67 protein-coding genes and 1 pseudogene (2 of these 68 running past the window's edge) are annotated in these 55446 nt (G+C 69.8%); 30 read left to right on the top strand and 38 right to left on the bottom strand.

What is annotated here, in order from left to right; all coding sequences use genetic code 11:
* The 8 genes from F9278_RS15575 to F9278_RS46190 form a co-directional block, all read right to left on the bottom strand.
* Nucleotides 1-218, bottom strand: partial view of a hypothetical protein gene (locus tag F9278_RS15575; protein WP_152168871.1) — the 5' portion only. The gene continues 166 nt to the left of window position 1, outside the view; 218 of the gene's 384 nt are visible here — the first part of the coding sequence; it begins with the start codon at nt 216-218; its stop codon lies beyond the left edge, outside the window.
* Between the two features lie 275 nt (nt 219-493).
* Nucleotides 494-901 carry a hypothetical protein gene (locus F9278_RS48165; RefSeq protein WP_152168870.1) on the bottom strand — a complete coding sequence of 136 codons (408 nt, stop codon included), beginning with the start codon at nt 899-901 and terminating at the stop codon, nt 494-496.
* Between the two features lie 16 nt (nt 902-917).
* Nucleotides 918-1097: a hypothetical protein gene (locus F9278_RS15565; protein ID WP_152168869.1), complete on the bottom strand. Its 180-nt coding sequence runs from the start codon at nt 1095-1097 to the stop codon at nt 918-920.
* Nucleotides 1094-1852: a hypothetical protein gene (locus F9278_RS15560; protein ID WP_152168868.1), complete on the bottom strand. Its 759-nt coding sequence runs from the start codon at nt 1850-1852 to the stop codon at nt 1094-1096. Before F9278_RS15560 ends, F9278_RS15565 begins: the two co-directional genes overlap by 4 nt.
* 42 nt (nt 1853-1894) lie before the next feature.
* On the bottom strand, nt 1895-2554 hold the full coding sequence (locus F9278_RS15555; protein ID WP_152168867.1) for a hypothetical protein: 660 nt from the start codon (nt 2552-2554) through the stop codon (nt 1895-1897).
* A 13-nt stretch (nt 2555-2567) separates the two neighbouring features.
* Nucleotides 2568-3413 (bottom strand): relaxase/mobilization nuclease, encoded by an 846-nt coding sequence (locus F9278_RS15550; protein WP_152168866.1) that lies wholly within the window; start codon nt 3411-3413, stop codon nt 2568-2570.
* Nucleotides 3410-3835, bottom strand: coding sequence for a hypothetical protein (locus tag F9278_RS15545; protein ID WP_152168865.1), 426 nt, complete (start codon nt 3833-3835; stop codon nt 3410-3412). The genes F9278_RS15550 and F9278_RS15545 overlap by 4 nt, the downstream gene beginning before the upstream one ends.
* A 100-nt stretch (nt 3836-3935) precedes the next feature.
* A complete protein-coding gene (locus F9278_RS46190; RefSeq protein ID WP_193242114.1) occupies nt 3936-4073 on the bottom strand; it encodes a hypothetical protein in 138 nt (45 codons plus the stop codon).
* 590 nt (nt 4074-4663) lie between these two features.
* On the opposite strand from F9278_RS46190, the gene F9278_RS15540 reads away from it, so the two are divergent.
* Together F9278_RS15540 and F9278_RS15535 are read left to right on the top strand one after the other, a co-directional pair.
* On the top strand, nt 4664-5497 hold the full coding sequence (locus F9278_RS15540; protein ID WP_152168864.1) for a hypothetical protein: 834 nt from the start codon (nt 4664-4666) through the stop codon (nt 5495-5497).
* A 4-nt stretch (nt 5498-5501) separates the two neighbouring features.
* The gene (locus F9278_RS15535; protein WP_152168863.1) at nt 5502-5846 is read left to right on the top strand and encodes a hypothetical protein; all 345 of its coding nucleotides are present in this window, start codon (nt 5502-5504) and stop codon (nt 5844-5846) included.
* Between the two features lie 88 nt (nt 5847-5934).
* Here the strand turns inward: F9278_RS15535 and F9278_RS15530 are convergent, their stop codons facing one another.
* Complete coding sequence (locus F9278_RS15530) at nt 5935-6432, bottom strand: hypothetical protein (RefSeq protein WP_152168862.1); 498 nt, start codon at nt 6430-6432, stop codon at nt 5935-5937.
* Entirely contained in the window at nt 6416-6946 is a 531-nt protein-coding gene (locus tag F9278_RS15525) for a hypothetical protein (protein WP_152168861.1), read from the bottom strand. Before F9278_RS15525 ends, F9278_RS15530 begins: the two co-directional genes overlap by 17 nt.
* A 217-nt stretch (nt 6947-7163) precedes the next feature.
* Here F9278_RS15525 and F9278_RS15520 point away from each other — a divergent pair, with 217 nt between their 5' ends.
* Nucleotides 7164-8360: an ISAs1 family transposase gene (locus F9278_RS15520; protein ID WP_152168860.1), complete on the top strand. Its 1197-nt coding sequence runs from the start codon at nt 7164-7166 to the stop codon at nt 8358-8360.
* On the opposite strand, the gene F9278_RS15515 is transcribed toward F9278_RS15520, so the two are convergent.
* The 21 genes from F9278_RS15515 to F9278_RS15420 form a co-directional block, all read right to left on the bottom strand.
* Nucleotides 8329-8847: a hypothetical protein gene (locus tag F9278_RS15515; protein ID WP_226966757.1), complete on the bottom strand. Its 519-nt coding sequence runs from the start codon at nt 8845-8847 to the stop codon at nt 8329-8331. The two genes, F9278_RS15520 and F9278_RS15515, sit on opposite strands and share 32 nt — an antisense overlap.
* A gap of 382 nt (nt 8848-9229) precedes the next feature.
* A complete protein-coding gene (locus tag F9278_RS15510; RefSeq protein ID WP_152168859.1) occupies nt 9230-11029 on the bottom strand; it encodes a vWA domain-containing protein in 1800 nt (599 codons plus the stop codon).
* Nucleotides 11026-12177 (bottom strand): AAA family ATPase, encoded by a 1152-nt coding sequence (locus F9278_RS15505; RefSeq protein WP_193241997.1) that lies wholly within the window; start codon nt 12175-12177, stop codon nt 11026-11028. The genes F9278_RS15510 and F9278_RS15505 overlap by 4 nt, the downstream gene beginning before the upstream one ends.
* Nucleotides 12178-12371: 194 nt before the next feature.
* Complete coding sequence (locus tag F9278_RS15500) at nt 12372-12593, bottom strand: hypothetical protein (RefSeq protein WP_152168857.1); 222 nt, start codon at nt 12591-12593, stop codon at nt 12372-12374.
* Nucleotides 12594-12630: 37 nt separating this feature from the next.
* A complete protein-coding gene (locus tag F9278_RS15495; RefSeq protein ID WP_152168856.1) occupies nt 12631-13818 on the bottom strand; it encodes a hypothetical protein in 1188 nt (395 codons plus the stop codon).
* Nucleotides 13815-14267, bottom strand: a complete 453-nt coding sequence (locus F9278_RS47080) for a hypothetical protein (RefSeq protein WP_152173885.1) — start codon at nt 14265-14267, stop codon at nt 13815-13817. Before F9278_RS47080 ends, F9278_RS15495 begins: the two co-directional genes overlap by 4 nt.
* Nucleotides 14268-14504: 237 nt before the next feature.
* Nucleotides 14505-14912, bottom strand: a complete 408-nt coding sequence (locus F9278_RS15485; protein WP_152168855.1) for a hypothetical protein — start codon at nt 14910-14912, stop codon at nt 14505-14507.
* A gap of 69 nt (nt 14913-14981) precedes the next feature.
* Nucleotides 14982-15734, bottom strand: coding sequence for a glycosyltransferase (locus tag F9278_RS15480; protein ID WP_152168854.1), 753 nt, complete (start codon nt 15732-15734; stop codon nt 14982-14984).
* A gap of 49 nt (nt 15735-15783) precedes the next feature.
* Nucleotides 15784-16356, bottom strand: a complete 573-nt coding sequence (locus F9278_RS15475) for a hypothetical protein (RefSeq protein ID WP_226967293.1) — start codon at nt 16354-16356, stop codon at nt 15784-15786.
* Between the two features lie 86 nt (nt 16357-16442).
* On the bottom strand, nt 16443-17135 hold the full coding sequence (locus F9278_RS15470) for a hypothetical protein (protein WP_152168852.1): 693 nt from the start codon (nt 17133-17135) through the stop codon (nt 16443-16445).
* Nucleotides 17126-17683, bottom strand: coding sequence for a hypothetical protein (locus F9278_RS15465; protein WP_152168851.1), 558 nt, complete (start codon nt 17681-17683; stop codon nt 17126-17128). Before F9278_RS15465 ends, F9278_RS15470 begins: the two co-directional genes overlap by 10 nt.
* A gap of 146 nt (nt 17684-17829) precedes the next feature.
* Nucleotides 17830-17973: a hypothetical protein gene (locus F9278_RS46185; RefSeq protein WP_193241502.1), complete on the bottom strand. Its 144-nt coding sequence runs from the start codon at nt 17971-17973 to the stop codon at nt 17830-17832.
* A 217-nt stretch (nt 17974-18190) separates the two neighbouring features.
* A complete protein-coding gene (locus F9278_RS15460; protein ID WP_152168850.1) occupies nt 18191-18952 on the bottom strand; it encodes a hypothetical protein in 762 nt (253 codons plus the stop codon).
* 112 nt (nt 18953-19064) lie between these two features.
* The gene (locus F9278_RS15455) at nt 19065-19844 is read right to left on the bottom strand and encodes a hypothetical protein (RefSeq protein WP_193241501.1); all 780 of its coding nucleotides are present in this window, start codon (nt 19842-19844) and stop codon (nt 19065-19067) included.
* Between the two features lie 213 nt (nt 19845-20057).
* Nucleotides 20058-20975, bottom strand: coding sequence for a hypothetical protein (locus F9278_RS15450; protein ID WP_152168849.1), 918 nt, complete (start codon nt 20973-20975; stop codon nt 20058-20060).
* Nucleotides 20965-21135: a hypothetical protein gene (locus tag F9278_RS46180; RefSeq protein ID WP_193241500.1), complete on the bottom strand. Its 171-nt coding sequence runs from the start codon at nt 21133-21135 to the stop codon at nt 20965-20967. The genes F9278_RS15450 and F9278_RS46180 overlap by 11 nt, the downstream gene beginning before the upstream one ends.
* 108 nt (nt 21136-21243) lie before the next feature.
* Nucleotides 21244-21810 (bottom strand): hypothetical protein, encoded by a 567-nt coding sequence (locus F9278_RS15440; protein ID WP_193241499.1) that lies wholly within the window; start codon nt 21808-21810, stop codon nt 21244-21246.
* 26 nt (nt 21811-21836) lie between these two features.
* Nucleotides 21837-22343, bottom strand: coding sequence for a hypothetical protein (locus tag F9278_RS15435; RefSeq protein WP_152168847.1), 507 nt, complete (start codon nt 22341-22343; stop codon nt 21837-21839).
* Nucleotides 22344-22381: 38 nt separating this feature from the next.
* Nucleotides 22382-23914, bottom strand: coding sequence for a VirB4 family type IV secretion system protein (locus F9278_RS15430; RefSeq protein ID WP_152168846.1), 1533 nt, complete (start codon nt 23912-23914; stop codon nt 22382-22384).
* 46 nt (nt 23915-23960) lie between these two features.
* Nucleotides 23961-24500 (bottom strand): hypothetical protein, encoded by a 540-nt coding sequence (locus tag F9278_RS15425; RefSeq protein WP_152168845.1) that lies wholly within the window; start codon nt 24498-24500, stop codon nt 23961-23963.
* Between the two features lie 23 nt (nt 24501-24523).
* On the bottom strand, nt 24524-24997 hold the full coding sequence (locus tag F9278_RS15420) for a DUF6238 family protein (RefSeq protein WP_152168844.1): 474 nt from the start codon (nt 24995-24997) through the stop codon (nt 24524-24526).
* 164 nt (nt 24998-25161) lie between these two features.
* Between F9278_RS15420 and F9278_RS15415 the strand changes: the two genes are divergently transcribed.
* A complete protein-coding gene (locus tag F9278_RS15415; RefSeq protein WP_152168843.1) occupies nt 25162-25686 on the top strand; it encodes a hypothetical protein in 525 nt (174 codons plus the stop codon).
* Here F9278_RS15415 and F9278_RS15410 read toward each other — a convergent pair.
* The 5 genes from F9278_RS15410 to F9278_RS15390 all read right to left on the bottom strand — a co-directional run bounded on the left by F9278_RS15410 (nt 25626) and on the right by F9278_RS15390 (nt 30872).
* Complete coding sequence (locus tag F9278_RS15410; protein WP_193241498.1) at nt 25626-27098, bottom strand: SCO6880 family protein; 1473 nt, start codon at nt 27096-27098, stop codon at nt 25626-25628. The two genes, F9278_RS15415 and F9278_RS15410, sit on opposite strands and share 61 nt — an antisense overlap.
* Before the next feature lie 81 nt (nt 27099-27179).
* The gene (locus F9278_RS15405) at nt 27180-28559 is read right to left on the bottom strand and encodes an SCO6881 family protein (RefSeq protein WP_152168842.1); all 1380 of its coding nucleotides are present in this window, start codon (nt 28557-28559) and stop codon (nt 27180-27182) included.
* Between the two features lie 36 nt (nt 28560-28595).
* Entirely contained in the window at nt 28596-29288 is a 693-nt protein-coding gene (locus tag F9278_RS15400; protein ID WP_152168841.1) for a hypothetical protein, read from the bottom strand.
* The gene (locus F9278_RS15395; protein ID WP_152168840.1) at nt 29288-29602 is read right to left on the bottom strand and encodes a DUF6112 family protein; all 315 of its coding nucleotides are present in this window, start codon (nt 29600-29602) and stop codon (nt 29288-29290) included. The genes F9278_RS15400 and F9278_RS15395 overlap by 1 nt, the downstream gene beginning before the upstream one ends.
* 139 nt (nt 29603-29741) lie before the next feature.
* Nucleotides 29742-30872, bottom strand: a complete 1131-nt coding sequence (locus tag F9278_RS15390; RefSeq protein ID WP_152168839.1) for a C40 family peptidase — start codon at nt 30870-30872, stop codon at nt 29742-29744.
* Nucleotides 30873-31385: 513 nt separating this feature from the next.
* Between F9278_RS15390 and F9278_RS15385 the strand changes: the two genes are divergently transcribed.
* The 20 genes and pseudogenes from F9278_RS15385 to F9278_RS15290 all read left to right on the top strand — a co-directional run bounded on the left by F9278_RS15385 (nt 31386) and on the right by F9278_RS15290 (nt 46246).
* Nucleotides 31386-32141, top strand: coding sequence for a DNA-methyltransferase (locus F9278_RS15385; protein WP_152168838.1), 756 nt, complete (start codon nt 31386-31388; stop codon nt 32139-32141).
* A 238-nt stretch (nt 32142-32379) separates the two neighbouring features.
* On the top strand, nt 32380-32925 hold the full coding sequence (locus F9278_RS15380; RefSeq protein WP_193241995.1) for a DUF4913 domain-containing protein: 546 nt from the start codon (nt 32380-32382) through the stop codon (nt 32923-32925).
* Entirely contained in the window at nt 32922-33407 is a 486-nt protein-coding gene (locus tag F9278_RS15375) for a hypothetical protein (RefSeq protein WP_152168836.1), read from the top strand. The genes F9278_RS15380 and F9278_RS15375 overlap by 4 nt, the downstream gene beginning before the upstream one ends.
* Nucleotides 33408-33425: 18 nt before the next feature.
* Nucleotides 33426-34137, top strand: a pseudogene (locus F9278_RS15370) (hypothetical protein).
* Nucleotides 34138-34154: 17 nt separating this feature from the next.
* Nucleotides 34155-34904 carry a hypothetical protein gene (locus tag F9278_RS15365; RefSeq protein ID WP_152168835.1) on the top strand — a complete coding sequence of 250 codons (750 nt, stop codon included), beginning with the start codon at nt 34155-34157 and terminating at the stop codon, nt 34902-34904.
* 181 nt (nt 34905-35085) lie between these two features.
* Nucleotides 35086-35406, top strand: a complete 321-nt coding sequence (locus F9278_RS15360) for an SH3 domain-containing protein (RefSeq protein ID WP_152173881.1) — start codon at nt 35086-35088, stop codon at nt 35404-35406.
* Nucleotides 35407-35506: 100 nt separating this feature from the next.
* Nucleotides 35507-35989, top strand: coding sequence for a hypothetical protein (locus tag F9278_RS15355; RefSeq protein ID WP_152168834.1), 483 nt, complete (start codon nt 35507-35509; stop codon nt 35987-35989).
* Nucleotides 35986-36429: a hypothetical protein gene (locus tag F9278_RS15350; RefSeq protein ID WP_152168833.1), complete on the top strand. Its 444-nt coding sequence runs from the start codon at nt 35986-35988 to the stop codon at nt 36427-36429. Before F9278_RS15355 ends, F9278_RS15350 begins: the two co-directional genes overlap by 4 nt.
* A 9-nt stretch (nt 36430-36438) precedes the next feature.
* On the top strand, nt 36439-36852 hold the full coding sequence (locus F9278_RS15345) for a hypothetical protein (RefSeq protein WP_193241497.1): 414 nt from the start codon (nt 36439-36441) through the stop codon (nt 36850-36852).
* A gap of 40 nt (nt 36853-36892) precedes the next feature.
* Nucleotides 36893-37735, top strand: coding sequence for a winged helix-turn-helix transcriptional regulator (locus F9278_RS15340; RefSeq protein ID WP_152168832.1), 843 nt, complete (start codon nt 36893-36895; stop codon nt 37733-37735).
* Nucleotides 37732-38250, top strand: coding sequence for a regulator (locus tag F9278_RS15335; RefSeq protein WP_152168831.1), 519 nt, complete (start codon nt 37732-37734; stop codon nt 38248-38250). Before F9278_RS15340 ends, F9278_RS15335 begins: the two co-directional genes overlap by 4 nt.
* 11 nt (nt 38251-38261) lie before the next feature.
* On the top strand, nt 38262-39482 hold the full coding sequence (locus tag F9278_RS15330) for an MFS transporter (RefSeq protein WP_404818890.1): 1221 nt from the start codon (nt 38262-38264) through the stop codon (nt 39480-39482).
* 32 nt (nt 39483-39514) lie between these two features.
* Complete coding sequence (locus F9278_RS15325) at nt 39515-39817, top strand: hypothetical protein (protein WP_152168829.1); 303 nt, start codon at nt 39515-39517, stop codon at nt 39815-39817.
* Between the two features lie 54 nt (nt 39818-39871).
* Nucleotides 39872-41125 carry an ATP-grasp domain-containing protein gene (locus tag F9278_RS15320; RefSeq protein WP_226966756.1) on the top strand — a complete coding sequence of 418 codons (1254 nt, stop codon included), beginning with the start codon at nt 39872-39874 and terminating at the stop codon, nt 41123-41125.
* Nucleotides 41122-42285 (top strand): MFS transporter, encoded by a 1164-nt coding sequence (locus tag F9278_RS15315; protein ID WP_152168828.1) that lies wholly within the window; start codon nt 41122-41124, stop codon nt 42283-42285. Before F9278_RS15320 ends, F9278_RS15315 begins: the two co-directional genes overlap by 4 nt.
* On the top strand, nt 42282-42935 hold the full coding sequence (locus F9278_RS15310) for an HAD family hydrolase (protein ID WP_152168827.1): 654 nt from the start codon (nt 42282-42284) through the stop codon (nt 42933-42935). The genes F9278_RS15315 and F9278_RS15310 overlap by 4 nt, the downstream gene beginning before the upstream one ends.
* Nucleotides 42936-42981: 46 nt before the next feature.
* On the top strand, nt 42982-43839 hold the full coding sequence (locus F9278_RS15305; protein WP_152168826.1) for a DUF317 domain-containing protein: 858 nt from the start codon (nt 42982-42984) through the stop codon (nt 43837-43839).
* A gap of 30 nt (nt 43840-43869) precedes the next feature.
* A complete protein-coding gene (locus F9278_RS15300) occupies nt 43870-44358 on the top strand; it encodes a hypothetical protein (protein WP_152168825.1) in 489 nt (162 codons plus the stop codon).
* A gap of 60 nt (nt 44359-44418) precedes the next feature.
* On the top strand, nt 44419-45204 hold the full coding sequence (locus F9278_RS15295) for a DUF317 domain-containing protein (protein WP_152168824.1): 786 nt from the start codon (nt 44419-44421) through the stop codon (nt 45202-45204).
* Between the two features lie 37 nt (nt 45205-45241).
* Entirely contained in the window at nt 45242-46246 is a 1005-nt protein-coding gene (locus F9278_RS15290; RefSeq protein WP_152168823.1) for an MSCRAMM family protein, read from the top strand.
* 169 nt (nt 46247-46415) lie between these two features.
* Here the strand turns inward: F9278_RS15290 and F9278_RS15285 are convergent, their stop codons facing one another.
* On the bottom strand, nt 46416-46637 hold the full coding sequence (locus tag F9278_RS15285) for a hypothetical protein (protein WP_226967292.1): 222 nt from the start codon (nt 46635-46637) through the stop codon (nt 46416-46418).
* Between the two features lie 137 nt (nt 46638-46774).
* On the opposite strand from F9278_RS15285, the gene F9278_RS15280 reads away from it, so the two are divergent.
* Nucleotides 46775-47038: a DNA ligase-like domain-containing protein gene (locus tag F9278_RS15280; protein ID WP_193241496.1), complete on the top strand. Its 264-nt coding sequence runs from the start codon at nt 46775-46777 to the stop codon at nt 47036-47038.
* Between the two features lie 63 nt (nt 47039-47101).
* On the opposite strand, the gene F9278_RS15275 is transcribed toward F9278_RS15280, so the two are convergent.
* The gene (locus F9278_RS15275) at nt 47102-47476 is read right to left on the bottom strand and encodes a hypothetical protein (protein WP_152168821.1); all 375 of its coding nucleotides are present in this window, start codon (nt 47474-47476) and stop codon (nt 47102-47104) included.
* A gap of 149 nt (nt 47477-47625) precedes the next feature.
* Between F9278_RS15275 and F9278_RS15270 the strand changes: the two genes are divergently transcribed.
* The 5 genes from F9278_RS15270 to F9278_RS15250 all read left to right on the top strand — a co-directional run.
* Nucleotides 47626-51129 (top strand): tetratricopeptide repeat protein, encoded by a 3504-nt coding sequence (locus tag F9278_RS15270; protein WP_152168820.1) that lies wholly within the window; start codon nt 47626-47628, stop codon nt 51127-51129.
* Nucleotides 51130-51192: 63 nt separating this feature from the next.
* The gene (locus tag F9278_RS47075; RefSeq protein ID WP_226967291.1) at nt 51193-51735 is read left to right on the top strand and encodes an ATP-dependent DNA ligase; all 543 of its coding nucleotides are present in this window, start codon (nt 51193-51195) and stop codon (nt 51733-51735) included.
* Nucleotides 51624-53105, top strand: coding sequence for a site-specific integrase (locus F9278_RS15260; RefSeq protein WP_226966648.1), 1482 nt, complete (start codon nt 51624-51626; stop codon nt 53103-53105). Before F9278_RS47075 ends, F9278_RS15260 begins: the two co-directional genes overlap by 112 nt.
* A gap of 227 nt (nt 53106-53332) precedes the next feature.
* Entirely contained in the window at nt 53333-54835 is a 1503-nt protein-coding gene (locus F9278_RS15255; protein WP_152167256.1) for a hypothetical protein, read from the top strand.
* A protein-coding gene (locus tag F9278_RS15250) for an integrase (RefSeq protein WP_152167257.1) crosses the window boundary here: on the top strand, nt 54832-55446 show its 5' end (the start). Its footprint extends 1449 nt past the window's final position; 615 of the gene's 2064 nt are visible here — the first part of the coding sequence; its start codon is at nt 54832-54834; its stop codon lies off the right edge, out of view. The genes F9278_RS15255 and F9278_RS15250 overlap by 4 nt, the downstream gene beginning before the upstream one ends.

Raw genomic sequence — 55446 nt, 5'->3', positions numbered from 1 at the left:
GGGAGGGCGCCTCGTTCGGCCTGGTCCTTGGCGAACACGCTGCCGGTGGCGACGAGGTGGGCGATGCCGCCCAGGACTCCGGCGTCCGGGTCGAGAACGCGGGCGATGACCTGCGCGGCCTGGGGAGGGGGAAGCTGAGAGAGGTGATCGGCGAGCTGGCCGAGCTGGCGGGTGATCTCGTCGGCCAGTCGCACCGGGTAGGGGGCGGGGTGGGACATGCTCCTCCGGGTCAGGGGGTCGGTCAGTGGTGGTGGCGGTGGCCGACGCGCTGCGTCTCGGCGAGGACGGCCTCCGGGCGGGTGCCGGCCAGCGGGGAAGCGCGGTTCGGGCCGGTCGGGATGCAGGCGCGCAGATAGCGGCGGAACAGCGCGGTCGCGAGTCGGGGTTTGAGCCGGTGGCTGATCGGCGGGGGTGTGCGGGCTGCTACGGGTTTCTCCGGGATTGAGTGGTGCGGTGGGCGGCCCCGGAGAGTGCCGGGGCCGCCCGGGCGGTCTTACGGGGTGCGCTGGGCCGGTGCGGGGTGCGAGGGGGAGCCGGCCGGTGGCGGATGCTGCGTGGAGGGACGGGCGGCACGGGTGCGGGCCTCGTGCACGGCTTGCCGGTAGGCGGCTTCGTCGAAGACGTCGGGCGTGCAGTTGACCTCGTACCCGGCCAGGAGCAGGGCGGGGATGGCGCGGGTCGCCACGCGCTTCTGCTCGTCGGCACCGAGGTGTTCGGGCACGGTGTGCCAGATGTACAGCGGCCTGTCCGTGGGGTATTCGTGGCGTTCCAGGCCGACCTGTTCTAGCAGGTCGTGGAGCTTGGCGGGGGCGCCGGTGGGGGTGTCGGCGTGGATGGTGGTCGTCAGGGCCTTGATGTAGATCTCGACGTCCGTGCCGTATTCGTCGGCCAGGTTGGCCATGTATGTCTCTCCGGGGCTAACGGCTGCGGGAGGCCGAGGGCTGGGCGGTGCTCGGCGGCGGTGTGGGGCCGCCGGTTCGCTGGAGGATGTCCGCGGCCTTCTCGGCGCCGCCGATGACGACGACCAGACTGCTGCGGGGATCCTTGGTGATGGTGATGTACTCCAGCACCCAGAACTCGGGCTCCGTCTGCTTCATCGAGCCCTGGTGGCCGGCGCACGACTGCCGGCCGGAGAGGGCGGCATGGCGGCAGGGGCGGAGGTGGGCGTGGTCCGGCCTGCAGGGTGCTGGAGGGCGGTGCCGATGCCGAGCGCGTCCAGCTGCGGGCCGATCTCGCGCAGGGCGCGCGCCTGCGCCCTGGTGTCTTCACCGCTGAGGCGGAAGATGCCGCTCTGCGGGTCCTGGGCAAAGCCGTGGGTGACGAGGATCGCGCCGGCACGGTCGTCGACGGGTGCGGTGGCGACGCTGCCGTCCTGCTGCCAGGTCAGCACGACCCGGTCCGGCTGGGAGGGCTGGATGCCGCCCAGGGCGTTGTGCCGGACCTGGGCGAGCGCACTGTCGTAGCGGGCGAGCAGGTCGCCGGCTATCTGCTCCGCGCTCAGGAACGGGTCGTCCGCCAGGGCGATGCCGTTGGGCTCGCGGACGGCGTGGTACGCCTCGTCCGGCAGGGCGTGGGGGGCGACGGCGGCGATGAGGAAACCGTCGCGTGCGTCGTGCCGGTCCAGAAGGACGAGCTGGGCGCCGTCGGGGCGGCTCAGGACGGCTGCCTGCCGAAGCGGACGCTCGGCGAGGGCAGCGGCGGCCAGGTCCAGGTCCCAGATGCGGTCGGCCAGTTCGGCGAGGTCGTCCTTGGCCTCCGGCGGGAGGTGCGTACTGGTCCAGGTGCCGGGGAGTTCGCCGGCGAGGACGTCGGCGTACGAGGCGAGGCGCTCAGAGGTGTCGTGGTTGTGCATGGTGTCCTTGGGAGAGGTGGGGTCAGCGGCGCAGTCCGGCGGCTACCGGTGGCGGCGGGGCCGGGAGCGTGCGCGGCGGGGGCCGGCGGAGCGTTCGCGTTCGGTGGTGGGGACCTCCCCGGTGCAGGTGCTGCGGCCGGGGTGCGGGGCGTGGTCGGCGAGGGCGGTGCGGGTGTGGGCGAGGGCGGTGCGGATGATGTGGAGGTGCTCGTCGGCGGGGGAGCGCAGTCGCAGGGCGGAATACGGGTCAGCCGGCTGGCCGAGACCGTCGTGGAACTCGGCGGTGGCGGTGAGCACTTCCTCCAGCGCGGCGAGGATGCCGTCATGGGCTGCGGTCAGCTCGGTCAGTGCATCGGCAGCCTCGCCCGTGGTGGTGGCGTCGCGAATGCGCTCGGCGAGGTGGGCGACGGAGGAGCCCAGCGGCAGGTAACTGGACGGCCGGGCGTCGGTGTCGAAGTCCGGGGCGCAGGCGACGTGGTACCCGGCGGCCCGGAGGCGGGCGACGGCGTCGGTGGCGAGATCGGACTCGTCGTCCTTGGTGAGGCCGGTGGGGGCGCGGTGGTAGGTCTCGTGGAGGCGGACGACGGTGATGAAACCCGCGCGCTGCAGGACGCTGTGTGCCTCGGAGTCACCGCCGCGGGCGAGGAGTTCGTCGGAGTGCGGGTCGCGGCGGATGTCCAGGAAGCGGTCGGTACGGGGCAAGGAGACGTTTCTCCTACGGTGATCGGTGGGTGGTGTGCCGGGCGGCGGGCGGTACGGCGGCGACCCGCGGCTGGACCAGCTGCGCGGCGGTACTGTCCAGGTCCTGCTGGATGGCGTGGAGGCGGCGGGCGATCAGCTCCAGGCGGTGCGCCGTGTCGGTTCCGGCGGCGCCGGGCTGGCGGGCGATCCGGTGCGCGGTGTGCTCGACCAGTCCGCGGACCGTGGCCAGCGGGCCGGCCTGCTCGTCGGCGAGTTGCGCTAGGACGCTCGCGAACTGGGCCGATGCCGTGGGCGCCGTGCGGATGGCGGGCCGCGCCGCGGATCCGGTGCGGACGGGGAGCAGGTGGCGGTCCCGCTCGATGCGGCGCGCCTCGTCCGAGAGGCGCCGCAGGATGTCCGTGGGCGAGGCGTGCCACGCGCCGTCGAGGTGGATCAGGTTGGCGATCAGGTCGAGGCGTCCGGGCTGGGCCTGAACGGCGATCCACCGGCAGCCGTGCTCCTTGCCGGGAATCTCGATGCCGGCAACGCGGGCGAGCCGGTGGGCGGTCTCGGCCCACTCGGGGCCGGTCAGCTCCCGGCCGTCCGGGTGAAGCCGGACGTCGAGGTGGAGGATCGCCCGCCGGTCGTCGTCCGGGCTGGCGGCGAACGGGTGCTCCAGGTACGGGTCTTCGAGGTGCTCGGCCCACTGGACCGATGTCCAGGTCTTCTGCTCGTCGTCCAGGGTGAAGTAATCCAGGCCCGGCCAGTGGGCGACGACCGTGTACTGCGTCAGGCCCTCATTCGGCGAAACTGGCCGCCCCAGTGCCTCGGCGAGCGGGTCGTGCGGCGTGTGGGTCCGCTCATGGAGGCGGGGAATCACCGGCCGCCCCGGACGTCGGCGATGTGCACGAGTTGGTTGAGGGCGGTGGTGGTGTACCAGCCGCAGTCGATCAGCTCGTCACGGCCCGCATACCGCGGCAGGAGCGCGTCTTCCATGGCCCGCAGGTAGATCAGGCAGTCCGGGCAGCGGCGCGAGAGGTGCACGAGGTAGCGGGGGTGGCCGGTGACGTAGGTCTGGGCGCCGCCGGTCGCATCACGCAGCCGCCAGCCGTCCTCGTCGGTCGGGGTGTGCCAGGACGGGGCGACGACGCGCATCGCGTCGCCCCACAGTTCCCCGCCGGCCACCCCCTTCAGGACGACGACGGTGTCGCCGGCCTGGAAGTGCTGGTGCGTGATGTCCCGGGCGGGGGTGAGCGGGTCGGGCGTCGGCGCGAAGGCCGAAGTGGGCGGGGGCTGGGACATGCGGTTCCTTCCACGCAATCGGTGGCGGGGTGGGAGGAACAATGGTCCGGAGGAACGCCGGTTTGGCTAACCGGCGTTTCCCGGCTATGTTCCCGCGCCGTCAGCGGAACGGGTTCTCCGTACCGCGGTCGTTCTCGCCTGCAGCGTTGAGGAGTTCGAGCAGGTCAGTGCCCTCGGCGTCGCTTGTGTCGGCAGAGACCGTGTCCCACGGCGGCATGTCGCTCTGCAGCTGGATCAACGGCTCCTTCGAGCTGTTGATCCAGATAGGTCACTGTGTCTCTTACGGCTGCTTCGATGTGTCGGAGGTCACGCGTTGGTTGCCTACCCCGCGGCGTCCAGACACTTCAGGTAGCTCGAGGTCCCAGAGTTGCCCGGCACATGAGCTTGACAGTGTGCGTGAGTTCTACCTCTGTCGTGCCCAAGTTGGCTACGCTAAGGAGAGTTGACTCGAAGGATGGGGGCCGTGTGGCGGATGCAGCCGTATTCGATCTACGGCGGATGGTGTGCTCCCTGCACTTGCTTGACACAAGAGCCGACGAGTCAGGGCCGCGCCTCCTTCTTCGCGCGGGATACGAAGCCAGGTTGCGAAGAGACCGCCGGATTCTCCCAACGGTTGGCAGGACTTGGGAGAGATCATCCAACAGTGGGTATCGTGATGCATGGCCTTGGCCGGCATTTGTCAAATTTGGGGATCTCGCATCATTTCATTGGCCGGGGCAGCGTAACGTTTACAGGTCCGATGCGGAGGGTTTTACGCTGGGGTCGAACATTGTGACTCCCGAGGATGGATCCTTTCGCGCATTTCAGTTTATGATAACTGCACGGTTTGTGGATTATTCGCGCAACGGCGGGAGAGGGAAAGTCGTATTGGTTTCGGCTGGTGGAACCGTATCGACGCATCGGTTTAGTGAAGAGCTTTTACGTCACTCTCCTTATGCACTGCCGGCGATCTGCGAGGGCGGGTGCAATACTCGCGATGTTGCTAAGTTCCTAGAAAAGATTCTGCTTCACGGTCAGTTGCAGGCCGGAACGGATGATTATGCGCGGCTTGCGGATTCGGATGATGTCCGGGATGTCATTCGCTATGAGGCGATGCGGGTAGGGCACGTCTGGGGTCTGTTAAAGGTTCAGGATCGCCAGACGACCGCTACGGGGGCCGGGCTTTGGTACAGAGAGGCTTTGCGTCGCCTGGCTGGTGAATCGATTCCAGAGCACGATAAGAAGGGCAGCGCGCCAACCTACGTCACGAAAATCGATAATTCGACGATTGAGCATCTCTATCAGAATCAGGGCGATGTCTCGCACCCGTCAACGCACCCGCCCGTCTACCGCAGCGCAAGCGAAGTTACGGACGACGAGTTCCGAGTTGCGTTGCAAGATATCGTTTCGGCGGCCAAGGATCGTAGGCGGCGAATGGTCGACCGGATTCAGGTCGACCATTCGGTCATGCGTCAGATTTTCGAGGGGATCCCTGTTGTTGAATCCAATGCGACGCTCGAAGGGGAACTTAATCGACATATCTCTATCGTGCATGCTGCCGTAGGCGGTAATTTCAATCCATCGGATTTGGTTTCCTCGGTCAGGTGGATAATTCAGCATTATCCGCATTTGGCTCAGATGGAGCCTAAGGTTGCACGATTCTTTTCGGCATGGGAAGGGTGATTTCATGGCTGCAAAGTATGAAAATAACTTTACAAATTCGCCGGTGAAGCATCTGTATCAAAATGACGGCCCGGTAATTCATTCATCCCGTGCCGCCGAGCAGGTCGCTGCCCTAAGCGAAATCCATCGTGCTCTACGAGATGCCGTGAATGCTAACCAGCTGTCGGCGGTGCAGATCCGGGAGCTGGAACCGAGCTTGACGGCTATAGAGGAAGCCAGCCGAGGCACGATGGACGCAGACGCACCTGCTGTCCGAACGGCGGTGCAAGTTGCATGGGATACGGCGCGCGAGGTTTTGGCGCCAGTGCTGACGGCCGCCACGATGCTGTTCTTTGGGCTGACGCGGTAGCGGATGCCGATGGCAACGCCGTGGCGGGGCGCGCCTGGCGAAATTTGCCCGAGTCCCTGCCGCTGCGTGGGAAGAGGTCCGGACGGCCTCAACTGCGCGACTCGTACGGTGCTGTACCGCTGCGGGCGGCAGGCAGGCGGCGGACGTTGCCGAGTCCGGCAGCCTGTTCCCGCAGCCGCTCGATCTCGTCGTGCTGGGCCGCGATCCGGGAGATGGCGAGCGACTTGAACACGGTGAGCTCGGCCAGGGCTTCGTCCCGCTTCGTGACCCGCTCCTTGAGCTCGCTGACCTGGGCCTTGAGCCGTTCGATCTGCGCGGCCCGTGGGTCGACAATCTCGCGGGCCTCCTGCAGAGCCGTAAGGCGCCGCTCGAACTCCTCGGCAAGGTGCTGGTAGGGGCCAGGCCGGGTGGTGCCGTCGCGGTGTTTCTTGGAATAGAAGCCGGTGCGGGTGACCCCGGACACGGTGGCCAGGGTCTTCAGGTCGCACTTGCCCCCGGGCGGCAGGTCTCCTCGCAGTAGGCGGTCGATCGCGGCGCGGATCGCCGCCTCGTTGGCCTGCCGAGTCTGGTCAGTCACGCGTCCCATGGATACCCTCCTGCATGCTGGCGACGGCTGTTCCGGCCGCTTGGTCGATCTGCGCGACGACCTGTTCGGCGCGCGCAAGCGACGCTTCCAGCCGGGCCCGCTCGGCGGACTGTCCCCGGCTCAGCCCGCCGATGAAGACCTTCCCCGCGCGGGCCTTGCTGTCCCAGGCCGGGCGGTGGCAGGGATGGTGGGTCGCCTGCGGGCATCGGGCCGAGTCGCACATCCCCGCCAGCGGCTTGTCCGCGTCCGGCGTCCCGGCCAGCCGCAGGCACAACGCTTTGGAGGGGTCGATGAACCAGCAGTAGTTCGCCGCCCCCAGGTAGAGCGTCTTCGCGCGTGCGGCCACCAACCGGCGAACCTCCTGGTCACTGGCCACGGCACTCGGGTCCTCCCGGGCCGCGCGGGCGAGCTGGCCGTCGACGTTGGCGAAGAAGTCGATCAGATCGCGTGCGCCGGGTCCGGACGGCATGATTCCTTCCTGGTAGTTTCGGTATTCGGCCAGGGCGAGCTCCACATTCCGCTTTCCCTCTTCGGCGTTGACCTCGGCCAGGAACCTGGCCTGGGCCCCGCCCAGGGCTCCGTCAAGTTCCGTGCTTGCGTGGAGGGTTGGCGATCTACCGGTAGGGGCGAACAGCAGAGCAGGCACGGGGGTTCGTGATCATTGTGGTGTCGAAGCCAGATGATCACGAGGACGTCCCGTGCCTGCTGTTGCATCTTCCCCTATCGCTGCCGTGCTGGAAAAACTGGGTCCGCTGGATGCGGACCGGATCGCTGACCTGCGTCCCTACCTCGAATCGGTCCCGGATCCGCGCTCACGCCGGGGCAGGTGGTACTCGCTGACGGCGATCTTGCTGGTGTGTGCCTGTGCGGCCGTCTGCGGCGCGAAGAGCATCGACGAACTCGCCGAGTTCGGCGAGCGGGCCACGAATTCGCTGCTGGCATCCCTCGGGATACGCCGTCACCTGCTCGGCTGGCGGCGCAGCCCCAAACCGGTCACTCTCGGACGCGTCCTTCAGGCACTTGACGGCGACGCCCTGGACCAGGCGGTGGGCGCCTACCTGGCCGACCGGCACCGCATCACCGCGTCCGCGGACATGCCCGAGACCCGATCGCGGCAGGTCATCGCCGTGGACGGCAAGTCCCTCAAGGGCTCAGCCCGCCTGGACACGCCGCGCCGTCACCTGCTCTCGGCGGTCACCCACGACCGCGTCGCCACGATCGCCCAGGTCGAAGTCGGTGCGAAAACCAACGAAGTACGCCACTTCAAGCCCCTGCTGGCACCGCTCGACCTCGCCGACACCGTCGTCACCTTCGACGCCCTCCACTCGGTGAAGGCCAACATCACCTGGCTGGTCGAGACGAAGAAAGCCCACTACATCGCCGTCATCAAGACCAACCAGCCCACCGCCCACGCCCAGCTCGCCGCCCTGCCCTGGACCTCGATCAAGGTCCAGCACACCGCCGCGGCCACCGCCCACGGCCGCCGCGAGTCCCGCTCGGTCAAAACCTGCGCCATCGCCGACAACCTCGGCGGCATCGCTTTCCCCCACGCCCACCTCGCCATCCGGGTCCACCGCCGCCGCAAGCCCACAGGCCGGCCCGAAACCCGCGAGAACGTCTACGCGGTCACCAGCCTCGCCGCCCACCAAACCCGCCCCGCCGACCTCGCCGCCGCCATCCGCGAGCACTGGGGCATCGAGAATTCCTCCCACTACATCCGGGATGTCACGTTCGCCGAGGACGCCTCGACCATTCACACCGGCACCGCACCCCGCGCCATGGCCACCCTCCGCAACCTCGCCATCGGCACCCTGAAGATCCTCGGAGCCGACAACATAGCCAAGACCACCCGAGCCCTCCGCCACGAACCCGAACGAGCACTCGCCATCCTGGGCATCACCAACAATCCGAACACACACGGAACTTGATCAAGCCCTGGTTGACGACCGGGCCGCGGCCGTGATGGGCGTGGAACTCGTAGAACCCGCTGATCACCGTCAGAGCGTGGTTGATGGTGCGCGGCGCGTATCCGGCGCTCAGGGATGCTTTGCCCGTGCGGAGATTGACCGTCCCGGCCACCGGAGCATCGACCAGGTGCCGCTGACGCTGCGGGTTGGCGGCCGAGCGCAGCCAGCCCGTCAGCACCGCGACCTCCGACTCCGTTGCCCGCTCCCACCCGGTGCCCAGCAGCCACAGCAGGCGGAACCACCGCAACATTCCGTAGCCGTAGCTGCGGCAGGTCAGCGGGCTGGAATCCCCAAGCGCCAGGTCCCGCAGAAACGCGGTGACCGGCTCGACCTCGGCCCCCGCCGCATCGAGCATCGCGTACGGCGGATGTGCCCGGTTCACCTCGACCACTCGGCCGAGGCGCGGGATGGCCCTCTGGCCCTCCATCAACTCATCGCGTACATCCATCACTTGCTCCTTGATCGCGGCCTGTTACGCCGTGACCAACGAGGTGCAGATGGTGCAGTTAACGGAGCAGTCACGCTCGGCGAGCCAGCGGGCGAAGCCGGCCCGCCGGTCGGCAGGTCGGTCGGACAGGTTGTGTGCCACTTCGTGTCCACAGCTGTGGACAATTTTCCAGGTCGTACGGACAGCCATATTCGGGGTGATCTCCTTGCGGTGACGGGCAGTTCAGGGGTTAAGAGCGGGTCTGTGCGGTCGAGCAGACAGATGGTGGTGGCCTGCGTCGTCGCGGAGGGTCGTGCATCAGATGCACGGTTCACGCGGCGGGCGGAGGTGGTCTGGAGTGCTTGGCGGTGGTCCCGGGGACGCTTCCGTCTTCTGCGTCGTCTCAGCGTGTCCTGCGGATGGCGTCTGTGGCCGCCGTGGCGATGGCGACGGGAGCGCTGGAGGGCCGAGGCAGGTGCAGCAAGGTGGTCCCCGGCAAGTGGTGGGATTTCGCGGTGAGGGTGAGCTGGAGTACGGCGCAGCCGGCGGTCGTGAGCTGCTTGACGAGGGTGACGGCAGAAGCGGTTTCGTCGCTGCGGTACCGGGCGTCGGTGACGATCACGAGGAGGCGGCCGGCGCCGGGGCGGCTGAGTTCGAGGCCGTGGTCGAGTGCGTCGATGGCGTCGCCGAGGTTGTGGTGGCCGCCGTTGGCTTCGAACGTCGTCACGCGCTCTGGTGCTCGGTGGGTGGGTCGGGTCAGTGCGGTCAGGTGCCTGTCGTAGGCGATGGTGGCGGTGAGGGAGTCGGGGTCGGTCAGGGCTGCGGCGCGTGCCACGATCCAGGCAGCGGACGCGACGGGCGCGCAGGCGGCACGCATGGAGCCGGAGACGTCGACGGCGATACCCACACGCAGCGGTGGGGTGGGGGAGTTCCGGCGGCGGGTATGGGTGAACGGCTCCGCGGTGGGGACCGAACCGGCCGCGCGCTGAGCGTCGCGGGCGAGGGCCGCGCGCATGTGGAGGCGGCCGGGCGGGGTGGGGCTGGTGGTCCGTTCCTCGGTCCGCTCGCGGTAGGCGGCGGCACGCAGGGCGCGGCTCAGGCGCGCGGCGGCACCCTGCTCTGCGGCGGTCGGTTTGCGGGTGCCGGTGACCGGGTTGCCGGAGGGCGCCGGTGTGCCGTCGGGGGTGACGGTGGTGCCACGGGCGTTGAAGACCGACTTGGCGGTGGCGGCGGCTTTGCGTCGTCGGCCGGCCCGCTGGGCGCGGTCCTGAGCCTGCGCCTTGGACTGCGCGGCCATGGCGTTGGTCGCTGCGGCCTGTGCCGCGAGGTCGGCGGCGTCGGTGGCGGCCGTGCTGTCCATGACGACCCCCACGGCGCCGGACAGCAGATCGGTGAGGTTCTCCGGCACGGGCAGGGCGGGGGCTGCGGCGTCCAGAGCGTCGCACCATTTTTGACCGTGCGCGAGCATGGTCGTGGCGTCGTGGTCGGCGCACCGGTGGGCTGCGGTCCAGATGCGGGTGAGGGTGGCCAACAGGTCTGCGCCCAGCACCTTCTCGCACAGATCGGCGACGGCCCGGGTCTCGCCGGCGTCCAGGATGCCGACGTCACGGCGGCCGAGGACCAGAGCCGCCACGCCGGCGGCGTGCTCGATGCCCTGGAGCGTGGGGTGGGCGATGTCGGGCATGACCAGGATTCGGGCACTGGTGCGCAGGTACGTGCGGTCCGTGGGCCGCGTGATCAGATGCGCGCCTTCGACACGGCTCTCCTCCAGCAGGAGCGCGGCCTCGACGACACGGGGGTCCGCTCCGGCAGGCTGCGTCCAGACGGAGTGGGCCGCGTGCGCGGCCTCGTGGACGAACACTCCCCAGGCGGCGGGATACCGCTCCTCGTCGCCCACGATCCGCGGATGGATCTCGTGAGGCTGGAGCGGGGCGAACAGGCCGGCGTCGAACTCGACCTCGCCCAGAGTGGGGAAGAACGCGGCCGGTGCACCGCTGCGCGTGCCGGGGCGGCAGGTGACGAGGAGGTCCTGGCGGCCGGAGAGGTCGACCAGCCGGTCGCCGAGTTCGGCTCCCACGCGCAGCCACGCGTCAGGGGAGGAACGGGGTTGCGCGGGCGGGGCGCCGTCGTCGTCCCAGCGCGCGAGGTCGGCGTCGTCGTCCCGGATGGTGGCGGGGGACTGGACGTGGTGGTGGGCGCTCAACGCGAGCGGCCCCGGTGCGCGGAGCCGGTGCTGCCCGGGGGCCGGCGGACGGCTGAGGCGGGGAGCTGCTTGCCGAGGGTGAGGGGCGCGATCTTCTTGACGCCGGCAGCCTTGATGACGGCGGCGGCGACGGCGTCGCGATCCTCCACAGGAGCGATGCCGACCAGGTTCGCGAGCGCGGCCTTGGTGCCGAGGACGGCCTCGGTCTTCTGGTAGCTGAGCAGTTCCCGCAGTTGGGGGGCCCAGCCCAGCTCGCCGAGTTCGACCTCGTGGGCGAGGTGTCGGGCGACCCGGACCACCCGGGCATCGATCCTCAAGGCCAGGGCGAGGTCATAGTCCGTGCCGATCTGGATCTGCACGCTGAACCGGCTCGCGAGCGCCTCCGTCAACACCGCGCCGTGGACGCCGGGATTGTGGCCCGCCACCACGTAGAAGCCCGGCTCGGCCTTGATGGTCTCGCCCTTGTGGGCCTTGACCTGGATCTGCCTGCGCCCGTCCATCGCGGGATACAGCGCCGCCAGGACCTTCGGTGAGATCAAGGTGGCATCGTCGATCAGCAGGGCGCGGCCCTCGGTCATCGCGGTGACCAGCGGACCGTACTGGAAGACGTAGGCTCCCGCGTCGTCCTGTGTGTACTCGCCGATCAAGTCGCCGACCGTGGTGTCGCCGTCACCGGCGACGGTGAGCAGGTCCTCGAACGCCGCCTCGACCAGACTCGTCTTGCCGGTGCCTGGAGGGCCGTAGAGCAGCACCGGCACGTCGGCGTCGCGCAGGCGATTCAGCGCCTCGACGTCGGGCAGATCGGCCAGCTCCCGGGGGTGGTAGAGCTGGCCCCCCGCGCGGCGGATCGGGCCGGTCTGCTTCGGCGTGGTTGCGGCGGGAATGGTCGTGCGGGCCGTGGGGGCCGTGGCCGCCTGGGCGCGGGGAGCGTGGGTGCCCGGTGGGCTGATCACAGCGGTCTGCGCGGCTGCGGCGGTTTTCGCGTTCGCGCGGAACTCCGGTTGTCCCATTCCGCCTTGGTCGGCCTCGCCGCGTCGCACCAGGGTGAGGGCGGCGTTGCGCACAGCGCCGTGGGAGTGGCCCAGCTGCCGGGCCATGTCCCCGATGGTGAGCGTGTCCGCCGGCCGGTCGGCCAGCAGTCGGGCCACCTTGGCCCGTAGTTCGCCGCCCTTGGTCCGCGCTGGAGGGGTAGGTGTTCCGGGTGTGGTCAAGAACGAGGTTCCTTCAACAGGTGCGGTTGCGGGCGGGGTTGGCGATGCGCTGGAGAGGCCGGCCGCTCTCGGAGCGGATCACGGACTGTGCCGACATCGGCGACCGGCCTGCCGGGGCGTGCCGTCGGTGCTCACCGGTCGGCCGAGGGCTCGGTGCAGGTGCAGGGGATGGCCGGCGACGAGCAGCTCGCCGGCTGCCGGGCAGGCCCGTGCGTCCGCTGCGTACCGGGTTCCGTCGCTCGGCAGGCGCAGCCGGGCGTCTCTTCGAAGCCGGCCTGGAGCAGGATCCGCCGGGCGGCGGCGTTGTAGCCGGTGGTGGTGATCTCGCCGGTGATGGCGTGCCGAATCGTCATGAACGGCTCTGCTGGTGCTTCGGGCAAGGCGGATCTCCTAGCGGTGGCGGGCGGGCGTGCTGGTGCGGGGCGGCGGAGTGGGGGGTGTGGTGTCCACGGCGGGGCGCGGGCGGATTCGCAGCACGGGGGTGCGGTGCGGAGGCAGGACGGCGACGGTCGCGCCGAGGTCCTCGGCCGCCTCCTCGACTTCGCGGGTGAGGAACTCGATCTGCCGGCCCAGCGCCGCAAGGCGGGCGGCGATCTGGCGGCCCTGCACGGTCTCCAGCGCGCCGGCGAACTGGCCACTCGTTTCGAGGAGTTCCTGGAGACGGACCATCGGCCCCGAGATGTAGCCGCGCTGGACGGCGCCGAGGAGAGCTTCGGAGGCGTCTCCTGAGGTCCGGCCTTCGACCACGTCGCGGATGAGTTCCTGCAGCGACACCTCCGGGGCGGGCGCAGGGCGGTTGAACCGGGAGACGTCCGCGCGCAGCACACCGGGCGGGACCGGGGCAGGCAGTGCCTTCCCTGCCTCGTATTCGTGGGCGTAGTGCCCGATCACCTGCCAGCCCGGCGCGTCCGGGTCACCTCGCAGCGCGACCAGCGTCGAGTCGTCGCTCTCGACGAGGTGGGCGAGGGTGATCGGCTGCCCGTCGGCGGCGTACCACGACTCGGTCAGCTCCAGCTCGCCCCGCTGCTGCGCGGCCCGGGCCCTCTCCGTCCACATCCGCTGTTCCTCGCCCGTCAGCGGGGCCCTGGGGTGGTGCTTGGTCTGGTCGGCGAGGTCGCCGACGACGGAGCTGTGATCCGCCCAGGCGGCGAGGTGCGGCCACAGGGTCGAGTGCTGCGTGCGTTCGGCCGGGGAGCCAGGGGCGGCCGGCCGGTCGAGGGCCCGGCGAATCTCGGCGGCGGAAGCGGCCAGGCCGTCCAGCACGGCCCGCCACCCGGCCAGGTGCCGGGCGGGTGGCAGCTCGTCGAGGACACTGCGGGCGGCGTCGAGCAGAGTGTCGGCGTGCGGGGCGAGGTGTGTGGTGTACGCCTCCACCGCCGCCCTGTTGCGGTGGGCTCGTGCGGCTGCCGCGGCGCCTGTGTGGACGGTGCGACCGTAGCGGTCGCATGCCATGTCGAGCGCGACCTCGAACTCGCGGTCGATGACCGCCATCCGCAGCCGGAAATTGCGTGCACCGTCCGCGAGATCCGGTGTCACCGGGACGGAGCCGTCCGGGGCCGGATTGCTCGCGGGCGTCATCGGGACCGTCCACTGCCCGAGGCCGTCAGGTGGACGGTCGGTGCGTAGACGGGCTTCGGTGGGATCGGTCGGGCCGAGGGCGGGGAAGTGGTGGGCGGTGTGGCGCGCTGCGTCGTTCGGCCGGCTGCTGCTTGGGCGAGACGACTGCGGCGCTCCTGCAGCCCGTTCGGCCGGTCCGGGCGCGGTGAGCCGGCGGAGAGGGACGGGCCGGGGCGAATGTCGGCCTGCACGCTGTAGCCGAGGCTGCGCAGGTCGTGGACGGCTTGGCGGGTACGGCGCAGCCCATCGCGTTCCGGCTCGGTGAGCCGGTACAGGCCCGGTGAAAAGGGGACGGGCTCGAACTGCTCGCGGACGAGGAACCACTCGGCCAGGTGAGGGGTGAAGCTCGGTGCGGCGGTGGCGACGAAACCGTGCTCGGGATGGGCACGGAAGCGGAAGTGATCGGACAGGGAAGGATTCCTTCTTTCTGCTGGTCAGCGCCGAGGGGACGGCGGACGGGTCGTGGTACGCCGAGCTGGTCTCAAAGGGGCGGGTCCGCCGGCGGAGGGCCGGGCGTGCTGTCGCTTCCGTCGTCCCGTTCGGCGAATCCGGCCTGGTCCAAGGCGGTGTTGGCCCACTGGCACCGCCTGCCGTGGGCGATGGCGGCCAGGGGGTTCGGGGGCATTCCCGGGGCCTGCTGGTGTCGTTCAGCGGCGGTTCGGCTGCCGTGACTGGACGGCGGCTGGCTGGGTCCGTGGGCCGGTCGTGCGCGGTGCGGACGGCCCAGGCGGTGCCGGGGCGGAGGTCGCGCGCAGGGCGGCGGCGGTGTGGCGCAGGCGTGCGCGGGCCGCGACATATTTCTCGGCCGTCATGATCCGCAGGACTTCGGGGTCGTTGCGCAGAGGCGAGTGGGCGAGATCCTCCACGACCTCGCGCTGGAAGCCGGTCGTGGCGGAGGTCAGGGCTTCGGCGAGTGTGTCCAGAACTCGCTTGATACCGGCGGCGGCCCGGGCGAGCTGGACCAGGGCGAAGCGTTCGGGCTGGTAGACCGTCTGCGGTGTGGTGAACCGTTCCTGTGCGTGTTCGAAGGTGTGCTGCAGATGGTGGGCCAGCACGCCGATGTCGTCGGTGAGCGAGACGCCTGGCCAGATAGTCGAATGTGGCCGGTGTGACGGAGGAAGACATCAGACCACCCCGGCCGCAGCGCTTGTGTCCCGGGCGCGGAGGGCGGCTCGCAGGCTGCGTCCGTAGTTCCACGCATGCCGCCGAGCCTCCGGCTCCAGGACGTCATAGGCGTCCTGGCGGGTCATCTGGCCAGGGTGTTTGCGGTACCGGTAGACCGGCTGGGGAAGCAGGATCCCGGGGGCGAGGCTGGTGACGCCGAGGGCGGCACAGTAGTCCTCGCCCTGGACGAGCCCGCCCATCGGAGCGGCGCGCACCAGGTCGGTGTGGGCGAGGATCGTGGTCGGCCCGATGGGGATGGTGTCCGCCGGTGATTTCCAGTACGTCCACACGTCGCCGGCTTCGTGCCGGCCGGGCGGGGCGGGGCATCGCCACAGGGTGGTCGAGCCGTCGGGGTGCCGGTCCTCGCTCCATCCCGCACACCAGCCGACCCCGGTCGATTCCAGGATGTTCAGCCGTACGGACATGGCGTCGTCGGTGAACTCGTCATCGTCGTCTGCCCAGTTGGTGTACCGGGTGCGGACATGGGCGAGGGCCAGGTTCCGGGCGCAGGCGGCGCCGACCGGGCGGGGCAGAGCGAGCGTGCGGACGCGGGAGTCCTGCGCGAGCGGGTCGGGCAGGCGGTCCGGCGATGCACCGTCGAGTGCGATCACGGCCTCCCACGGCACGGACTGCCGGGTGAGGCTGGCGTGCATGGCGGTCAGGTAGTCGAGCCGGTCTTCGCGCAGGCGGCTGGCGATGACGACGGTGATCAGGGGCGGGGTGTGCGAGGGCAGGGGGAGGCTCCGGGAAGACGGGAGTGAACTAGCGGCGCGTGGCGGGACGCGGGGCGTGGGCCTTCGCCGGGGATGCAGCGGGAGCGCCTGGGGGCGGCGTGCTGTGCGATGCCCGGATAACCGGTGCGGGGTCGAGGGAGGACCAGGCCGCCGGGTGGTCGGTGAAGCCGGTGCGCGGGTCGACGGCCCAGTCCACGACCGGGCCGATGTCCTCGTGGAGGAGGCTGATCACCTCGATGCCCTCCTTGTGCAGGATGTACCCCCACTGCATGTCCTGCTCGTCGGCGGTCTCGTCGGTGACCGACATGCGCACCGGCGGGGAGCCGTCCGGGGTGATGAGGTGGTCGAGGTGACGGCTGGGCCACTGCTCGCCGCCGGTCAGCGCGGCCACGAGCGAGGGCGGGGCGCCGTCGAGGAGGTCGGTGCCGAGCTCGTCCCAGCCGACGGCGACGTCGTCGATGAGGTGACGGGACATGGCTTCCACGTCGCGTCCGAACTTGTACTGGTAGGCGGCCAGGAGCAGCGGGAGGTGGTGGCTGGGTACGCCGTCGAGCTGGACGTAAATGCCGCTGTATCCCGTTCCGGTGGTGGGGCGGGCGATGAAGGAGCGCGTGGCCAGAGGGTTCTCCAAGGACGTGCAGGCGGGCGGTGGTTGACCCCTGCGGGGTCAGGGGTGGTGGTTCTGGCTCACCGGCCCATCCCCTTGCGGGGGTTGACTCGGGGAAGGGGTGGGTGGGAGCGCGGTCCTTCGGCGTAGTGCATGACGATGTGGAAGTCGCGATGGCGCAGGTACTGCACGGCCCTGACCAGCTGATGCCGGGTCTGCGTGGGTGTGAGGGTGTCGGGGAGGTGGCATTCGCCGGTGGCCGGGTCGAGCAGGAAACCACCGCGGAGCAGAGCGCTGTTGGCGCCGATGTAGCCGGAGCGGATCCGCGGACGCCGGTCGGCGTCGAAGGCGACGTGGACCTGGAGGTGGCCGGGGCTGCTGCGCCGGATCGCGGTGGGGGAGGTGAAGCGGTAGTCGTGCAGCAGCCGGCGCTTCAGCAGGGCCGTGGCCCGGACGGGGTCGGCGGGTACGGCGATGCCGCGCGGGGCCCTCAGGCCCCGGACGTGCTGGTGGCTGGTGTTGGCGGGCAGCATCGGCAGCGCCAGATACTCGCCCGGCCGGTGAGGGCGGGGCATGACGTACAGCTGCAGCCCCCAGTGATGAGTGAGCACGCTGCGCTCGACGTCGTCGGTCTCGAAGGAGGCATATGGAAGGGAGCCGCTGTCCCAGATCCGGTTGGCGGCCGGATCGTCGGCGATGGCTACCGCAGTGCTAGAGGGGCGCCAGCCGGGGAGCCGTTCGGCGAGTGTGTCGGTGAACTCGGTTATGTGCAAGGGCGGTTCCTCGGGCGGTGCGTCGTTGGAGTGGAAGGTGCAGGCGGCGGCGTGGTGAGGATCGGTGCCGTCCAGGTGTCGGCTGCGGTGCGCAGCTGTTTCGATGCACGGGCCAGGTGCGTACGGGCGCCGACCATGCGGTCCGCGAGTGCGTCACGCGTGGCGGCGGTCGCCCGGGCCCTAGCGGGGCTCGGCGCCTGGTGGGCGAGGTCGGCCAAGCGGCCGAGGTGGTGGACGGCCGAGCCGAGCGCCGCGAGCGCAGCTGCGGTGGGTTCGGCGGCGCTGGCGATCGCGAGGGCGGTGCGGCGGCTGATGGTCGTGACCCGGTTCGGGTAGCGGGTGGCGGCCCGGTGCCGGAAGGCGTGCTCGCCGGCCAGGTAGCCGAGCAGGCGGGCGAGGTGGCGGACCTCGTCGTCGAGGATCTCGCTCAGCCCCGGATCGGGGGGCGACGTGAACTGGTCGGGGAGCGGGAGATGGTCGGCGACGGTGTTGAGCCGGTCGGCCACGGAGTGCAGCAGCAATCGCTGGTCGAGGTCGGACAGCGGCATCTCCGAGAGAGGGATCGGCCGGGCTACCGCCGGGCTGTGGCCGGCGGGTTCGGCGGCGTCGGCGGCAGATCGGGCCTGGTCGTCGGTGGAAGGGTCGGCTGGGCGGAGATCGGTGGGGCGGCGTGGCGGAAGCTGACGCCGATGCCCTAACTGGTGAGCAGCCGCACGGCGGTCTGGATGAGCACGGCGCGGTCGCTGGTGCTGTAGGAGGCGGGCAGGACGAACGCCGCCTCGTGCGGGCTGTACTGGAAACGGCAGCCGAACAGCACCATGCGGGCGTCTTCGGGCACCGACCGATACGGTGCGCCTATGACCCCGTCGGGGTACCAGCTCAGCGTGAGGGTGTGGGCGACCTCCGGTGCGGGCAACCGGTGCGGGGGCTCGGGCTGGGTTCGCTCAACCGGTGGTTCCTGGGAGGAGGGAAGCCTTCGTACTTTCGGAACCACTGCCCAGGCAGGTGCTGGGCGAGGGTGGTGGTGAAGGCGGACAGGTCGGTGCGGGATGCGCTCATGGGTGCCTGAGGCGTTGGGCGGCCTGGTGGTAGCGGGGCAGGAGCCGCCGGGAGACCGTGTGTGCGGCGCGGACGGCCTCGGAGGGGACCGCGATCGCGTGCGGGGCGTTGTCGTCGCCGAAGTAGTCGTGGGTGATGCCGTGCAGGGACAGCGCGCCGACGAGGACCTGGTCGCGGTGCAGCGGGCGGTCGATCATGACAAGCTCAAGGCGATCGGGGCCGGTGAGGATCGCGGCGCGGGGAACGCGGAATTGCATCCAGGCGCTGGCCAGAGACGCGTTGTCCCACAGGTCGTCGAAGAAGTCGAGCTGGCTGTCCGGATCGGCGAAGTCGGTTACGTGGCAAGCCCATTCGCCGGGCAGACGGTGACACAGGCCATGGGCGAGGGACTCCAGATCGCTGCCAAAGGTCGCGATGCGGACGGCCTCACGCTGGTAACGGCGGTACTCCCGTTGCTGGTTGTCGCGCCACAGTTCGTCGACTCGCTTGCCCGCAGCGGGAGAACCGGCGTCCGCGAGGATGCGGGGCAGGTGGTATTCCACGCCGATGCCTTGCCGGTCGGCATCGGCGAGGAACCGCCTGAGCCGGGCCGGAACGTCCTGGTCGTACCTGTCGTGGATCAGGATGGAGCCGAAGACACCGCGTGGGCGCCAGAAGCCGTGCTCTGCCAGGAGCGTGTGGGCTGCCGCGGGGGCGTCGGTGCTGGTGACGGCGATGACACCGACCTGTTCATGATCGCCGAGGCTGATGGGGGGCATGCGCTCGCCTCCGGGTCCGTCGGCGCCGGGCAACGTGGCGCTCGTGCGGGTGGAGTTGGTACCGGACGTTGATGAGAAGGTCAGCTCCTGCGGCCGGTACGGCGTCGGCTGTTCAGCGGGTTCTGGCACGTGTACCTCGTAGTGTCGGGAGGGCGGGGGCTGGATCGGTTCTCGCCGTGAGCGGGTGCTTCTTCAACCTCGTGGCAGCCTCGTGATCAGGCATGCTGCGTCGGTCGAGGTCTGCTCGCGCAGGCGGAGTCGATGACGGTGCGCCCGGGGCGGGGAGGGGGTGTGTGCCGCCGATGAGGGAGGGGCGGCCGTCGAGTTCGTCGAGCCAGCTCAGGAGTTTGGGCAGGTTCTTGTCGGGCCCGAACGCGAGGTAGGTGCCGTCGGCGCTGTCGCAGCCGAACCACTCGGCTATCCCCAGCCTGATCCGGGAGTTGACGCGGCCCATGTGCACGCCTTTGCTGCGGGCCTTCGCCTCGCGGGCGAGCTGTTCGGCTACGGGGCCGAGTTTCCACTCGGTCGATCCGGCCAGGAACAGGACGTCGAAGTCGTCCCAGGGCAGCAGCCCGGGGGCATCGCAGCCGTCCTGGGCCGCGTAGGCCGCGGGCATGCCTAGGTCGCGGATGCGGGCCAGCCACGGCAGGGACTCGGTGAGGGTGCCGGCGGCGTCGAACGGCTGGTCCGGGGCGAGCGCCCACAGGCAGCGATCCGGCCCGTACCGTTCAACGGTCCGGCGCAGCCAGGCGAACCACGCTTCGGCGCCGGGCCAGTAGCGGCCACGTCCGTCGCTGCCGAACTTGGAGTTGTCACAGGCATACAGCGCACCCTCGGGGATCCGGCTGCCTTGCGCGGGTGTGGTCATGCAGCCGATGCGTCCGGCGCTCATCGCAGCCCGTATCTCAGGCCCCGAGGGAGTGCCGAGGTAGCGCACCGTGGACCTCCCCGGAGGCGCCGCCGACCGCTGTCCGGGTCACCTGCCGGCCGGGCGGAAGTCTGCGAAGTGGAGCCTGTGGCTGGTGGACCTCGCCATTTCGGGAAGGCGGCACGTTCCTGGTCTTTGAGCCGGGCGAGGGCGCGGTGAGCGTCGGGTGTGCCGGGTTCACCGTGTGCGGCGGGGCATGGGGGTGGTCGCCGTCGGTGGCCCCGGGCTCGGGCCGGGCGGGAGACCGGTCCGGGTGGTCCGGCGCGCGGGGGCCAGGGCACGCATGCGGTCGACAGCGGTGTGCAGGTCCTCGCCGAGACTGCGCAGGGTGGCCGCGGCGTCCTGGAGGTCGTGGTGGAGGTCGAATCCGTCGTCCTGCTCGGATTCCTTGGCCTTTTCCGCGGCTGCTTCGAAGAACTCGCCGAGCCGTTCCAGCAGGCCGCTGGTGGGGTCCAGGATCTGGTGCAGCATCGCGGCGGCGTCCGTGGGTGACTCGGTGGCGTTGAGCCGGTCGGTGAGCGCGAGGAGTACGTCGCCGTAGACGAAGGTGCGGTCCGCGTTGCCGGAGACGTCCAGGGGTTTGGGGGTGCGGAGCGTCGGCTCAGTTGCGGACATGGTCGTACGGGCGGTGGGCGAGGAGGGAGTTGGCAGCAGCCCGAGCTGGTCGAGGCGATGTTCGATCGCCTCGACCAGGGGCTGGGCGCTGCCGCCATGCCGGGTTTCGGGCCGGTCAGGTGCACCGGGGTCGTCGGAGGGCACCGAGTCGTAGAGGACCTCGAACACCGAGGGGTCGTCAGGGTGCTCGCGGGTCGCGATCCAGCCCTCCGGGCTTCCGGGCGGGCGGTCGGAGGAAGGCTCCTGCGGCGGACCGATGATCAGGTAACTGTTGTCGGGGAGTGATACGCGCACGATGTAGGCGCTGAGCCCGAACTCGATGTCGCACTCCAGCCCGCGCTCTCGCAGCGGCGTGGTGATGTGCGCGTGGCGGTGCCACAGCTCCTGCCACCACAGGGTGTCCACGTTGTGATGGTCGGGAAGCGGTGCGAGCGCAGCCGCGCGGCGGGCGTCTGGAGTGCTCTCCCGGTCAGCGGCCACGGTTCCTCCTGCGGGAGGCCGGCGTGCGGTGGGGCGGAGGTATCCGGCGAGCGGGGTCGGCTTTCGGCTTCGGCACCGGACTGAAATCGAGTTCGTACTCGTCGTAGGCGGCGATCAGGCCGTGCTCCATCTGGGCTTCGCGTTCGGCGATCTGTGCCATGAGGTCGTCGTGCTCGGCCTGGCACTGCTGGTAGTCGGCCCAGTCGGCGTCGCTGAAGTGGGCGGGGCGGTTCAGAGGACTCCTTGAAGGGGTGGGGATCGGCCCGGGTCAGCGGTGGCGACCGCCCGGTCTGGGCGGCGGCGCCGGGCTCTGGCGGCGGGAGGGCGTGAGGAGGAAGCGGTGGAAGTCGAGGTGGTCGGTGAGTTCCTGGACTGCGTCACCGAGCGCCTGCGACGCGCGCCGCAGACGGGAACGCGCCGTCGCGTGTTCGATGATCATGCGGTTGTCCCGGACGTAACTGTCGTTCTCTCCGCGCGGCCGGGGCAGGGAGAGCGCGGTCTGCGCGGTCTCGGCGAAGTGCGGTACGGCCTGGCTCGACAGGGTGACCGACGACGCCAGATGGGCGAGGACGGCGCTGCCGACACGGTTCGTACTGGAGGTGGTCCGGGCGAAGTCTGCGGTCAGCTGGACGACATCACGGGCGAGAGCCTGTGCGTCGGTGACGTGCTGGAGAAGCGCGGTGTAGGACGGCGAGGCCGGGACATGACCGGTGTCGTCCAGCAGCTCCCACTGCTCGAACGCGCCGGAGAGTTTGCCCCTTACGGCGTTGAGCGCGTCGATGAGGTGGAGGGTGGTGGCGCGCGGGATCAGATCACGCTGGATATCAGGTTTCATGAGTCTTTTGCGTGTCTGTAGTGCCGTCAGTTCGGCGTGGGCGTGTCGGCAATGGGGCTGCTGCCTAGTAGCGAAGCGTTGATCTTGAACTGGTTTGCGGTGGCGTAGATCGCGGCGCGAGCCTGATCGATGTCCTGCTTCAACAACAGGAGCAGATCTTTCGGGGCTTTGATCTGCGCATCCGTGGGAGGCACAAAGGAGCGGTGGTGGGAGCTGATGTGGTCCATGGCCTTGGCCAGGCAGTGGAGGGCGAGACCCAGAGGCGCTGCACACTTGCGAATAGCCGTCGCGTGCATGGCGCGGTCGCTGCCCTGGCCGTTGAAACTGGTGAGCAGGTCATCGGCGAGGCAGTTCAATTCCCAGGCGATCTGCACGAGCGCCGCATCGATCGCGTTGCTGATGGCCTCGCCCTGTCCTCCGGCGACGGACTGGGGGAGTTGGTCTGCGCACCTTTCGAGGCTCCGCGCCGATGCCCGGAGGCAGTCGGGGTTCGTTCTACGAATGTCATGGGGGTAGGTGGAGGTGTCGTACATCCCTGTCCTGTGCGTATCCCTGAGCCGGTCGAGATCGGCTATTTTGCTGAGATTGTCATGTGCATGCGGGCGTCGGTGTCGAAGAGCGCCAGCTCGTGCGGGTGGAGTTGATGTTGGACGATGAAAGATCGTCCGGCGACCTTCCACAGTCCGCGCCCGCGGTTGAGGTGGGAGATCGCTTCGGCCTCCACCGAGGTCAGCCCCAGCAGTGCTGCCGCCCCGTGGAGTTGGTCGGTCTCCTGCCGGTAGATGATGCGGGTGGAGCAGTCGGCGAGCAGACCTTCGGCCAGAGCGCGTCCGCGGGATCCGGCGTCGCCTGCGGTGAGCAGGTCGGACAGTCGGTGGATGACCATGAGGTTGGCGATGCCCAGGCCGCGGCTGAGCTTCCACTGGGACTGCATGCGCTGTAGGAGGCCGGGGTGGCGCATCAGGCGCCAGGCTTCGTCGTAGACGATCCAGCGCCTCCCGCCGTTCGGGTCGGACAGCGCGGACTCCATCCACGCCGAGGCGCAGGTCATGGCGAGGACGAGGGCAGTGTCGTCGCCGGATCCGCCCAGGCGGGACAGGTCGATGGTCAGCATCGGCGAGCTGGGGTCGAACGTGACGGTACTCGGGGCGTCGAACATCCCGGCGAGGTCGCCGTGGACGAGGCGGCGCATGGCGTGGGCCAGGTCGCGGGAGGCGTCGCCGAGGCGGCCGGACATGATGCCGCCGGCCGTGTCGAGTTCGGCGGGGTTGTTGAGGGTGGCGGCGATGTCGCCGAGCAGCGGGGTGCGTCCGCTCTCGGCGGCGCGGGTGACGACGGCGTCCAGGGCGACGTCGAGGCCGGTGTGCTCCATCGGCAGCAGGTCTCGCCCGAGCACGGTGCGGGCCAGCGAGCCGAGCAGCAGCAGACGGCGCTTACGGATCTCACCCGCCCAGTCCGTCTCGGAGACCGACGGCGGTCGCGGCGCCGCGTCCAGGGGATTCAGCTTGCCTGGCAGCCCGGGACCGAGTGCGATCGAGGTGCCGCCCAGCGCCTGTGCCACGGGAGTCCATTCACCCTTGGGATCACACGGGACGTAGACCCGGTATCCGAAGGCGATCGATCGCAGTGCGAAGCTCTTGGCCAACGCGCTCTTGCCCTGCCCGATCACGCCGGCCAACAGCACGTTGGGGTTGGTGAAGCCCTCGACCTTGCCGTACAGCGCGAACGGGTCGAAGACGAAGCTCGCTTCAGCGTGGACGTCGCGGCCGATGTAGATGCCCTCGGCGCCGAGGCCGCCTTCGGCGAGAAAGGGATAGGCCCCGCTTGCGGTGGCGGTGGTCATGCGGTGGGCGGGCAGCTTGAGCTTGTTGTTGCGGGAGGACGCGGGGCCGGGCCGCCCGGTGGGCGGGAAGAGAGGCGGCGGCATCTGCCGCTCCTCCACGTCGGCGCCGCTGGTATGGGCGGCGGCTTCGACGCGGGCCTTGGCGGTGGCCTCGGCGAGCTGCCGTCGGGCGGCCCTGCGGGAGGCGCGGTCGGTGCCGTGCGGGGTGAACAAGGGAGAGGCCGAGGCGCGACGGGCTCGGCGCGCGGGCCGGTGGCTCATAGAAGGGCGGCTTTCACGTGACGGCGGTCTGGACGCGGTGCTGGGGTCAGACGACCGGTGAGGCAGTGAACAGAATCGGGCTGCGGTAGTCCTTGCCGTCACCGCTCCAGTCCAGCTGGATGTAGCCGTCGGCGAGGTAACGGCCGGATCCAGCCGGGTACTTGAGGGTTCCGGTCGAGTAGTAAGCGTTGCCGTAGCTGTTGCTGTGTTCGAGCGTGTACTCAAGCCCGGTGTAGGCGGCGGACTTCATGACCGGGTCCGTGCCGCTGACGCTGCGCTTGGTCTGGAGCTGGAACTTGGCCTTGTTGAAGGTGGAGGTGTTGCGGTTCTTGGCCGTGTACGGGCCGTCCCAGTACACGGTGGCGGTGGTGTAGATGGTGCCGCCGGAGCGCATGGCGCAGAGCGTCACCTCGAAGTCCCAGTTGTCGGAGTCGGGGCCGTTGTACGACGGGGCGTCGACGGAGTGGCTGCTGGTCTTGCAGTGGTAGCTGGCGGCGGATGCCGGGGTGGCGGTGGCCAGGGTGGCGGTGCCGGCGAGTGCGGCGAGTATGACGGCAGCGGAGGTGGAGCGCTTCAGGGCGCGCATTGAGGGCCTTTCGGTGGTGGGGGTTACTGGCTGCAGGTGGTGGTGTGGCCGTGCAGCGGGGTGTTGAGGTCGCTCGGGGTGGTCTTGCGGCGGACGACGTGGCCTGCGGCCAGGTGTCGCTGGCAGATGGTCAGGACGGGCGGTCCCTCGGGCAGCCGCTCGGGGTGGCAGTCCGTGTCCGTCGGGGTCTGGTCCGCGACGGGCAGGAGATGGAAGGCGTCGTGCACGCCGGCGGCGGCTTGGAACAGCCGGGTGCGCGCGGTGGCGAGGTGTCGTCCGGCGGCGGGGTGCGGGGGCCGGGCGAGGTCGGCGAGCTGGTCGAGCAGGTGGTGCAGCGCGGTCAGATGGGCGTGCACCACGTCGAGGTGCACGCGATCCACCGGCGCTGGGGAGGGGGGCGCTGACCGGGCCAGGGCCCGGGTGTGATGGCGGACTCCGGCGCTGGCGGCGCGGAGGTAGGGGTGCGCGTCGAGTTCAGTGGTGCGGGGTTGGGTCAATGGGGGGTCCTTGCCGCCGGGGAGGCGGGGTCAGCGGCCGGTCGTGGACCGGTGGCGGCGGGGCGGGACGGGCGGCGGAGGGCGCTGTGGCGTTGGCCTGGGGACGGGCGCGGGCTCTGTTCGCCGCGACGGTCGACGAAGTGGCCCGAGGAAGGCGGGCCGGCATGGCTGTGCTCCGGCAGGTGGACGACGTCCGTGCCTTCCTCGGCGCGGGCGGCGTCGGCTTGGTACCACTTGTGCCGGCTCGGGAGGCCGGCCAGTACGCGGGCGGCGTCGTCGAGGTTGGCGGCGTTGACGACGAAGCTCGTCGGGGCCTGGGCGTTGTGCCGCTCGCGTCCGGCGAAGGTGAGCGTGAACGCGCGGGGAGCCGGCGGGCCTACGAGGTCGGCGAGGCGTTCGAGCACCGTGTCGAACCGGTCGCTGGCCTCAAGGGCGGTACTGATCGGGGCCTCGTCGTAGTCGGCGTACTTCCCCTCGGTGACGTTGCCGTCGCTGTCGCGGTACTGATCGAGGGCGGCGCGGTGGCGGGCGGCCCGTTCCTGGCAGGAGGTGAGCAGGGCGCGCAGTTCGCGTCTCAGCTCGTCGTCGTTGAGGGATGTCAGCGCATGTCCCGGAGTCTGGAAGGACGTTACAGAGCGGTGCGGGCGAGGGGCAGGGCGGCGAGAGTGAAGGCCGTCGGCTGCTGGTAGTTGAGGCGGCGCAGGTCGACGCCGGCGGTGACGGCGGCGGTCTCGATCTGCGCGCAGGCCGCGTCGAGGAGGGCATCGGTGTCGGCGGTGACGGTGACCAGGCCGGTCAGGGCGACGTCGGCGTGCCCGGCGATGAGCTGGCGCTCGCGCTGTTTGACGTCGGCGTACTCGACGGAGTCTTCCTCGCTGTCGACCTGGCCGCGGCGGGCGCGCTCGTTGGCATCGGCGATGATCGCCGCCTTCTTCCGCTGGACGTCCCGCAGCGCGGACTCGAGCTGCTGCGGCACGTATATGAGGGAGAGGCTGCGGCGGACCCCGGCGGTGAACATGATCTGGTGCAGAAACCCGGCCCCCATCTCGGTCCGCGGCCAGTTTTCCACCCAGTACGTGGCGTGGCGGGCGGTGTCGGTGGCGAGCCGGTCGTACTCCTCGACCTGGACGACGGGCCCGGCGGCTGCCGGGTCTGCCTCGGCGCGGCCGGTGTCGGACCACTGCTGGAGCGCGGCGAGGGCCTGCGGGTCGTAGGCGGTGCGGATCACGGCGGCGATCTCCCGGGCGCTCAGCCACCCGGTGACCAGTAGTCCGGCGTTGCGGGCGGCCTGGGCGACGGAGGCGGTGGTCTGCTCCATGACGGTGAACGCGCCCGGCAGCCCTCCACCGGCCTGCGAGATCAGGCGTTTGGCGGCCTTGAGGTCGAGGGAGATGGCGAGGTAGGTCTCGTGCGGGGCGGCGGCCGGGCCGGCGGAGGCGACCAGTTCGGAGTAGATCTGCCCGGCGACCGGGGTCTGGGGCTGGCCGTGCTGAGTCCAGTGGCGGACGAGGGTGTCGCCGGAGTCGGGGACCGTGCGCTCCAGGACCTGCACGGTGGCGACGTGCCCGGTGCGGGCGATACCCGCCAGCGCACGCCCCCAGCCGTTCACGTTGTGGTTCTGCGTCGCGGCGTCCAGCAGGGCGAATGCGCGGGATGTGACGCGGGCGACGGCGGTCAGGGTCTGGCGGTGCGGATCGTAAACGGCGGCAGCCCCGTTGGCGGAGTCGCCGGGGGTGACGACCTTGAGCGAGGCGGCGGTGCCGGGCAGGTGAAGGATGCCGTCCTGCCGGGGCCGAGTGAGGGGCCGGGCGAGCCAGAGCATCTGGCCGGTGCGGCGGCGCTGCGCGTAGCGGGCGACGATCGGCGCCCAGTCGATCAGGGAGCGGCCGTGCCGGCGGATCGCGACGAGCGCCCCCGACGCAGCCCACAGCGGGGCCAGGGCGACGGCGCCGAGCAGTCCGGTGGAGATCACCGTCATCAGCAGCAGCGCCAACGTGCACGACACGAGGACGAGTTGGGGCAAGGAGAGGCCGAGGAGGATGCCGCGGCGGGACCGGTGCGGGAACTTCACCGTGACCGGGGCGACGGAGAGATCAGTCAAGGGGCGGCTCCTGGAGGCGTGGGTGGAACCCGGGGGCGGGAGGGAGCGTGCACATCCCACCCCCGGGAGTCGGGCAGGGGATCAGAGGCCGGTCGGTGGCGGCGGTGATGCCGACCCGCTGGACGTGGCGTTCTGTGAGCCGAGGGAGGGGGGTGCTCCCTGCGGCGGCGGAGTCGTGGTCGGCGGAGCGGACTGCCATCCGCCGCCCTGGCCGGACGCGGCGCTCGCGCCGGATCCGCCCGGCCCCGGGCTGCCGCCCACCTGGCCGGTGGTGTCGTCCGACACGCTCGTCGGCCCGGGCTGGACGGCCTTCTCCAGACCGGACTTGACGGCATCGCCACCGGGCGAGACGCCCGTTCCCCCGCCGCCCTGCGAACCTTCCCTGCCGTCTGCGCCTCCACCGGTCGGGTTGGCGGCGACATCGCCGGGGAAACCGCCCCCGCCAGCGGCGGCGGGCCCCTGCGGTGCGGCGCCTGCTCCGGCTGCAGCGCCACCGGTTCCGGCGGTGGCCGCAGCTGCGGCGGCTTTGCGGGCGGCCTTCTCGGCGTGGGCCTTGGCGATCTGGGCTCCAGCGCCACCGGCCCGGTGGATGGACTCGCCGTCGGTGCCGTCGGCCGCCCAGTGCACGAACTTGAAGACGGCGTACGGGCACAGCAGGACCAGGATCATGATCACGATGCCGGACATGACGTCGGCCAGAGCGGCGATGCCGTCCTTGGCCTCGGTTTTGCCCATGGCAGCGATACCGAGTACGAAGATCACGGTCATCAGGAGCTTGGAGACGACGAGGGTGGCGGTGGCTTCGATCCAGCCCTTGCGCCAGCGGCGTGCGACCTCCCACCCGCCACCGGCGGAAGCGAAGATGGCCAGGGTGACCATGACGAGGATGCCGACCTTGCGGACCATCATCACGCACCAGTAGAGGAAGGCGCCGAGGGCGGCGCCGAGACCGGTGACGACCGTAACGAGCCAGCCCAGGCCGGACAGGCTGGCGATCTGGTTCACCTTCACGATGCGGCGCACCGCCGACGCGATGTCCAGCTTCGCGGCTTTGAACAGGCCGTCGGAGACGGCGTCGACCACCTCGACGGCAACCGTGGTCAGGGTGATGGCGCAGAAGGCGAACAGAACGCCCGACATGGTGCCGGTGAATGCCTGTGTGAGGGCTTGTCCGTCGCGTCTGACGGCGGCCCGGACCAGCTGCGCGCAGAACGTCGCCACCAGCAGAACCAGGCCCAGCGGCAAGAGCAGCTCGTAGTTGTCGCGGAACCAGCCGGCGTTCAGATCGACCTTGGTGGTGGTGTTGACCGCCTCGGCCGCCAGATCGGCTGCGGCAGCTGCCAGTTCACCTGCCGACTTCGCCATCCAGTCGCCGATGGCCTTGCCGGGGTCCGAGGCGAAATCCACCGCGTCGCCGACGGCGCACAGCTTGTCTGCCAGGGGAAAGTCACAGAAACCCACGGGGAGTTACTCCTCCATTCTTGTGTCAGGCGCGGGTCACTGCGTGACGCTCGGAGCGATGGCGGCCAAGGTGCAGTCGTGATTCGGGCGGCACTGCACGGCGAGGGTCACGGCGCGTTCCTCGGCTCCGCCGCCGCCCTTCTTCCAGGCGATCTGCTGCTTGCCGTTGACGGTGACGACGTAGATGTACGCCTCGGTGATCGCGGACGGGTCGTCGGCCAGTGCCTGCTTGAACGCGGAGGGGTAGTGGCCCTCGGTGACGCTGGCAGTGGCGTGCTGGTCCTGGTCGGCCATCCGCGACCACAGCACCGGATCGGGAACCTGGCCGGAGACCGAGGCCCAGTCGGCGTACCTGGTCTCCGTCGTCATCCAGGCGCGCATACCGGCGAGTTGCTGGTCGCGGCTGGTGTCGCGGGTGTCGTAGGACCACAGCATCTGGGCCGCCGCCTTGGAATAGGCGACCGGCTCGGCGATCTGCGGAGGCTTGGGCACCGACCCGGATCCGGAGGAAGGCTCCGGGGCGGCCTCGGAGGAGGACGCGCTGTGAACCGGGGTAGGCGCGGCGGCGTCTGGGACAGGGTGGCCGTCCCTGCCGCCGGTCAGCAGGGCGACGATCCCGGCGATGGCGAGCAGGACGGCGAGGACGCAGGCGACGATCGCGATGCGCCGGTTGGCCGACCAGCCTGCGCCGTACGAGGACAGCGAAAAGGAGGGGAATCGTTTCCGCATCAGCGGACCTGCGACCCGAGGGCGGAGAAGAAGGCGACGATGCCGTTCGCGGCGCCCAGACCGAGGGCGGCGCCCGCGGCCACGACCGCACCCTTCTTGCCGTTGGCCTCGGCCTGGTGACCACCGGTGTGGTGACCCCAGGCCCATACGCCGAGCGAGACGGCGAGGGCGCCGACGACGGCGATGATCCCGAACAGGTTGATCGAGTTGACGACGTTCTTCAGCACGCTCAGCCCGGGCAACCCGCCGCCCTTGGGCGAGATTCCTGGGTCATAGGCGAGCTGGATGACGCGGTCTGCGAGAGAGACGGACATAGGGGTGGCGGGGCTCCTTGCATACGCGGGCCAGGCGAGGGCCCGCCGGAAAGAGGGGAAGCGGAGAGGGAGGCGCGCTCGGGGCGCGGAAGTGGCCGCGGCGGCGGCCCGCCGGAGCGGTGCCGGGACGGGGGCGGCGTCAGAGGACGCGGCGGGCGGCGAGAATCGTCCAGTCCTTGATCGGGGTGATCCGGACCGGCTTCGATGTGCGCGGCGCCTCGATCACGAGGCCCTCGCCCATGTACATGCCGACGTGCTCGGGCCGGGCGGCGGTGCCACGGCTGAAGATCAGGTCACCGGGCTCAAGTTGGGCGTTCGGGACCGCCTTACCCTCGTTGACCTGCGTGTAGGTGGTGCGAGTGAGCGTGACGCCGGCATGCGCGTACGCCTGCTGCATCAGGCTGGAGCAGTCGCAGCGGCCCATGGGGTCGGGGCCGTGCGCGTTGGTGCAGGAGCCGCCCCACTGGTAGAGCGTGCCGAGCTGGTGCATCGCCCACTCGATGGCCTTGCGTGCCTTCGGATCGGCGTCCCTGGGGATCGCGTATCCCTTGGGGACGCTTCCCTCGGGGATGCGGCCGAAGCCGGATCCGTCCTGGCCCGGCGCGCAGCCGCTCGTGCCGGTCGATGGCTGCTTGCCCTGGTCTGCGTCCTTGCTGTCCGCGTCGTTGCCGCCGGGGAAGGTCTTGGCGATGGCTTCCTGCAGTGCGGTGGCCAGCTTCTCCCACTGCGCGTACGCGTCGGGGTAGCCGGATCTCTGCACGGCTTGGGCGGCCTGGGTGATGGTCATCTGCTGCCAGCCGTTCACCTTGAGCAAGTGCTTGTAGAACTGCTCGCTCGCGTAGACCGGGTCGCGGATCTGCTGGGCGCTGCCCCAGCCCTGCGAGGGGCGCTGCTGGAACAGGCCGAGGGAATCCCGGTCCCCGTAGTTGAGGTTGCGCAGTCGGCTCTCCTGCATCGCCGTGGCGAGCGCGACGATCCGTCCCTTCTTGGGGACGTCGAGCGAGAGGCCGGTGGCCACGATCGTCGCCGCGTTGGGGACCTGCTCAGCGGGCAGGTCCAGGCCCTTGATGTGGACGTTCTTGCCGGACGCGCCGTCGAGGATCTTGGTGACCTGTTCGGCGACCTTGTCGGTGTCGAGGTCGGTCAGGCAGTTGCTGAAGGAGCCGCTGCTCTGCACGGCGTCGGCGGAGGAGGCCAGCATCATGCCGGTGCTGGCGATCAGGATCGGGGAGAGGAAGACGACGCCGATGCCGGCGGCGAGCGCCTTCAACCGGAGCGGACCGCTCGCCGGTCAGCGTTTTCGGGCGGGGGCGGGTAGCGAGACGTCATGAGCGTGTCCTTCGGGGTGTGGTGTCCGGCGTGCCGCGTGCGCGAGGCGTGGTGGAAGGGCGCGGCGGCCGGGGTGGGCGATCGGGACGGGCAGGCGCGGGCGAGTTGCCGCTCGCTCCGCGTGGCCGGGCCGTGAGCTAGGTGTGCCGAGGCAGGGGGGTACCTCCGTGAGGTAGGGCGGGGAGTAGCCAGCGGCGGTGTGCGCCGGGCGGTTCAAAAACAGTAAGCGCGAATCGGCGGTTGACCAAAAAGTCGGCGTGAGGTATCGGAATCCGGCACCTCAGCAACGCGCTTCTTGGCCGTCGGCGCTTTCGCCTCTACAGTTTTTGGACTCCCCCTCGCCCTCCTCGGTCTGCGGCCCTGGGCTTCTGTATGCCCAATTCCGGCCCGCGAGGACTCCTGCGCGAGGCGGTTGGTTACCTCCGTGACTCCGCACCCGAATAGGGGTTCCTCTTTGCCTTTTTCCCTGCACCAGGGCGACGCCCTCAGTGTTCTCGCCGGCCTTCCGGACGGCTGCGTCGACTCCGTCATCACCGATCCGCCGTACAACTCGGGCGGTAGGACTGCGAAGGAGCGCACGACCCGCTCCGCGAAGCAGAAGTACACCTCTGCCGATTCCAAGAACGACCTCGCCGACTTCACCGGCGAGAACATGGACCAGAGGTCTTACTCGTTCTGGCTGACGCAGATCATGACCGAGGCCCACCGCCTCACCAAGACCGGCGGGACCGCGCTGCTGTTCACCGACTGGCGCCAACTGCCGACCACGACGGACGCGATCCAGGCGGCCGGCTGGCTGTGGCGTGGGGTACTGGCCTGGCACAAGCCGCAGGCCAGGCCCCAGCGCGGGAGGTTCACGCAAAACTGCGAGTTCATCGTCTGGGCCAGCAAGGGGCCGATCGACGGCTCCCGCAACCCGGTCTATCTACCGGGCATGTACTCCGCGTCGCAGCCCTCGGGGGCGAAGCGCCAGCACATCACGCAGAAGCCCGTCGAGGTGATGCGCGAGCTGGTCAAGATCAGCCCCGAGGGCGGCACGGTGCTCGACTTCTGTGCCGGCTCCGGCTCCACGGGCGTCGCCGCCCTACTGGAAGGCCGGGACTTCATCGGCGTTGAGAAGACCGAGCACTACGCGTCGATCGCGGCCGACCGGCTCACCGAAACGATCCGCGAGACCCTCACGCAAGACGACGTGACTCTCACCGTCTGAGCCGCGAGCGCGCCTCCCGTCAAGGCGACCGGCGCCCAAGTCGGCAATCCGGCGAAGCGGACTTATGGCTCGCTGGCCGTTTTACCTCGCCGATTTCGCCCTTCTCTCATTCCGCGTCTCGTAGGAGGCCAACCTTTTCATGCCCGAGTCCACAAAACCGTCTGACGATGGGGAGTTGGAGCCGGTTCGCATTCCCGATCCGCAGTTGGAGGGAATCGAGGCGAGCGTCCGACGGCTCATGGAGCAGTCGGCGCAACAGGCGCAGCAACTCGACCACCTCGCGTCCGCCCCGGAGCCGAGCGGATCGCCGTTCGCCGCGTTCGGCATGCCGGGGCTCGGCGGACCGCTTGCCGCCGCTTTGCCGGAGCCCCACCCGATCCTGGAACTCGACGGGGAGGAAAGGGAAGACGAACTCGACGCCTTGTCGGACTGGGTCGACGACTTCTTCCTCCCGGTCTACGGGTCGGAGGTCACCACCGCTGCGCCCTGGTGTCTGCAGTGGCAGGAGCACGACGATGTCGTGGCCTGGCTCCACGCCCTGTGGCTTGCGTACGAGCAGCACAAGGACCCCGAAGCCGGACTCTCCGGCCTGTTCGTGTGGCACCGGGACTTCCTCACCCACGCCGTTGCGGCGATCCGCGCACCGGGCGGGCCGCTGTCGGCCTGCATGACCTCTCCCGACCGGCCCGCGCACCGTCTTCTGCCCGGCCCGCCGCCATCCGTTCGTACGGAGACGGCGGCGGACCGGGCGGAGGCCGCCGAGCCGGACGAGCCGACGTCATGACCGCGGGACAGGGGCAGCCCGCCTTCGGACTGAGCTTCGACCCCCGCGCGCTGACCGATCTCCTCCAGGCCCCCAGCGACATCCGCGACCTGACCCTCGCCTACCTGCAGGAAGTCGTGAACGCGCAGCGTTTCGGGCTACGCCTCGACGGCGACCTGGAGGGATTCCGGAAGCTGTTCGTGGACTCGCGCAAGGACTGGCGCGTCGTCTACGGCGTTCGCCCGGCGCCCGCGGAGTCCGCGCACCCGAAGGAGATCCACGTCGTCGCCATCCGGCCGCGTGCGGGCAACGACGTCTACGACGAGGTCGGCCGCCGCCTGGGGATGACCCGTCGGCCGCTGAGCGCCCGCACCCACGCGGCACGCTCCCGCTCCCCGCAGCTGACCGCCCGCACTCCCGTGCCCCGGCCCGGTCCGCCGCCCACCGCACTGCCGGGCCTGCCCCGTCCCGCACACAACCCCGCGCACCATCACACCCGCTGAACGCACGGAGCCTCGCCTATGCCCCCTGAACCCGCGCCGACGCCAGCCCGGCGTGCGGTCTCCCCGCTCGACCATCGCCTCGAAGCCGTCACCGGTCACGACATCGACACCCTGTGGGCCTACCGCGACCGCGGCCTCCTCGACGAGCCGCACGCCCACCTGGTCGACCGGTACAGGGAGTTGGCCAAGGTCCAGACCAGCGTCACCTTCTACCTCCGCCTCCTCAACCGCCTTTCCAGCGGCGAGTTCGACGTCGATGACGCCCTGTTCACGCGCATCGACCGCACCGTTGGCTTTATCAGTGGACCAGTTGGAGGAGGCCACCGACGCGCGGGACGCCGCTGCCCGGAAGGTGCTCGCCGCCCTGGAGCCCATCGAGGCCGCCGCAGCGGCCTTGGCGCCCGGCGCGAAGCCACTCTCGACGGACGACCAGGCGGCGCTGCTCGCCATCGTCGGCGGCGCCAAGCTCTACGAACACCTGCTGACCGGCCGGATGTCCGTCACCGCCGCCTCCGGCACCCGCATCCCTCACGCCAAGCTGCAGCGGCTGGAGGACGCCGGCCTGGTCGTGAGGGATACCGGCCACCCCGTGCACGCCGGCCAGCCGGTCTCACTCACCGACGCCGGACGCGCCGCGCTGTTCGCCGCCCGCCGGACGCCCACGACCCAGGCGCCGAAGGTCCCGGCTCGACCCGGCACATCGCCGTCCGCCCCGGCGCAGCGCCGCTGAACTCCATCGAAAGGCCCTTGTTGTCTCCCACCGAACCGGCGCCGGCTCGGAAGTCCCTCCCCCAAGTCGACTTCGAGCTGGACGACTTCGATGCCGACGAGGAGATGTACCTCGACTTCTACCGCCAGGTCGCCGTCCGCGAGGACATGCTCGTCCCCCTCGCCGAACACCACACCCCCAACGGCGCGCACAGCTACTACGTCCTCTTCGACCGCACCGCCACTCTCGGGCACCCCGGCATGCCGCAATACGTCGCCATTCACCTGAAGCGGGACCGGGAGAAGGAGACGTTCGACTTCGAGCAGGCCCTGCTGCCACTGCCCGCGATGGCGCAGTCCTGGCTCATCCACCGCGGGTGCCCGCCCGACGCCATCGGCCTCGACCCGGAGCTGGGCCCACCGCCGGCGGACGAGACGACTCGTGCGCTGGAGCGACGCCTCGCGGGCGACGGCGACCACTACGCCATGGGCTACTCCTACACCTGCGACGACCCGGACGACATGGTCACCGTCGTGGCCCTGCGCGCCCTGGACGAGCGAGCCCCCAGCCCGTTCCGCGTCGTGGTCAAGGAGGTCGACACCGACGCGTGGACGCACACCTTGCGCGAGGGCGGCTTCGACACGGTGGGCGAGGCCCTGCAGTGGTGCGACGACCGGCTTACCGGCGAGGCCGGTCCTCTCCCACCGGTCCGCCCGGCAGCCGCAGCCAGCCGCCCCGCCGGTGTGGCGAAAGCCCCTGCTTCGCGCCCGCCCGGCCGCTCGCGCTGAGCGGCATAGCCGACGCGGGCGGCGAAACATAGCCGACGATCGCCGGTTAGCCAAACCGGCGATTCTCCGGACTCTTATACAGCCGCCGGGACAACTCCCGCGGCGCCATTCCACGCAACCCCTATGCCTTCACGGAGGTTTCTTCCGCATGCGCTCCACCCGAATGGCCATATCCGCGGCGATGCTCGGAGCAATCACTCTGCCGATGCTGTCCACTACGCCCGCGAGTGCGGCCCCCGCCGCTGCTGCCTCGACGGCCACGAGCATCACTACCTGTCCGGACCTCCCGCCGCTGCCGTACAAGGTCCACGCGTCGGCAGTGACCATCCGGTCCAAGGCCACCACGAAGTCCACCGCGGTCGGCGTGCTCTACAAGAGCCACAAGTTCACCGTCCACAAGAAGAGTGGCAACTGGCTCTACATCACGGACAAGTCGACCGGCGTCAAGGGCTGGGTCTCCGGCACGTACGTCTACCGCGATACCCGCATGTGCCTGGACTGACAGGCATTCAGCACCTGCCCGTAAGCGACTGAGCCGCCGGGTACGGCCGCCCCTCACATTCCCCCAGGCACCGGTCTTTCCAGAACAGGAGTTTCCCCTTTTGTCCGACGGCATATCCGATGACGCCGAGGATGTCGTGGGCGTGCTCACCGAACGGATCGAAGCCCACTTCGGCATGGACATGAACCAGTTGAAGGCCGCGGTCGCCGCCGCGCCGACCGCGAACCCTGACGCCACCGACATCGTCAAGTGGCACGGCCTTCTCGTCCAGGCCCAGTTGGCGCTCGACCGAGCGGAGGACGACCTCCTCGCCGCGCTGGAAACCCAGCCCAGCGAGGTCGACGGCCCGACGATGGGCCTCGCCCACCGCGTGAACGCGGCCGTCACCGCACGCGACGGCCGGGCCATGGTCGTGCGGTGGCTCCTCGACCCGGACGCTCCGGGCAAGAAGAACCTCGCCGCCGAACGGCTCGCCCGCCTTCGCCCCCGAACCGGGCCCGCAGTCCAGACCAGCGCTCCCCACCGAGCAGCGGGTACACCCGCGCCGGCGTCGGCGTGGCGGGCAGGAAGGCCCGTCCGTTGAGCCGGGTCAAGGCCAGCACCATGGACGGCGACCTGCAGAGGGTCTTCGGGAACCCGGTCCCGGAGCTGTACGAGACGGCCGCCGGCCACGATGCCTCGCCCGCCCTCGCCCGTGCCCTGGAACTGCGCTCCTTCCTGGCTCTGACCGAGGGGCAGGTCGCCCGCGTCCGCGACCGCGTGCACGCGGACATGGATCCGGACCGCGACATGGGCGAGCTGTCGGCGGACAAGCTCCACTTCGACGCGCAGTGGCTGGAGGCGGCACTCGATGCCCGCGACGGCTACCGCGCCGCCCTCGGCGAACTGCTGCGCACCATGCCTCCGCCCGACCGGCGGGCCCGACCGGTCCGCACGACGCAGCTCAGGGCCACCGCACCCCTGTCCCCGTCCGCCGCCCCGGCACCCCCGCGTGCCGGGGCGGCCCCGGCCCGCCGACCCTGAAAGCCCCGCTTGGCCCACCTCACGTCCACCGAGACAGCCGGACGGATCGAGGACCTGTACGGCGCGCCGCTCGCCGACCTCGAAGCACGCGCCCAGGACCAGCCGCCCGGCATGCTCTCCGCCCTGCTCGGCATGCACGACGACCTCGCTCTCGCCGAGCGCAGCATCGACTTCCACCGCGACTACCTCGCCCGGCTCATCCATACCGAGCGGCAGATCGGCCGGCACGAGGTCTCCCACCTTCTCGACGGCTCCCGGCGGCTCGCCGAAGCCGTCGCAGTCCGCGACGTCCAGGCCAAGTCGGTCACCGCCGTTTTGCAGAGCCTGGCCCGCGTCCGGGCCCCAGCGCCGTCTCCGCCGACTCCCTCGCTGCCCGTTCCGGCTCCGCCTCTACCGGCCCAGAGCACGGCGCACAGCCGCTGACCGCAGGCGATCCCCCTTCATTCACCCAGGAGTTCCTCCCTTGGCCGTCACCGCTCTGCCGCCTGACACCGATGCCGACATCACGCGGGTCACCGAAGCCCTCGCCATGATCACCCCGCGCTGGAACGTGAGGATCCTGCTGGCACTCTCCGGTCCGCCGCTGCGCTACACGGAGCTGGCGGCCAAGGTGTCCTGGCTGCAGAACGGCCAGCTCCACCCGAAGCTCAAGGCGCTGTGCGACGCCGGGCTCGTCGAGCGCACCGAACACACCGCACGGCATGTGACCTACGGCCACACCGAGCGTGGGGCCGCCCTGCTGCCGGTCCTGCCGATGATCGTCACCTGGGCCGAGGAGCACCTGGAGAAGGCTGACCGCCCGCTGCCCGCGATCGAGCAGATCGAGGACAGCCTCACCCTGCTCACCAGGCGCCACGCCGCCGCCATCCTGTGGGTCCTCAAGACGCGCGAGGAGGTCAGCGGACGGGCCCTGGCCCGGATCGTGATGCCCCGCAGCGACGGGACCAACGTGTACCCGCCGCTGCGACAGCTCGTCGCCGACGGCCTGGTCGACACCGAGGGCCTCGGACGGCCCTACCGGCTGTCCCCGGCGGGCGACGGCCTGAGCCCCGTTCTCGGCGCCCTGTCCGCGTGGTCCGCCGGGCAACCCCTCAACCAGGCGGCCCACCACCCGGTCTGGGGGCACCCGCAGGCGAAGCCCGCGCCGAGGCCGTGGGTCAGCAGCCAGTCCCGGCTGGCCCCCGCAACCCTCCCACAGGCCCGGACAGGTGAGTCCTCTCCCGCGTGGCGCAACCGCGATCTCTTCTCCCATCCCACGACCGCCCGCCCGAAGGCGGCCGTCCCGGCGGGAGGTCCGCGCCGATGACCACCTTCTTCACCCCTGCCGAAGTACGCAACGCCGTCGAGCTGCTGGCTTCCCGCTCCTTGATCCGCCTGATCACCGAGATAGACGACAACGGGGCAATACCGCCCAGGCGGCTGGCCGCTACCCTCCCCGACCTCTCCGCGCACCAACTGCGCCGCGCTGCCGAAGCGGCCCGCGCCCACGGCCTCGTCCGGACCGCACCCGGCACCGGCCTGGAACTCACCGAGTCGGGCTCGGAGTTGGCCGACCTGTACGACGCGGCTGCGCGCTGGGCCCGACGCCACGCATACCCGGCACCGGTCTGCGAGTTCAGCAGCCGCATCCGCCACGTCCTCGACCTCCTGGCGCCCTCGCTCGCGGCCGAGCGCGCGGACGGCCTCCCGCGGCCGTCCGCCGCGCGCCTGCCCAGCGACGAGGCCGAGGCGGACCTCGCCCGTCCCCGCGCTTTCCTGATCCAGTGGCTGGCCGGCAACCCCCAGGTCACCCGGGCGTTCGAGCCCGAGCCAGTCACGTGAGCGCTGCTGTGATGCCCCGGCATGCACGCCACGCCGCCGGGCTGATGCGCAGCATCTACCTGCCGCGCACGGCGGACGCTCTCGCGTTCGCGATGTCCACCTACGGCATCCCACTGATGGTCCTGGCCACCACGCGCTCCGCCGCGCTGACGGGGGCCGCGTTCGCCCTGGAGTGGCTCCCGCGGCTGGCGGCGTTCGGGTGGGCCGGATCGATCGTCGACCGGCGCGGGGCGGCCGTCGTCTTCCACCTCGCCTCCCTGGGGCGCGCGCTGGCCCTCGCCGTCGGCGCGGTCCTGCTCCACCTCCACCCGTCCGGCACCGCGGCGACGGCGACCGTGATGGTGCTCGCGGCGACGACCGGCGTGCTCACCGAGTTCAGTTACATCGCGGCCGAGACGGCGGGCGCCGCCGCCGGCCGCCGAGCGGGAAAGCGGGCCCACCGCGTCCAGGCCGTCCTGCTCGGCATCGACCAGACCTCGACCCTGGCCGGCCCAGCCCTCGCAGGGGTACTCCTGCTCGCCGGGCCGCCGCCGATGCTCGCGGTGATCACCGTGCTCTCCCTTCTCGCCGCGCTGCTCGCCCTGCGTACACCCTCCTCACCCGTCGCCCCGGCCCGCGCGCCGAAGGCGCGGTCCGGCGCCGGACTCCTCACCGGGTGGCGCACGATCCGCTCTCTTCCCGCGCTCGGCTGGCTCGTGACCGGGCTGACCCTGTCCAACCTGGCCACCGGACTTCTCCAAGCGGCCGGTCCCGTGATCGTCGTTGAGTACTTCGGGCAGTCCACCACTGCCGTCGGCCTGGTCTGGTCCGCCGCCGCGGCGGCCACCCTCTTGGCCGTCACCATCTGCCGGTTCGCGATCGACCGCCTGGGCCTGTGGCCGGTCGGCGCAGTCTGCGCCGCCCTCGCCTCGCTCGCCTGTCTCGCCGCCGCCCAGGCCCCCGACTACCTGTCCTACCTGGCCCTGGTCGCGGTCCTCATGGCGGCGGACGGCGGCATGACGGTCGTCCTGCGCACCCTGCGCTCCCGCCTGATCCCAGCGGAGAAGTTCGGCAGCACCCTGTCGGCGACCATCCTCATCCTCCTGCTGCCCTTCCCCGTCGCCGGCGTGCTCACCGCGCTCACCCCGCCCGACGCGCTGGGCCACGTCATCACCGTCTGTGCCGCCCTGCAGGCCCTCGGCCTGTTCTGCGCCTTCGCCCGCCTGCGCACCGATCCCGCCCTGCGCACCTGACCCTGCTGCGCCCCCAGCCTGTGGAGAACCTCATGCCCACCGCTTTCCTCGGGACGAACCGCGCGAGCGGTCGCACCATCACCGAACAGTTCCACGTCTTCGACGCACACAACCCGCACGTCTACCGCGCTCTGGAACGCATGGCCGCCCGCCGCCTGGCCGCTGGCGCCACACGGGTCAGCTTGAAGGACCTCTTTGAAGACCTGCGCCGCCAACTCCCCTACGGCGTCGCCGGGCTGAACAACAACTTCACCGCCCTCTACGCCCGCCGACTGATCGACGACCACCCCCACTGGGCCGGCGTGTTCGAGCTGCGCCGCCGCCGGGCCGCCTGAGACACCCCTTTCTCTTCCCTCGTCCTGCCGCCTACCGACTCGGAGAACCCCTTCTTGTCCGCTCGCCCCCTCGTACTCGTCGTCTCTCCGGGCGATGAGGCGGATCGCGGCTACTGCCTTGAGCAGGTGGCCGCGGCGTACGACATCGTCCTGCTGACCGGTGCCGAGCCGTCGTGGGAGAAGCCGCACATCGTCGACCACGCCGTGGCCGATCTGAACGACACCACCGCGCTCCTCTCCGCCGGCCGGGCTCTGGCGGAACGACACGACCTTGCCGGCGTCGTCACCTGGGACGAATGGAACCTCGTCCCCACCGCCCGCCTTGCCCGCGCGCTCGGTCTGGCCGCGAACTCCGTCGAGGTGATGCGGGCCTGCCGCAACAAGGCCACCGCCCGCACGCTGTTTGCCCGCCACGGAGTGCCGTCGGCAGCGTCGATGACGGCCCGGACCCTGCGGGAGGCTGAACTGGCGACGAGGACCCTCGGCTTCCCCGCCGTCATCAAGCCCGCCGCATCGGCCGGCAGCATCGGCGTGATCCGGATCGACCGGCCCGAAGAGCTGCCCGCCGCCTTCGAGTTCGCCTCTGTCGGCGCAAGCCGGAGCCGCGAGGACAAGGGCGTCCTGGTCGAGGAGTACCTCGACGGGCCGGAGGTCTCCGTCGAATGCGTCACCCACCGCGGCACCACCACCGCCGTCGCCGTGACCCGCAAGAACCTGGGCCCCGCACCCTACTTCGACGAGACCGGCCACACCGTCGACGCCGCCGATCCGCTCCTCGCGAAGGTCGCACCGACCGCCGCTGCTGCCGTCAAGGCCCTGGGAATCACCGACGGCGTGCAGCACGTCGAGATACGACTGGTCGGCGGCCGGTCCCGGCTCATCGAGGTCAACGCACGCCTGGGCGGCGACATGATCGGCCACCTCGTCCGCCTGGCCACCGGCGTCGACCTCGCGCGGGCCGCCGCCGACATCGCCTGCGGACGTGCCCCCGACCTAAGACCCACCCGCCACCAGGGGGCGGCGATCCGTTTCATCTACCCCGCCTACTCCGGCACTCTCACCGCCTGCCGTGTCACGAAGGCGACCGGGGGAGTGGAGCGTGTGCGCTTCCAGCGACAGGTCGGCGACCCGCTCGTACTGCCACAGGACGGCGGCGATCTGTACACCGCCCGTATCGGCTTTCTGATCACCACCGGGCCGACCGCCGCCGTTGCCGAAGCCCGCGCCCAGGAGGTGTACCGCACCCTCGACGTCCAGGTTGCCCCGGTCCCGCCGGCGGCCCTGACTACCGGGGAGCATGCCGCGTGAGGCAGACCGCGGCGCCCGAGCTGGTGCGCAGCCGCCGCCTGCTGACCGGGTACTTCGCCGGCCTGGGTGTGGTGATGGCCGTCTGGGGCGCGCGCATGCCCGCAGTTCAGAACGCCGCCGAGGTGAGTACCGCTGGGCTTGCCCTGGTCCTGCTGGCCGCCGCCTTCGGCATGGTCGGCGGACTCCAAGCGGGCGGACGCCTCGCCAGCCCGGCCCGTCTGCCCGTGCTGCTGACCGGCGGTGCCGTTGCCCTCGCCGCCTGTCTTGCCCTCCTCGGGTTCTGCCGCAGTCTGGAGAGCCTCCTGGCGGCGGCGTTCGCCTTCGGCGTCGCGCACGGCGTCCTCGACGTCGCGGCCAATTCCGCGGCGGTCCGCTGCCAGGACGCTCACGGCCGCCCCATCATGGGCCGGCTGCACGCGAGTTACAGCCTCGGCGCCCTCCTCGGTGCCGCGCTGGCCGCGGCCACCGCTCACACCTCACACACCGTTCTGTTTGCCGCGGTGGCAGCTTGCGCCGCTGCGGCGGCAGGCGCGACCACGCGGCTCACCCGCACCGTCGCCAGCCCGGCACTCGAGCCCGTCCACCACGGTGGTGCACTGGGCTCGGACGGGCAGAGGGGGTTGTCCCGGCGCCGATTGTGGCTGCTGGGTGCGCTTGCTGCTGCCACGCTGCTGGGTGAAGGAGCTGCTGCCGACTGGGCGGCTGTCCACCTGCATGACCTCGGCGCGACGGCCGCAACCAGTGCTGCGGCGTATGCCGCCTACAGCGCCGCCATGGCCGCAGGCCGTCTCGCCGGAGACCGGCTCACCGCCCGCTTCGGCGCGATCGGCGTCGTCCGCACTGGTGCCGCACTGGCCGCGCTCGGCCTCGCCACCGGACTGGCCGGCTCCACCATCGCCTTCGCCCTGCTCGGCTGGACGGCCTTCGGCCTGGGGCTGTCCATCACGATCCCCAGCCTGATCACCGCCGCCGGCATCGGCGGCCCCCGCGCGGTCGCCACCGTCGCGGTCACCGGCTACGTCGGCCTGCTCGCGGGCCCCGCCCTGATCGGTGCCCTCGCCACCGTCACCGCTCTGCCGATTGCACTGCTGCTGCCCGCCCTCCTCGCTGGCGCAGTCGCCGCCCTCACCCCCAAAGCCCTGGAGAAACTCACCCCTTGACCAGCACATCTGTCTCCCCGAACGGTGTGGACGCCCTGATCCTCGACTACAACGGGGTTTTGGGCCTGCAGCCCGGCACCGCTATGTGGACCCGTCTCGCCGACCTCGCCGAGTGGCCCGACCGGCATCTCCCCTCTTTCCAGGACGCCTTCTGGGCTCCCCGCAACGCGTACGACGCAGGGGAACTGAGCGATCTGGCCTACTGGGCCAAGGTGCTCGGACACCACCCCGGCCCGCGGTGGCTGCGCACCCTGCGCGATGCCGACACCGCCATGTGGACCCGCACCGACCCGCGCGTCCTCGACATCCTGTACCGCGCCCGGGCCGCGGGGCTGACGATGGTGCTGCTCTCCAACGCCCCGGCCCACCTCAGCAACGTCCTGGACGCCACCGACTGGCGGCGCGAGCTGATGGATGACGCCCTGTACTCCGCCCGCCTGGGCCGGTGCAAGCCCGACCCGGCCGCGTACGAACACGCCCTGGCCGCCACCGGCATCGTCGACCCAGCACGCGTGCTGTTCGTCGACGACCGCGAAGACAACTGCCAGGCCGCCGCCGAACTGGGCCTGCGCACCCTGCACTACACCGGCCAACCCACAGATCTGGAAGAGCAGTTGCTGCCCGCCCCGGTCAACAACCACTGCGCCTGACACTCATGCCGCGCCACCCACCACCGCCCCGACCCCCTGGACTTTCGTGCCCGACACCAATGAGATCTACGGCGACGTCTACGTCTCCCCGCGCCATCTCGCCTCCACCACCGGGACTGGCGACCCCGCTCTCGCCCCGCTGCTCGGCCTCGGCTGGGACCTTCGGTACGACGAGGACTCCAACGTGTACCTGAGCGCTCCCGACCGGCGCGTTCGCCTGGGCTACCTGCCCGAGGGTGAGGACGACGGGCTGTGGCGTATCAACGCCTACAAGGACTCGTTCGGCACGCCGGCGTGGGGCGTCTGTTTCAACGACCGCGTCCCCACCGAGTTCGTCCAGGCGTTCACCACCGTCCTCGCCACGGCGTACGAGCAGGGTCCGGACACCTACCTCGCCCGGCCGGTCTCCGGGACCGACGAGCACGACCCCTTCCTCGCCGTCGTCCCGCTCCTGAAACAGGGCTGGGAGATCGACCGTCCGCGCTGGGGCGTCTTCGCGGTCCAGGCCCCGGACGGACACGCCGGAATGGAGTTCACCACCGGCGACCTCGATCCGGAAACCGAACTGACCACACGTGACGCCCGCTGGCAGCTGTGGGCGGGCAAGTCCATCGACCAGCCCGTCTGGTACGCCACGGCCAGCACCGACACGCCCGTCGCCCTGCTCACCGCCGTCACCGAGTGCGTCGCCGATCCGGCTCCGCTGCCCCGGTGGCGCGAGGAGACCTTCAGCTACATCAAGGGCATGGCCCAGCTCACCCCGATCCTTCCACCCGGACCGCCGGCCCCCACCCCGCTCGACGTGCAGCGGGCACTCTCGTCCCGCCCGGCCGCGCTCCCCGCGGCCAGCGTCCCGCGCTGGAGCACCACCAGCCGACCGGCCCTGCCCGGTCCACGCCGATAGACCCGGCCCGCCCCCTACCGGAGACCCCTCTTGTCCCTGCAGGCCCCCGAGTTCTTCGCCGAGCTGTGCCTCCCCTTCCACGACAGCACCGTCGTGGGCAACACCTACTTCGCCGCCCCCGTCCCCGGCGCACCGCTGCGGCTGCGCATCGATTTCACCCGCACCATCCACGCGGACACCTACGGCGGCCTGCGCCTGGCGGTCGTCCACCCGGAGCACGGCGAGACTGACGCCGTCGCCCTCAGCTTCCTCGACCACGGCACGTTCCACCGCCGCGACGAAGCGACCAACACCCGGCCGAACACCAAGCACCACGGCACCTTCGACACATACCACCGCCCCGGACGGCCCCCGTGGGAGGGAGCCGTCACCACCGGGCTGCACGAGGCCATCGAGCAGTACACCGCCGTCTGGTTCCCCGGCGCCTGGACCGCGTCCACGCCGAGCCGCGCCGCAGGCCGGTCCGCGCACACGTCCCTCGCCATGCCCGTCACCCGCAGTGGCGCCCGCGCCCGCTGAGCCGCACCCCCGCCGCGCGCCCCGGCATTCCGCACTCTTCCAGCAGGAGCCCTGCCCCCGATGATCCACCCCTTTGTAAACCTCGACCCGGCCCAGACTGTGCAGGTCCTTCCCCGCCACCTCGCCGGGCCCGGCGCCGTCGACCCGCGTACCGCATGGGCCTTCCCCTACGACGAGGGCTGGACGTTCGCCCAGACCGACGACGGCACGGCCACGGCGTTCAGCCCGTGCCTGCGACTGCAGACGACCTACGACCCCCAGCCCGACCAGCGCGGCAAGGGCACCTGGACCGTCAGCGCCCACCGGGCCCCGTTCACCCCGCCGGCCTGGCGGATCACCTTCGATGCCACCACCCCCGTCGAGCTGCTGCACGACGTCCACACCGAACTGCTCGACCTCTACCTCGAAGACCGGCACAGCGACCACGACCGGCTGTTCCGGGACGAGACGGCACCGCACGAGGCGTATGCGTCGCTGCTCACCCGCGGGTGGAGCCACGACGTCAAGACCGACGGCACACAGACGTTCCTCGCCCCGGAAGGACTCGGCGTCGTACGCCACCGCTACGCCATCAGCGACTCCAGCGGGCCGGCCTGGCGGGCCTGGGGCGGATACCCCAGCGAGCCGCACTGGACGGCCCGCTTCTCGTTCGGCACGCCCACCACGCTCGTCACGGCCTTCACCACCTCGCTGATCTCCACCGAGCCACTGCACCGCACCGTCCAGGACGTCCCCGTCCACACCCGCAGCGCCCTCTACATCGCCACCACGACACCCAAGCAGCCTCACGGCAGCACACCTGTCGCCCCGCCACCTCCCGCCCCAGTTGCCGGCCGAACCCGCTGACCTTCCCCACCCGCTGACCCAAGGAGTCCTCCTCCTCGTGCACGCACGCTTCGTCCGATCCGCCGCCGTCGCCGTCGCGGTGACCGGCACCCTCACCTGGGCACCGGCCGCGAGCGCCCAGCCCTCCGAACCCACCCCCTCGGCCCCCGCCCAGACACCGGCCCCAGACCCGGGCAGCGTCGAGATCACCACCAAGGACCCGGCCGGGGACGTGCTCCCCGGCGCCACGTTCCTCCTGCTCGACTCCGCCGGCCAAGAAGCCGGACGCGGCAAGACCGACGCACAGGGGAAACTGACCTTCTCCGACCTCGCGCCGGGCGTCTACCGCCTCAAAGAAATCTCCAGCGGCAGCCCACTGCACGACACCGCGGCCGACCAGGACGTCATCGTCACCCCCGGCGCCACCGCCCGGGTGACGGTCGTCGACCCAATCAAGCCCGCCCACGTCACCCTCAAGGCCCGGGACAACAAGACCGGCAAGCTGCTGCCCGGCTCCACGGTGAACATCGGCAGCGGCGACACGACCCTGCTCACCCTGACCACCGGCCACAAGGGCACCACCACCGGAGAACTCCCCGTGCTCAACCGCAGGGCCGAATTCTGGGTCAAACAGGTCACAGCTCCTGCGGGCTACGACCCTTACACACAGGCGAAGACCTTCACCGCCGGGCCCGGGTCTCCGGTCACCGTCACGATCACCAACGCCAAGACCGCCCCCAAGTCCCAGCCCACCCCGACCAGGCCGCCCTCGGGTAAGCAGACCGACACGCCGTCGGAGAGCACCTCCGGCGGGTCGAAGCCGAAGCTGACGGCAACCGGCACTCGGGCCAGCGAGTCCTCGCTCACCCCTGCCAGGGACGGGGCGGAGTCGGCGTCGCCGTCGGCCCCGGCAGGCTCCCTCGCCCGCACGGGAGCCGACGCCACCCCATGGCTGATCGGTGGCGCCGGCGTCCTGCTCGTCGGCGGCATCGCCGCAGTCGTCGCCACACACCGCCGCACGACCCCCGAGCCCCAGCAGGACGAGAACACCGACACCAACTGACCGACCCTTCCCCCTACACCCAGGCCCCCGAGACGCGCACTCTCGGGGGCCTGGCGCGTATCCAGTCCCCGGATCCTGCTCACGACAAGCACTGGCGCACGCCGCCCTCGCGGCGTGGGGGATGTGCAGGGCATTTGGAGGCCCGCAGGACGGGGGTGGGCTGTCGTGCTCAGCCTGCCCAGCCCAGGTCGTACACGTCGATCCCGTCGCTGTACGCGGTGAACGCCACCCACGACCGGGCTGCGAACCGCACGTCCCATCCACCCGCTGCCGGCCAGGACTCTTTCCGGACCAGGATCGCGGCGATCATCTCCAACACCTCGCGCCGACCCTCCTCGGGAAGCTCGTCCAGCGCATCCTCCACCCGGACCGCCAGATCCACCCTGTACATCATCGGCTGCCCCGTCCTCATGATCGGCTGGAGCACCACGGTAGAGACCGCCGCCGGTCCCCGCTCGTGCCTGTGGATAACTCCTGACCGGGCCAGCTCAAGTCGCGCCTTCGGCGGCCAGACCGTAGACCGGGCGTATGGTGCTGCGACCGCCGGTGGAACCGATGCTGGCCCGCGCCTACGCCCGCGACCAGCTGCCCACGCCAGGCACTCTGCCCGGTGACCTGGTCGTGCAGCCGAAGTTCGACGGCTACCGGGCGCTGGTCTTCACCCCGTTCCCGGGGCCCGGCCCCGTGCTGATCCAGTCCCGCCGAGGCAGCCTCATCCAGTCCCGCTTCCCCGACCTGGCCCGTGCTGCCGACCGACTGCCGGAGGGACTGGTCCTTGACGGCGTTATGTGACCTGATGCTGTGTCTCAGGTCGGGGGTGTCGCGCTGGGCGCCGGGTGGGATGCCCGAGGGTGGCTACCGGATATCGCTGGGAGAGTCCGTGATCTGGCCGCCATGGTCGGTGGTCTGCTCGACGTCGGCGTTGCGGGCGGAGACGGGGGATCCGGTGATGGTGCCGCCCCGCGTCGCGGTCTGCTCGATGACGGCTCCGTCGCGGCCGGTGGCCCCAGACGCCTCGATACGGCCGTTGTGGTCGGCACGGATGTGATGCCGGGTGCGGCCGGTGGAGGAGCTGCCACCGAGTGTCAGGACTGCCAGCCAGGCCCCAGCTGCGACCAGGACGGCCAGGGCTGCGGCCCAGGTCCAACTCCACTGATCGGTGATCTGGTTGGTGACCACGCCGGTCGCGACCGTAGTGAGAACGCCTCCGACGGCCACGGTCTTCTGCATCGTTGTCACCATGATGGCCTTTCGCCTCGTGCCGTCGTCGCCGGGCTGTCAGACTCTCCACGTTGTTCACCCTCTGCAGCGCCTGACTTTATGTCAGATTACCGGCATAGAAGCTGTGAAGATGGAGAGATGCGCGGTCTGGGGTGGGCATGAGAGATGTCGGAGAGCTGTTCACCGACCGTGAGGCAGCGCTGAGAGCTGTTGACGCCCTGGTGGCCGAGGGCGGCACGGGGCGGTTCCTCGTGCTGACGGGTGTGTCGGGGATGGGCAAGTCCACCGTACTGGCCCGCCTGGTTGCACATCCGCCGAGCCGCTGGGCGTGCGCGGTGGTCGACGCCGAGGTACTGGTGTCGGGAATGGTGGTGCGGGCCGAGGGCGGGGAGGATGCCGCGCTGGAACTGCTGCGCCAGGTCGGCGGCAGGTTGGCCGCAGTGGCGCCGTGGTGGCGCAGGCGCTGGCTGCGGCAGAAGGCTGCGGTAATCGGCAGCGTGCGGCCGTGGCGGGTCAATGTGCGGCAATGGGCCGGGTTCGGTGGCCATATCAGCCACTCCCCTGTGCAGGTGTCCGCCGGGCCCCTCACGCAGGGCGAGCGGCGCAGACAGTGGACCGGCCAGCTACTCAAGGTGGCCCGCGCGGTGCGGCGGCGCCAGCTGCTGCTGCTGGTCGACACCAGCGAGTTGCTGGCCTACTTCGACGATGTCGCCGTCGAGCAGCCCCGTCCCGGACGCCCCTACGGTGTCGCCAGCTGGTTCGTCACCGTCCTTGAGGAGTTATTGGACCAGATGCCGGGACTTCGTGTGGTGCTCGCCGGTACCACCGCTCCCGCTTCGGTGGCAGCCGACGGTCGTGACCTCGGCCGGATCGCCCGGGTGGAGCTGGAGCCGTGGGCACCCAAGGACACCGGCAGGTACCTCGCCCGCCGTGGCCTGTCCGTCGATGCCCAGGCCGCGGTGGCGGTGACCGACGCCGCAGGAGGGCTGCCCGTCGAGATCAGCTGGCTCATGGACATCCTCACCGACGGCCGCGAGCCGGCGTCCGCGTTCGGGGCGTTGGTCGCTGGCCTGGCCGAGCAGGCAGGTCCGGCCCGCAGGGCATGGCTGCGCAGCCACGTCCTGGAGCGGATCAGCGACGGCACCTTGCGCCTGCTGTACGCCGCCGCCGTCCTGGAAATCTTCACTCCTGACGTCCTGCTTACCGTGGCACGCGACGGCGGCTCTAACGAAGCGGCGGGCCGAGCCGCCTTCGCCCGCGTGGAACACAGCTCCTACATCCGTCCCCTGGACGCAGATACCGGGCAGTGGAGAGTGCACACCGTTTTGCGCAACTGGCTCCTGGAGGCCGCGCGCGATCACGACGCACGGCGGCCACCGCCCGAACGCGTCCTTCCGTCCCTGCACCGTGCGGCTGCCGACTACCACGAAGCCCTCGCCGTAGACAACCGATGGTCCTTGCACGCTGCCCACCACCGCTTCGCCACCGGCGACGACCGACACAGCGCCGCGTGGACCGCCCGCCTGACCCGCGCGCTGAGTACCCAGCCGCTGGACACGCTGCGGATCCAGGCGCTGGCCGACGCCGCCCTAGCCGTCCCCGGCCCTTCGGACACACTGTCCGCGGTCTTCGCCGACGCTCACCTCGCCAGCAGCCTGCTGGACTTCCAGCGCGCCCGCTACCCCGCCGCGCAACACCACGCCGAACAGGCCCTCGCCCTCTACGAGTCCCTTGACGGCCACAGTGAGGCAGTCCGCACAGCAGCCCGCCTCGCAGGCCACACCGCCTGGAAGCGGCCCCGCTACCAAGACGCCGTCACCCATTGGACCACCGCAACCACACCGCACACGCACGGGTCAGAGGTCTTGGAGGGAACGCAGCGTGGAACAACCGCCGACGGTGACACCTACGCGCTTCGGGTGGCTCTCGCTGAAGCCGTGCTGGCAACCGGCGACGCACTCCGGGCCCACACACTCCTCGCAGCACTCCCCGAAACATCTCCCACCGCCCAGCCCGATCCCACAACGAACGAGGCCCTCAGCGAGGTGGACACTGGCACGCTCACGGTCGCAGCCGCAGTCGCAGAGGCGCTGTCCGCGTACCCACTGCCCGGCGCCCTCCCTGGCGACATGCTCCTCCTGCGTACCCGTACCGCTTACGCTCTGAACGACCATGACGAGGCTGCCGCCTATGCCCTCCACGTCCTGGAGCAGTCGAAGACCAGCGACCATCACACAGCCCTCGCTCACGACGTCCTGGCCCTCGTTGCTTACAGCTCCTGGGATTTGGAGCAGGCCCGCCAACACACTCGCCGTGGCCTTACCGCAGCCCGACGTTGCCCAGACCAGGGCTGTATGGTCCAACTACTTCTGACCGATGCCAACCTCGCCGGCCGCCGAGCAGTGTGGGCACCGTCGGGCATCGGACGTCAGTCGCCCACTCCAGAGGTCAATGCTGCTGCGCCATCCGCCGCGCCGACGACCAGCATGTCTCTCACGCAGCGCGCTGAATCAGCCCACCAGCGCGAACTCGCCGACAGGCAACAAGCCGCTGCGGAGGGTCTTGCCGCTCAGCTCAACCACTCTCAGTTGCACGCACAGGCCATCGCATTACGCGATCCAGCAGCCGCCCTCACCGTCTATCGCGCCATCGGCGACCGGCATGGGGAAGCCGCCGCCCTAGAGGTGCTGGCTGATGCCGCCGGTGAGCGCGCCGACCTCGACACGGCCGAGGAACTCGCCAACCAGGCACTCGCCCTCCACCGCACCCTCGGCGACCGACGCGGAGAAGCCAACATGCAGGAGACCCTGGCGCACGCCGCTCTCCAGCGCACCAACCCTGGCCGAGCGGAGGAGTTCGCTAACCAGGCCCTCGCCCTCTTTTGCACCCTCCGCGACCAACGCGGAAAGGCCAACATCCTGGGGCTCCTGGCAGATGCCGCCCGCCAGCGCGGCGACCTCGACACGGCCGAGGAACTCGCCAACCAGGCACTCGCCCTCCACCGCACCCTCGGCAACCGGCTCGGAGAAGCCAACATCCTGGGGCTCCTGGCGTACGCCGCTCTCCAGCGCACCGATCTGCACCGGGCGGAGGAACTTGCTAGCCAAGCCCTCACCATCCACCGCACCCTCGGCTACCAACGCGGAGAAGCCGCCGCGCTCGGGTTCCTGGCAGATGCCGCCCGCCAGCGCGGCGACCTCGACACGGCCGAGGAACTCCTCAGCCAGGCACTCGCCCTCCACCGCACCCTCGGCAACCGGCTCGGAGAAATCAGTGCACTCGGGCTCCTGGCGGATGCCGCCCTCCGGCGCGACGACCCCGGCCGGGCCAGAGAACTCGCCGACCAGGCCCTCGCCCTCAACCGCACCCTCGGCAACCAGCTCGGAGAAGCTAGCGCACTCGGGCTCCTGGCAGATGCCGCCCGCCAGCGCGGCGACCTCGACACGGCCGAGGAACTCGCCAGCCAAGCCCTCACCATCCACCGCTCCCTCGGCAATCCGAGCGGAGAAGCCACCGCCCTATGGCTCCTGGCGGACGCTGCCTGCCAGCGCGGCGATACGCGGACCGGGCGCCGCACTCTGGCAGAGGCAGCCGCGCTGTATGAGCAAATCGGGATGGTCCAGCAGGCAGCCTCCTGTCGCCAGCAGCTGCAGGAGTGGTGACACAGGAAATGCACATCACCGCGCCCTACTTGGGCTTGGCATGAGACACGAGCGGCAACTCACATAAACGGCGAGCTGGTCGTCTGGGGTGGAGACCAGCTGTCGTTCGAGGCGCTGCAACGCCGGGCTGCCTCCAGCGGACGAACCGCCCAGCGGCTCGCCGAGGGGCTCCCCGCACACTTCATCGCCTTCGACGTACTCCAGATCGACGGCACCGAGCTGCTCCGCGAACCGTACGCCGCCCGGCGCGCGGCCCTGGAGGAGCTCTTCACCAGACACCGGCTGACCGCGCCGTGGACGCTCTGCCCCCAGACCAGCGAGGTGAAGACCACCCAGGAGTGGCTAACGTCATGGACCGAGGTGTCCGGTGTGGAAGGGATCGTGCTGAATTCCCTGTTGAATCTGCGTGTTGAAGCAGGTCAGCAGGGAGGTTCGTGGTGTCAGGGTGGCGTGTCTACTGGGTGTCGGCGAGGCGGGTCGTCGAGGCGACCCGAGTGTCGGCGCTGGGCGGCTGGGAGGACTTGGAGGAGCGCGAGACACGTGCGGGGATCCGGCCAGGGACTCCGATTCTGTTGTCGCCCAACTGCCAGGTCGACGGACGGCTGAGCCAGTTTCTGGCCCGTTCGTCGTTTTCCCGGCTTGAGCCGGAGTCAAAGCGGAACTATACGACCGACTATTGCGTCTTCTTCGATTTCCTGTGGGTCCGGGGCAAGAACTGGGATGAGGCAACTTCCAGCGATCTGTGGGACTTTGAGGACTGGCGGACGAGGTCTATTCGCAATCCGGAGAAGGTCGGCGGCGCACGTTGGAACCGTGGCCTCGCTGCTTTGGGTCGCTTGTACTCGTGGGCGGTCAAGCAGCAGTACGTGTCCGTGAGTCCGATTGAGACGCGTGAGGCGATCGGGCGGCACGGGCAGATCGTGGAGGTGCCTGCCGCCCGGGCCAAAGACGCGAGGTCCAGTAATGTGCGCTGGCTGACGCCCAGGACGTTCCGTCGGTGGGTAGACGTTGGCTTGCGCGGGTTCTCTGCCGACGGGGTTCCCGACGCGGCCTGGGCTGGTCGCTTGGCGGATCGAAATTCGGCCTTCGCCAATCTGTTGTTCTCGTCCGGGGTTCGGCTTACCGAGGGGGCCTCTCTACTGACACTGGAGATCCCGAATTTGACGATGGACGAGCGCCGGTACTATGCAAGTCGGCTTGCTCCGGTGGTAACGAAGTCGAAACGTGCTCGAACCTTTTACGTCGCGAGCCCGGTCGTGGGTGAGATAGAGACGTACTGTGAATCGACCCGGGCGGCAAGCATCCGCCGGGCCCAACGTCAGGGAAGGTATGAAAGACTTCCGCAGCTGCGTCTTGTGACTTCGGTCTCGGGGCACCGCATGAAGGTTCTCCACTGGCGCGACCGTGACGGAACGGTCGGAAAGACGGCACTGGCACAGGCAGGTGTCGAAGAGCGGGCTCTTCTTTTCACGGAAGGACCCGACGGTCCCGAGCCTCTTTGGGTATGGCTCAACGAGTCAGGGCTACCGTTTCAGCCGTCGTCGTGGGAGGGAATATTCCGCACCGCTACGGACCGGTGCCAGAAGGTTCTGGCCAAAACGATCGCTGAACCTCCTTTCTGCACCCCACACATGTGTCGGCATTCTTTCGCTCTCTACATGCTGGTTGTGCTTCACCATGTCATGGACGTCCGTCTCGGCCTGACACCTCAAGAGCGCCGGGACTTCCTTCTCCTTTATGGAGATCCGTGGCGCATGGTCCAGGACCTACTCGGGCACGCGGACGTCGAAACCACCCGCAAGATCTATCTGGCACCCGTTTCCGACCTGCAATTGCACTCTCTGATTGCCACGCCTGGGCGAGCATCAGACGACTCGACTGACTCGGCAGTTGACGACGTATCCTGGATTCTCGCCCAACTCGCAGCGGAAACTAGCCGGATTCAGGACCTGCGCGATGATTGGGCAGTCCTGTGAGCCGGCGAGGGCGGAAGGCCGCGTTGCCGACGGAGTCACATCACCGGCCAGCCCCTCGTCAGCACGATGGGCTGAAAGTCGAGCATCGCGACAAGAAAGGAAACATCGACACCTTCGAGTTCGACCAGCTTCCGGTAAGCGCTGAGCTGCAACACGCCTTCGCACGGTGGTTCTCCGAGAAGTGTGCTCCAGGGGGCGGTTGGGACTCCCTCAAGTCCAGCCGAGCCATGTGGTTCTACCTTCTCGCGTTCGGTCGCTTCTGCGCCGGACAGGATATCCCGCCTCAGAGACTTGAAGACCTCACGCCAGCTCTGTGGAACAGATGGCGGATGCGTCGGCCTGAGGGCATCTACGGTTACCACCAAGTCACCTCTCTGGGCGGCTTCCTGCGCAAACAAGCGGACCTAAGCGAGGCGACGAGATCCGCGATGGCCAAGCGGCTTCCAACTGTCAGGACCAAGGAGCAAGCACTGGCCCCGGACGAGTTTCAGGAGGTACGTGCGGCGGCCCGGAAGATATTCCGCTCCGCCCACCTCAGGATCCAATCCAACACTGCACATCTTCATCAGTGGCGCGCTGGTGCCTTCGAACCGCAGAGCCGGGATTGGCTCATCGGGGAAGCCTTGGACGCCCTTACCCGGACCGGCTACGTTCCTCACATCCGCCGCGACAATGGCTGGAAGCGCAATCTTCCGCAGTACGTCACCGCGCTCGGGGGCGACAACGCCCAGTGGACCTGGATGCGCCTATTCCTGAGCCGCGCCGAAGCATATGCGCTGTCTGTTCTGCTTGTCATGGAGTTCGGGCTGAACGCGACGGTCGTATCAGACATGTGCACACCGCGGGCCATGTCCGACAGCGGATCCGGGGGATTCCCCACCTACCGGATGGAGTTGGAAAAGCCAAGACGGGGCGCGGGGCGTCATTTCGAGACGAGGAACGTCACGGACGGCGGTGCCGACACCCCGGGGAGACTGATCACACAGGCACTGGAGGCGACGTCTCACGCTAGAGCTTTCGTCACTGCTGCCGACAACAGCCTCGACTTCCTCCTCGTCTGGCGAAACTCCCAGCCGGGGTCGAGGAACCTATCTCCCGTCACACCGTTCAGCATCGGACTCACGAAGAATGCTGCGGACTGCTGGCTGAACGAAACCGGCCTGACTGGTGCGCCCCTGCGCAGGATGCGCAAGACAGTGAATGCACTGCATCGTCGAGAGCCCGGTCAGAACAGCCAGGAAACCCACGACAGCGTCTACGTCCTCCCCGAGCCCCAGGTTCAGGAAGCCTCCGTCCCGATCATCGCGAAAGGGGCCGAGAGCGCCCTCGCCCATGCTCAGCAGGTCGTCCTGCGTGCGCAACTGGCCGCGTCCGCCGAGGCCGGCGGGCAGGAGACGCCCACCGCGGACTGCTCCGACTACGAGAACAGTCCGTTCAGCACACCGGGAATGGGCTGCAATGCCTCGTTCTTGATGTGTACGGCCTGCCCGAACGCGCGGATACACCCAAAACATCATCCCCGCTTGGGATATCTGCATCGCTCGATAGCCAGTCTGCGCTCCGTTCTGGGAGACGAAATATGGGCAGAGGAGTGGGGCTCTCCTTTTATGCGCCTGGAGGACTTGAAGGCTCGGCTGGGTGACGCTATCTGGACTGATGCGTCGGCAAGAGTCTCGTCAGGCGACAAGGAAGTCGTCAAGCGACTCCTGGAAGGACAGTACGATCTGTGACCGTTTCCGTTCAAGAGGTCTACTTCTATCCGGCTCCGGATGCTGATGCCATTCTCCCCGGTCTGATAGCCGAGGGTTTCACCGGACCGATACCCCGCTTCGGAGACCGGTCCTGGAATCTGGCTGGCCTGGCGCACGGGCCAGGGACATCAATCGAGACGATTCATTGGGATCGCTTCCCTGTCTCGTTTCAATCAGAGCTGCGTTATCTGGTCTGGTTGCTGATCAACACATCGCTGCCCACAAGCTTTCTGATAGGAAAGCCATCCCGTTGGCGAACCACGGTGTCTCCAGGCCAGGTCTATCCCATGGCTATGAAATGGCGGGCCTTCTGCCAGTGGCTGGAGGAATCAGGTCATGCCTCGCTGCGCGATTGCACTCCTGAGAATTTGCGAGCGTATGCCCTCCATCTTGGAAGCCGAGGCCAGCCACGCGTTTCCGTCCAGAAGGTGCTGGCCTCTATCACGCGACTGTGGGCTCTCGACTCTTCGAATCCCTTGCCTATCGGGATCTGCGAACCACCGTGGCTCAGTGAAGGAGCCGATGACTTCCTTCCAGCCGGATCGTCCACTGGCGAGAACGTCACCGCCCCGATCACACCTCAAACCATG

This window comes from Streptomyces phaeolivaceus (assembly GCF_009184865.1).
GTDB classification, from domain to species: domain Bacteria; phylum Actinomycetota; class Actinomycetes; order Streptomycetales; family Streptomycetaceae; genus Streptomyces; species Streptomyces phaeolivaceus.
The sequence above is the reverse complement of the archived record's forward strand: the minus strand, read 5'-3'. Positions and strand labels throughout refer to the sequence as shown.

Coding starts and splice junctions, on each gene's coding strand:
- F9278_RS15565 (WP_152168869.1), bottom strand. CDS start 1,097: ATGAAGCAGACGGAGCCCGAGTTCTGGGTGCTGGAGTACATCACCATC.
- F9278_RS15495 (WP_152168856.1), bottom strand. CDS start 13,818: ATGACGCCCGCGAGCAATCCGGCCCCGGACGGCTCCGTCCCGGTGACA.
- F9278_RS15545 (WP_152168865.1), bottom strand. CDS start 3,835: ATGTCCCAGCCCCCGCCCACTTCGGCCTTCGCGCCGACGCCCGACCCG.
- F9278_RS15415 (WP_152168843.1), top strand. CDS start 25,162: ATGGCTGTGCTCCGGCAGGTGGACGACGTCCGTGCCTTCCTCGGCGCG.
- F9278_RS15465 (WP_152168851.1), bottom strand. CDS start 17,683: ATGCCGCTGTCCGACCTCGACCAGCGATTGCTGCTGCACTCCGTGGCC.
- F9278_RS15280 (WP_193241496.1), top strand. CDS start 46,775: ATGGTGCTGCGACCGCCGGTGGAACCGATGCTGGCCCGCGCCTACGCC.
- F9278_RS15330 (WP_404818890.1), top strand. CDS start 38,262: ATGCCCCGGCATGCACGCCACGCCGCCGGGCTGATGCGCAGCATCTAC.
- F9278_RS15440 (WP_193241499.1), bottom strand. CDS start 21,810: ATGAAACCTGATATCCAGCGTGATCTGATCCCGCGCGCCACCACCCTC.
- F9278_RS48165 (WP_152168870.1), bottom strand. CDS start 901: ATGGCCAACCTGGCCGACGAATACGGCACGGACGTCGAGATCTACATC.
- F9278_RS15325 (WP_152168829.1), top strand. CDS start 39,515: ATGCCCACCGCTTTCCTCGGGACGAACCGCGCGAGCGGTCGCACCATC.
- F9278_RS15400 (WP_152168841.1), bottom strand. CDS start 29,288: ATGCGGAAACGATTCCCCTCCTTTTCGCTGTCCTCGTACGGCGCAGGC.
- F9278_RS15530 (WP_152168862.1), bottom strand. CDS start 6,432: ATGGGACGCGTGACTGACCAGACTCGGCAGGCCAACGAGGCGGCGATC.
- F9278_RS15460 (WP_152168850.1), bottom strand. CDS start 18,952: ATGCCCCCCATCAGCCTCGGCGATCATGAACAGGTCGGTGTCATCGCC.
- F9278_RS15255 (WP_152167256.1), top strand. CDS start 53,333: ATGTGGTTCTACCTTCTCGCGTTCGGTCGCTTCTGCGCCGGACAGGAT.
- F9278_RS15375 (WP_152168836.1), top strand. CDS start 32,922: ATGACCGCGGGACAGGGGCAGCCCGCCTTCGGACTGAGCTTCGACCCC.
- F9278_RS15295 (WP_152168824.1), top strand. CDS start 44,419: ATGATCCACCCCTTTGTAAACCTCGACCCGGCCCAGACTGTGCAGGTC.
- F9278_RS15500 (WP_152168857.1), bottom strand. CDS start 12,593: ATGACGATTCGGCACGCCATCACCGGCGAGATCACCACCACCGGCTAC.
- F9278_RS46180 (WP_193241500.1), bottom strand. CDS start 21,135: ATGGCACAGATCGCCGAACGCGAAGCCCAGATGGAGCACGGCCTGATC.
- F9278_RS15360 (WP_152173881.1), top strand. CDS start 35,086: ATGCTCGGAGCAATCACTCTGCCGATGCTGTCCACTACGCCCGCGAGT.
- F9278_RS15270 (WP_152168820.1), top strand. CDS start 47,626: ATGAGAGATGTCGGAGAGCTGTTCACCGACCGTGAGGCAGCGCTGAGA.
- F9278_RS15515 (WP_226966757.1), bottom strand. CDS start 8,847: ATGGATGTACGCGATGAGTTGATGGAGGGCCAGAGGGCCATCCCGCGC.
- F9278_RS15560 (WP_152168868.1), bottom strand. CDS start 1,852: ATGCACAACCACGACACCTCTGAGCGCCTCGCCTCGTACGCCGACGTC.
- F9278_RS15335 (WP_152168831.1), top strand. CDS start 37,732: ATGACCACCTTCTTCACCCCTGCCGAAGTACGCAACGCCGTCGAGCTG.
- F9278_RS15435 (WP_152168847.1), bottom strand. CDS start 22,343: ATGTACGACACCTCCACCTACCCCCATGACATTCGTAGAACGAACCCC.
- F9278_RS15285 (WP_226967292.1), bottom strand. CDS start 46,637: ATGTACAGGGTGGATCTGGCGGTCCGGGTGGAGGATGCGCTGGACGAG.
- F9278_RS15275 (WP_152168821.1), bottom strand. CDS start 47,476: ATGCAGAAGACCGTGGCCGTCGGAGGCGTTCTCACTACGGTCGCGACC.
- F9278_RS15395 (WP_152168840.1), bottom strand. CDS start 29,602: ATGTCCGTCTCTCTCGCAGACCGCGTCATCCAGCTCGCCTATGACCCA.
- F9278_RS15535 (WP_152168863.1), top strand. CDS start 5,502: ATGGCTGCAAAGTATGAAAATAACTTTACAAATTCGCCGGTGAAGCAT.
- F9278_RS15425 (WP_152168845.1), bottom strand. CDS start 24,500: ATGCGCGCCCTGAAGCGCTCCACCTCCGCTGCCGTCATACTCGCCGCA.
- F9278_RS15430 (WP_152168846.1), bottom strand. CDS start 23,914: ATGAGCCACCGGCCCGCGCGCCGAGCCCGTCGCGCCTCGGCCTCTCCC.
- F9278_RS15455 (WP_193241501.1), bottom strand. CDS start 19,844: ATGAGCGCCGGACGCATCGGCTGCATGACCACACCCGCGCAAGGCAGC.
- F9278_RS15380 (WP_193241995.1), top strand. CDS start 32,380: ATGGAGCAGTCGGCGCAACAGGCGCAGCAACTCGACCACCTCGCGTCC.